This is a genomic window from Ornithinimicrobium kibberense, from assembly GCF_006519705.1.
Lineage (GTDB): Bacteria > Actinomycetota > Actinomycetes > Actinomycetales > Dermatophilaceae > Ornithinicoccus > Ornithinicoccus kibberensis.
Genome location: NZ_VFXM01000009.1, coordinates 113,453 through 169,651, shown reverse-complemented (window position 1 = coordinate 169,651; position 56,199 = coordinate 113,453). Strand labels below are relative to the sequence as shown.

Below are 56,199 nucleotides of genomic sequence, written 5' to 3'. Positions count from 1 at the left end.
TGGTCGTCGTCCAGCTTCAGCTGGCCGATCCACTCGGCGGCCTCGGGGAACTCCTCGGCGAAGCCCTCGCGGCCCAGGAAGTGCAGGGCCTCGGGGTCGCCCAGGGCGCCCTCGGGGTCCTCCAGGTCCTTGACCGGGAACTCGGCGTTGGCCCAGAAGGGACGCCACAGGGTGACGACGATGTCCTCCTCGTTCTCCACCGCGTTCTGCAGCTCGGTGAGCATCGCGGTCGTGGAGGAGGTGACCAGCTCGAACTCCTCGTCCAGCCCGTAGGTGGGGAAGACGCTCTCGTTGGTGACGCGGGTCAGACCGGCCCCCGGCTCGATGCCGATGACCTGACCGTCGAAGCGGTCGGCGTTGTCGGCGAGCTCCTCCAGGGAGTCGATGTCGACGTACTCCGGCACCGCGATGGTCAGCACCGCGCTGTCGTAGTAGCTGCCCAGGTCCTCGATGCTGTCGCCGTACTCCTCCATGTAGTCGGCGTGGGTGACCTCGGACCAGGCCGAGGGGTACATGTCGACGTCGCCGTTGGCCAGGCCCGCGTAGAGCGGCGCCGGCTCGGTGAGGGTCTCCATCTCGACGGTGTAGCCCATCTCCTCCAGCTGGTTCTCCAGCAGGTAGGCGGTGGACAGGCCGTCGGTCCAGGACGGGAGGAAGCCCAGCGTGATCTCGCCGGAGGCCCCGCCCGCGGCGGCGTCCTCGGTCTCCTCGGTCGTGGTGTCGTCGCTGCCGGTGTCCTCGGCGGCGGTGTCCTCGCCGCCGTCGCCGCACGCGGCCAGCACGAGGCCGGCGGTGGCGAGGCTGGCGACGAGCGCGGTCGTGCGGCGCCCGTTGGCGCGCCTCAGGGTGGTGGTCCTCATGATCGGATCGTTCCTTTCGGTAGAGGTCGTACGGACGGGGGTGCCGTCGTCGCGGGGCTCAGGTGCCGGCGCGGACGGAGGTCTCGGTGGTGCTCGGGGAGGACGTCCCGGAGGCGGGCTCCGAGGTCGTGGTCGGCTGGGGGCCTCCGGCGGCGGTGCGGCGCGCCCGCAGCCGGGCCAGCAGGGAGCCGGCGTGCCGGCCCGGGTTGCCCAGGGCCGAGGTGACCCGGTCCAGGAAGATGGCCAGGATCACCACGCCGATGCCGGCCTCCACGCCGAGGGGCGTGTTGAGGCGGGCGATCGACTCGACGACCAGCTTGCCCAGGCCGTCGGCGCCGGTGAAGCCGGCGATGACCGCCATCGACAGGGCCAGCATGATGACCTGGTTGACCCCGGCCATGATGGTCGGCACCGCCAGCGGCATCTGGATGCCGCGCAGGATCTGCCACGGCGAGGCGCCGAAGGCCTGTCCCGCCTCGACGGTCTCGGCGTCCACCTGCCGGATGCCCAGCTCGGTGAGTCGGACCCCCGGCGGCAGGGCGAAGATGATCGTGGCGAAGATCCCGGGCACCAGGCCGATCGAGAAGAAGGTGACCGCCGGGATCAGGTAGACGAACCCGGGCATGGTCTGCATGAAGTCCAGCACCGGCCGCACGACGGCGCTCACCGCGTCGTTGCGGGCGGCGAGCACCCCGAGCGGGACGGCCAGGGCCACGGCGACGATCGTGGCGACGATGACCAGTGCCAGGGTCTGCATCGAGGGCAGCCAGATGTCCATCGAGATGAGCAGCGCGAACCCCAGGGCGGTGCCCAGCGCCAGCCGCCAGGAGGAGACCAGCCAGGCGACCAGCGCGAACAGGGCCACCATCACCAGCGGCGGCGGCCACATCAGCAGGTCGACCAGGCCCTCGACGACGAAGGTCATCACGTCGCGGAAGAGGGTCAGCAGGATGTTGAGGTTGTCGTCGATCCAGTCGAACGCAGTGTCGATCCAGTCGCCGACGGGGACGCGGGGCAGCATGCTCTCCTCGGCCGTGCTCATCGGGACACCTCCTCGGCGGGGTGGTTGGACAGCGCGGTCAGCAGCGTCACCTGGGGGATGAGCCCGGCGAGCCGACCCTGGTCGTCCACGACGAGCAGGGGGCTGGTCCGGCGGGCGGCGTCGGCGAGCAGGTCGGCCAACGGGGTGTCCAGCGTGACGGTGCTCGCGCTGCGTTCGGTCAGGGGAAGGTCGGTGCGTCCGTCGCGGACGGCGGCCGCGATCTCGCCCGGCAGCACGACCCCGACCGGGGTGCGGTCGCGGCGGACCACGGGAAGCGCGTCGAGCTGGTGCTCGCGGATGAGCTTGTGCGCCTGCTGGGGGCCCTGCTCGGCCCCGATGACGTACTCCGGCCGCTCCATCACCGCACCGGCCGTGAGCACCTTGGCCCGGTCGACGTCCTGGACGAACTGCGCGACGTAGTTGCTGCTGGGGTCGTTGAGGATCTGCTCGGCGGTGCCGATCTGCTCGATCCGGCCGTCGCGCATCATCGCGATCCGGTCGCCCAGGCGCATGGCCTCGTTGAGGTCGTGGGTGATGAAGACGATGGTCTTGTCCAGCCGCTGCTGCAGGTCGACGAGCTGGTCCTGCATCTCCCGCCGGATGAGCGGGTCGAGGGCGCTGAACGCCTCGTCCATGAGCAGGATGTCGGTCTCGGCGGCCAGCGCCCGGGCCAGGCCCACCCGCTGCTGCATGCCCCCCGACAGCTCGCCGGGCAGGGACTCGCCCCAGCCCTTGAGCCCGACCATCTCCAGGGCGCGGTCGGCGCGGGCCTCCCGGTCGCTGCGCGACATGCCCTGCACCTTCAGGCCGTAGGCCGCGTTCTCGCCGACGGTGCGGTGCGGCAGCAGGGCGAAGTGCTGGAAGACCATCGAGATCTTCTCGCGGCGTACCCGCCGCAGCGCCTCGCCCTTGAGCGCGGAGAGGTTCTCGCCCTCGATGACGACCTCGCCGGCCGTGGCGGGGTGCAGGCCGTTGATCATCCGGATCAGCGTGGACTTGCCCGAGCCGGACAGGCCCATGACGACGAAGATCTCGCCGGGGGAGACCTCGAAGGAGGCGTCGATGACGGCGGGGGTCAGCCCGTCGGCGCGGAGCTCGGCGCGCGTGGCCCCGTTGCGCAGGGCCTCGACCCCCCGCTGGGGTCGGCGGCCGAAGATCTTGTAGAGATGCTCCGCGGCAAGGAGTGGCACAGGATGATCCCTCGGTCGGTGGTCGTGGGCACAGCTCGTGGGCGCGTCCTGGCGGACCGGGTGTCCCGCCCGCCCGGATCAGCCCCGGGGGCGGTGGTCGTCGCCGGCGGCGCGAGGACGGGCCGCCTTTCGACAGTAGGGGATGGCCGCGGGAATTTGCCAAGTGGAAACCGTTCCGTGATCACACCGTGATCCGTCCGTTGCGGGATCGTGACGAGAGCGGGGGAATGGGACGCCCGGGGGCGGGTCCCGTCCCACCGGGCGTCCCCGGCCTCGGCTGGCTAGACTCGCCGGCACCGGCGGACCACTGCGGGTCCGCCCGTCCAGACGGAAGGTCGACGCGCAATGTTCCTCACCCCGCTGATGAAGCGCCTGGAGAACGAGCAGGCCCTCGACGACGCGGTCGAGTCGGCCCGCTCGACCGTGAACACGGTGCTGCCTCCCGGGCCGGTCAAGGACGTCCTCCACGGACGGCCGCTGGGCCACGCCCTCCACCCGCTGCTGGTCGCCCTGCCGATCGGCATGAACGTCGGGGCGACCCTGCTGGACGTCCTGGGCGACGAGGACGACCGGGCGGCGGCCCGACGGCTGGTCGGGGCGGCGCTGCTCTCCACCGTCCCCACGGTCGCCTCCGGCTGGGCGGACTGGTCCGAGCTGGGGTCGGCGAAGCGGCCGATGCGGGTCGGGCTCGTGCACGCCCTGGCCAACGGCGCCGCCGCGGGGGTGTTCGCCGCCAGCTGGGTCGCCCGGGCCGCCGGCCACCACCGCACGGGCGCGGCCCTGTCCATGGTGGGCCTGGCCGGGCTGGGGGCGGCCGGCTACCTCGGCGGTCACCTCGTCTACGCCCAGGGTGTCGCCGTCAGCCGGACGATGGACCACGAGCCGGCCCCGCGGGAGTGGACCGACGTGGCCGCCGCCCAGGACGTGGGGGAGGGGCTGGTGCGGGTCGACGTCGCCGGCGAGCCGGTGGTGCTCACCCGGTCCGGCGGCGTCCTGCGGGCGCTCGCCGCCACCTGCACCCACCTCGGCGGGCCGCTCGACGAGGGCACCGTCGAGGACGGCTGCGTCGTCTGCCCGTGGCACGGGAGCCGCTTCGACCTGGCCGACGGGTCGGTCGAGCGGGGCCCGGCGTCGGTGCCGCAGCCGGCGTACGACGTGCGGGAGACCGGCGACCGGGTGGAGGTCCGCGCCCGCCCGTGAACCCCGGTCCAGAACGGGCGGTCGGGGGCCGACCCCCGAGGGCTCAGCGCAGCAGCGGACCCAGCCAGCGCTCGGCCTCCTCGAGCGACCATCCCTTGCGCCCGGCGTAGTCCTCGAGCTGGTCCCGACCGATCCGTCCCACGGCGAAGTAGGTCGACTCCGGGTGGCCGAGGATCAGTCCGGACACGGCGCTGTTGGGGCTCATGGCCCCGTGCTCGGTCAGCACCATCCCGGCGGAACGCTCGGCGTCGAGCAGCTGCCACAGGGTGAACTTCTCGGTGTGGTCCGGCTGCGCCGGGTAGCCGGGTGCCGGGCGGATCCCGTCGTACCGCTCCTTGACCAGGTCCTCGACCGGCAGGTCCTCCGCCGGCGCGTAGCCCCACAGCCTGGTGCGGACCTCCCGGTGGGTCCACTCGGCGAACGCCTCCGCGAGCCGGTCGGCCAGCACCTGGACCATGATCGCGCCGTAGTCGTCGTGCTCCTCGCGCAGCCGGGCCGCCAGCTCCTCGGCCCCGTGGACCGAGACGGCGAAGGCGCCCACGTGGTCGCCCTCGGGGGCGACGAAGTCCGCGAGCGCGGCATACCCGCCCTGGGAGCGCTCCCGCTGCTGCCGCAGGGTATGCAGCCGCACCGGTCCGGCGGGACCGTCCCCGGCGCCCGTGCCGGTGTCGACGAGGATGTCGTCGCCGTCGCGGCGGGCCGGCCACAGCCCGACGACGCCACGGGCGCGCAGCAGGCCCTCGTCGAGGATGCGCTCCAGCCACCGTTGCCCGTCGGCCCAGGTGGTGCGGGCCTGCTCCCCGACCTTGGGGTCGTCGAGGATGCGCGGGTAGGAGCCGCGCAGCTCCCAGGCGGTGAAGAACGGGGTCCAGTCGACGACCGCGACGAGCTCGGCCAGCGTCGGCTCCAGCACCTGGGTGCCCAGCAGCGAGGGCGTGGCCGGCACCGGTCCGGTGACGGCACGGGTGCTGGCGCGGGCCGCCTCGAGCGGGACGAGCGAGACCTTCTTGCCGGCGTGCCGCTCGCGCAGCTGGGCGTAGGTGAGAGCGGTGCGCTCGCGCAGCTTCTCCTCGTGGTTGATCGCGTCGGCGACCACGCCCACGGCACGGGACGCGTCGACGACGTGCACGACGGTGCCCTCGTAGGCCGGGTCGATCTTGACGGCCGTGTGGGCGGCCGAGGTCGTGGCCCCGCCGATGAGCAGGGGCGTGGTCAGGCCGCGACGCTGCATCTCGGTGGCGAGGGAGGCCATCTCGTCCAGGCTGGGCGTGATGAGACCGGAGACCCCGACCACGTCGGCCCCGATCTCGTCCGCGGTGGCCAGGATCTTCTCCGCGGGCACCATGACGCCCAGGTCGGTGACCTCGTAGCCGTTGCAGCCCAGCACGACGCCCACGATGTTCTTGCCGATGTCGTGCACGTCGCCCTTGACGGTGGCCATGACGACCCGGCCCTTGGTCCGGCCGCCGGTCTCGGCGGCGGCGGCCTCCAGGTAGGGGGTCAGGTGGGCGACGGCCTTCTTCATCACCCGGGCGGACTTGACGACCTGGGGCAGGAACATCTTCCCCGCGCCGAACAGGTCGCCGACGACGTCCATCCCGGCCATGAGCGGGCCCTCGATGACCTGCAGGCCCGAGCCCAGCTGCTGGTAGGCCTCCTCGGCGTCCTCGACGACGTAGGTGTCGATGCCGTGCACGAGCGCGTGCCGCAGGCGCTCGGTGACGTCCGCGTCCCGCCAGGCCAGCTTGGCCGCGGCGGCGGCCGACGGTCCGCCCCCGCCGGGGCCGGCGTCCTCGGTCTGCGCCTTGATCCGCTCGGCGAGCTCGATGAGCCGCTCGGTCGCGTCCGGGCGGCGGGCCAGGACCACGTCCTCGACGTGCTCGCGCAGCACCGGGTCGATGTCCTCGTAGACGCCGAGCATCCCCGCGTTGACGATGCCCATGTCCAGGCCCGCACGGATGGCGTGGAGGAGGAAGACCGAGTGCATGGCCTCCCGCACGGTGTTGTTGCCCCGGAAGGAGAAGGACACGTTGGAGATGCCGCCGGAGACGAGCGCCCCGGGAAGGTTCTCCTTGATCCATCGGGTGGCCTCGATGAACTCCAGGGCGTAGCGGTCGTGCTCCTCCATGCCGGTCGCCACCGTCAGCACGTTGGGGTCGAAGACGATGTCGTGGGCGGGGAAGGGGTCCGGCAGCGTCGCGCTCGGGGTGGTCAGGAGCCGGTAGGCCCGCTCGCACACCGCGGTCCGGCGGTCCAGGGTGTCGGCCTGCCCCTGCTCGTCGAAGGCCATGACGACCACGGCCGCGCCGTAGCGGCGCACGACGGCCGCCCGCCGCAGGAACTCCTCCTCGCCGTCCTTGAGCGAGAGGGAGTTGACGATGCCCTTGCCCTGGAGGCAGCGCAGCCCGGCCTCGAGCACCTCCCAGCGCGAGGAGTCGATCATGACCGGCACGCGGGCGACGTCCGGCTCGCCCGCCAGCAGGTTGAGGAAGTGGGTCATCGTCGCCGGGCCGTCGAGCATGCCCTCGTCGACGTTGACGTCGATGAGCTGGGCGCCGGCCTCCACCTGCTGCCGGGCCACGGCCACCGCGGCGTCCCAGTCGCCCTCCTGGACGTGCCGGGCGAACTTCGGGCTGCCGGTGATGTTGGTCCGTTCGCCGACGTTGACGAAGTTGACGTCGGGGGTGAGGGTGAACGCCTCCAGGCCGGAGGTGCGCAGGTACGGCGTGCCGCCGGCGGGGGTGCGGGGTGCCGCGTCGGCGACGGCCTGCGCGATCGCGCGGATGTGGTCGGGGGTGGTCCCGCAGCAGCCGCCGACGATGTTGAGCAGCCCCTCCTGGGCCATCGAGCCGAGGACCTCGGCCATCTCCTCCGGGGTGTCGTCGTAGCCGCCGAAGGCGTTCGGCAGGCCCGCGTTGGGATGCACCGAGGTGAGGGCCGTGGTGGCGGCGGCGACGTCCCGCAGGTGCGGGCGCATGGCCTCGGCGCCGAGCGCGCAGTTGAGGCCCAGCGAGAACAGGTCCACGTGCTCGGTGGAGACCGCGAACGCCTCCGGCGTCTGGCCGGAGAGGGTGCGGCCGGAGGCGTCGGTGATCGTGCCCGAGAGCATCACCGGCACCGGGCCGTCGGCGGACCCCGAGGCCAGACGGCCCTCCTGCACGTCGGCGATCGCGTGCAGCGCCGCCTTGGCGTTGAGGGTGTCGAAGACGGTCTCGACCATCAGCAGGTCGACCCCGCCCTCGAGGAGCGCCGCCGCCTGCTCGGCGTACGCCGCGCGCAGCTGGTCGTAGGTGACGGCCCGGACCTCGGGCCGCTCGACGTCGGGGGACAGCGACGCGGTCCGGTTCGTGGGGCCGAGCGAGCCGGCGACGAACCGGGCCCGCCCGTCCTCGGCCGCCACCTCGTCGGCGGCCCGGCGGGCGACGCGGGCCGCGGCGACGTTCATGTCGTGGACCAGGTCCTGGGTGTCGTAGTCCGCCTGGGCGATGGAGGTCGCGCTGAAGGTGTTCGTCGTGAGGATGTCGGCCCCGGCGCGCAGGTAGGCGCGGTGCACCTCGGCGACGACGTCCGGGCGGGTCAGGCCGAGGAGGTCGAAGTTGCCCCTGAGCGTGGTGGCGGCGTGCGTCGACCAGACCGGCCCGGTCCCGTGGAAGTCGCTCTCGTCCAGGTCCACCTGCTGCAGCATCGACCCGTAACCCCCGTCCAGGACGAGGATCCTTCGGCGGGCCGCGGCCCTGAGGGGGTGCTCGTGGCGGGATGCTTCGGTGGGGTCGGCTGCAGGCGGCACCTGCCCACTGTAGGTGCCGCCCCGGCGGGGACCGAATCCCGTGGGCCGCGGCTCAGCGCCGCCGGCCGTCCTCGCCCGGTCCGGTCCCGGCGTCCGGCCCGGGCACCTCGGGCAGCTCGCTGGCCCGCACCAGCCGCAGGGCGGTGACGAAGACCAGGCCGCCCAGCAGGTTCAGGGGCACGACGTACCAGAACCAGGCGAGCCACTCGCCGTAGCCCACCGCCGCCCCCGCGTGGATGGCGCCGAAGATGATGATCGAGTCGAGCACGGAGTGGAACAGGCTCAGCCCGGCCAGGAGGAAGCCGGCCGCGAACGCCGCGACGACCTTGACCCCGTCCGAGTCCGTGCCCTCCTGCATCCGGGTGAGGACGGTGATGACGAATCCGCCCAGCAGGGACAGGGCGACTGCGCGCAGGTCGAGCGGGGCGTCGACGAAGTGCCGGGCGCTGTCGGTGAGCACCTCGGTGAACTCGGGGAAGGCCTGCACCACCAGCCACATGAAGACCCACCCACCGACCAGGTTGGTCAGCAGCGTGACGCCCCACAGCCGCAGCAGCTGCAGGAACGTGCCCCGGCCGGCGAAGATCGCCATGACCGGCAGCAGGAAGCCCTCGGTGAACAGCTCGCTGTGTGCCAGGTAGAGCGCCACGAAACCGATGCCGAAGGCCACCCCCGCCAGCAGGTGGTCGCCGGTCGCGTGCAGCACCGCCAGGTAGGCCAGGATGCCCAGGCCGATCTCCAGGCCGCCGAAGAACCCCGTCGTCAGCAGCGCCCGCCAGCTGCGGTGCAGCCGTTCGGCCCCCTTCGTCGCGGTCCCCTCGAACGAGTCGACGACCTCCGGCTCGGGCCGGTCGGAGGCCAGGTCGACCCGGCCGTCCCGGTCCTGGGCGACCTTGTCGTCGGTCGGACGGGAGCGGGCCGCGCTCATGGTGCCTCCTGGGTGCCGGGGTGGGTGCCCATGCTAGGTCCGCCGGGCCGGCAGGACCCCCCAGCCGGGGGGTGTCCCGGGTGCGCCGGCCGGGCCAGCCTGGAGGGGAGCCGCCGTCACCGGTGGCGGACCGAGGAGGCGACATGGACGAGGTGCTGGTGATCGGCAGCGGCCCCGCCGGGCTGGCGACCGCCGCGGAGCTGCTGCGACGCGGCATACCGACGACCGTGCTGGAGCGCGGGGACCGGGCGGCGGCCGCCTGGGCCGGCCGCTACGACGGCCTGCGGTTCAACACGAGCCGGTGGTGGTCGGCCCTGCCGGGAGCGCCCTTCCCGAGGGCGTACGGCTGGTTCCCGACGCGGGACCAGTACGTGGACTACCTGGACGCGTATGCCGCGCGTCACCACGTCCCGGTGCGGACCGGCGTGACGGTGGGGCGGGTCGACCCCGCCGGCGGGCAGGGCTGGACGCTGAGGACCGACGCGGGCCCGATGGCCGCCCGGCACGTCGTCGTGGCCACCGGCATCGCCAACCGACCCGCCCTGCCCGCCTGGGCCACCGGCACCACCTACCGGGGGAGCGTGGTGCACTCCGCCGACTACCGGAACCCGCTGCCCTACCGGGGTCGGCGGGTGCTCGTCGTCGGAGGCGGCTCCTCCGGCATGGAGATCGCCGCCGAGCTGGCCCGGGACGGTGCCCGCGAGGTGGTGCTGTCGGTGCGCACCCCGCCGAACCTGCTGCTGAGGGCCAGCGGCGGGCTGCCGACCGACCTGCCGGTGCCGGTCTTCTTCCGGCTGCCCGTGCCCGTGGTGGACGCGATGCTCGCCCGGATGCAGCGGTTGACCGTCGGGGACCTGACCGCCCACGGGCTCCCGCCGGCGCCCGAGGGGGCGATCGCCGCCCTCATGGCCCGCGGGGCGGGGACGGCGATCGTCGACCGGGGGACGGTCGAGGCGATCCGGGACGGGTCGATCCGGGTGGTCGCCGCGGTCACCGGGCTCGACGCCACGGGGGCCCGGCTCGCCGACGGCGGGCGGGTCGAGGTCGACGACCTCGTCCTGGCCACCGGCTTCGGCACCGCCCTGCCGGAGCTGGTCGGTCACCTCGGCGTGCTCGACGACCGCGGGATGCCCCGCGTCGCCGACGGCGGGGAGGCGGCCCCGGGCCTGCGGTTCGTGGGCTACGTCTACCGGCCCGGGCTGACCGGCTACGTCGGACGGCTGGCCCGCACGGCCGCCCGCGGCATCGCCCGGGACCCGGAACCGGTCCCCGTGCCCGCCTGAGGCCCCCGGTCACGACCCGGGGGCGGACCGCACCGGCGGCTCGTGGGAGAGCCGGGCGAAGAGCTCGGCCCGGCTGCCCACCCCCAGCTTGGCGAAGACGGCCTTGACGTGGCCGCGGAGGGTCTCGGGGGTGATCCACAGCTCCCGGGCGATGTCGGCCGTGGCCATCCCGGTCAGGAGCAGGCAGGTCACCTCGCGCTCGCGGGTGGTCAGCTCGTGCAGGTGGAGCAGCAGGGGAGCCACGTCGGAACGGCGGGCGGGCTCGACGAGCACCGCCGTGCGCCCGACGTCGCCGGCCAGCCTCGTCGCCCGCACGAGCAGCCACTCGCCGGTGGCGGCCCGGGTGCGGGCGACGGCCGGAGGGCCCCCCGCCCCGCGGTCCGCCAGGGCCCGTGCCTGGGCGGCGACCTCGTGCACGACGACCGACGCGTCGAGACGCCCGTCCTCGACCGGACCCAGCCGGTCCATCGCCTCCGGCGTCGCCGACTCCACCCGGCCGTCGTCGTCGAGGACGAGCAGGGCGGGTCCGTCCGCCCGGTCCTCGGCCCAGCTCTCGTGGAGGAGCAGTGCCGTGCGGATGCCGTGGGCCACGTGCGGGGACAGCCGGGCGAGCAGCTCGACCTCGAGCCGGGAGAACCACGCCCGGTCCGCCCGGCGGGTGAGGCAGGCGTGGCCCCACAGCACCCGCCCGGTGCGGAACACCGCACGCAGCTCGTCGCCGAAGCCCGCCGGGCCGTAGACGCGGGTCCACCGGGCGCAGCGGTCCAGGTGCCCTTCGGTGGTCGCGCTCAGGGCGGCGGCCGGCACCCGGGCCCGGCCCAGGTCGACGAACTTGTTGACGTCCTCGGCCGTCAGCTCCAGCTCGATCAGCGCCAGCTGGGCCTCCCGGGGCACGTCCTCCTCGTAGACGCCGGTGATCAGCAGCGTGTCCGGGTCCACGAGCAGCCAGCCGGCGGAGTCGTAGGGCACGCGCCGGCGCACGGCGGCCGCCACCCGTTCGAGCAGCAGGAGCGGTTCCTGGGCGCGGGCGCAGACCGCGGCGACCTGCTCGACGAGCCGGTCGTCGTCCGCGCGCGGACGCAGCGCCATGGACGCCCATTCTGCCCGCCCGCACGGTGGGGTGTCGAGGGTGGACGGCGACCCGCGTTTGCCAGGCCCCCCGGGCGGTGGGACAGGGTGGAGCGGTCCGAGGCGCGTGCGCACCCACCACCTCCCGTGGTGGCCGTGGGCGTCGAGACCGGCCCCCGGCCGGTCGTCGCACCGACGATGAGGAGACCACCATGCTGACCGTCACCGAGAACGCCCAGGCCGTCGTCAAGGGCCTGACCTCCGAGCAGGGCATGCCCGAGACCGCCGGCCTGCGGCTGTCCCTGGCCGAGGACCAGACCCAGCTGCAGGTGGCGCTCGTGCCGCAGCCGGAGCCCACCGACCAGGCCGTGCCCAGCACCCAGGCCCCGGTCTACGTGGCCGAGGACACCGTCCCGGCGCTGGCCGACCAGACCCTGGACGCCGCCCAGACGGCCGAGGGCGTCGGGTTCACGCTGCAGCCGCAGGAGCCGACCGCCTGAGCGCCCGCCCCGCACGACGACGGCCGCCGGACCCCACGGGTCCGGCGGCCGTCGCGCGGAATGGTCGTCGGCCCGTCCTTGCTGGGACACTGGAGCAGCCATGACGAACCCGAACGCCCCCGACCGCCGCCCGCTGACCGCCACCTACCGGATGCAGCTGCACGCCGGCTTCACCTTCGCCGACGCCGAGGCGGTCCTGCCCTACGTGGAGGCCCTCGGCGTCAGCCACCTCTACCTCTCGCCCGTGCTCACCGCGGTGCCCGGCTCCGAGCACGGCTACGACGTGCTCGACCACACCCGGGTCAGCGCCGAGCTCGGCGGTCGCGAGGGGCTGACCCGCCTGGCGGACGCCGCGCACGCCCGCGGCATGGGGGTGGTCGTCGACATCGTCCCCAACCACATGGCGCTCGTCGAGCCGCTGTGGCGCAACGCGCCCGTCTGGGAGACCCTGCGCGAGGGCCGGCGCGCGGCCCGCGCCCACTGGTTCGACGTCGACTGGGATCACCTCGACGGACGGTTCGGGCTGCCTGTCCTGGGCGCCCCCCTGGAGGAGGTGCTCGCCGCCGGCGAGCTCACCGTCGACCGGGGCCGGGAGGACGAGGGCGAGGGCCGCATCACCGGTCAGCCGGTCGTGCGCTACTTCGACCACGTCTGGCCGGTGGCCCCCGGCACCGAGCACCTGCTGGACGACCTGCCGGCGCTGCTGGAGGCCCAGCACTGGCGGCTGGGCTTCTGGAAGGACGCGGCCCAGGTCCTCAACTACCGGCGGTTCTTCGAGGTCGACCAGCTCATCGGCGTGCGGGTCGAGGAGCGGGACGTCTTCGAGGCCACCCACGCCGAGCTGCTCGACCTGCACCACCACGGCGTCGTCGACGGGTTCCGCATCGACCATCCCGACGGGCTGGCCGACCCCACGGCATACCTGGAGAGCCTTGCCTCCTCGGTGCGTCCGGGCACCCCCGTGTGGGTGGAGAAGATCCTCGAGGGCGACGAGCGGCTGCCGCGCGGCTGGGCGTGCGCCGGCACGACCGGCTACGACGCCAACGCCGCGATCACCGCCGCGCTGGTGGACCCCACGACCGCAGACGCGGTGTCGACGGCGTGGTTCGCCACCGGCGGGGAGCCCGACCTCGACGTGGAGGTCGACCGGTGCAAGCGGCAGGCCGTGGAGGCCCTCCTGCAGCCGGAGATGGGTCGGCTGGTGCGTCGCGCGGTCGAGGCGCTGCCCGGGCACGACGAGCACCGGCTGCGGGCGGCGCTCGCCGAGCTGCTCGTGGACGTGCACGCCTACCGGGCCTACATCCGGCCCGGCCTGGAGGACCCGCCCGAGCTGAGGGCGCCCCTGCTCGAGGCGGTCGACCGGGCGCGGGAGACCCGGCCCGACCTGCTGGCCGAGGTGGACGCCCTCGCCGAGGTGCTGCTCCACCCCGAGGGGAACGGGGCCGACCCCGCCGCGGCGGCCGACCTGTGCGTGCGCTTCCAGCAGACGACCGGGCCGGTCATGGCCAAGGGCATCGAGGACACCGCGTTCTACCGCTGGCACCGGCTGGTGGCGCTCAACGAGGTCGGTGCCGACCCGTCCCGGGGCGAGCACCCGGACGTGGACGTCCTTCACGCCTGGGCCGCCCACCAGGCCCGGCACTGGCCCCGGGGCATGACCACGCTGTCGACCCACGACACCAAGCGCAGCGAGGACGTGCGCGCCCGGATCCTGGCGGTCGCGGGGGACGCCGACGCCTGGCGGGCCCTCTCGGCGGCGGGGGCCGCCGCGGCCCAGCGGCACGGGGTGGACGCGCCCACCGCCCACCTGGTCTGGCAGACCCTCGTCGGCGCCGGCCGGGTGTCCGAGGAGCGGCTGCACGCCTACCTCACCAAGGCCGTCCGCGAGGCCAAGCTGCACAGCAGCTGGGTCGAGCCGGACGAGGCCTACGAGGCCCGGGTGACGGCCCTGGCCAGCGAGATGGTCTCCGAGGGCGAGGTGAGCGAGGCGATCGGCGCGGCGCTGCGGGACAACGAGCCCACCGTGCGCACCCTCACGCTGACCCAGAAGCTCGTCCAGCTCACCGTGCCGGGCGTGCCGGACACCTACCAGGGGGCCGGGCTGGTCGACCTCTCGCTCGTCGACCCCGACAACCGCCGACCGGTCGACTACGACGGGCGGATGGAGCGGTTGCGCCGGGTCGACGGCGGGGGCGACCTGCGCGACCTGTCCGACGAGGTGCTGTGGGTGACCTCCCGCACCCTGCGGCTGCGCAGCTGGCTGCCCCAGGCCTACGGACCGGGCGCGGACCACGCCCCCGTCCAGGCCGGGCCGCACGTGCTCGGCTTCCTCCGCGGCGGCGTCGCCGCCACCCTGACCATCCGGGCCCCCCGCGCGCTCGGCGCCGCCGGCGGCCTGCGGGACACCCGGGTCCCGCTGCCGCCGGACGTGTGGACCGACGCGCTGACCGGCCGCGACCACCACGTCGGCGACGAGGGCGTGCTGGCCCGGGAGGTCTTCGACCGGTTCCCCGTGGCCCTGCTCGTCCGTGCCCGCGACCTCCAGGAAGGACCTCGATGACCTCCTCCGCCCACACCTACCGCGTCTGGGCCCCGGACGCCGAGCGGGTCGACCTGCACGTCGGGGTCCAGGACCCCCGCGTCGAACCCATGACGCAGGTCGACGGCGGCTGGTGGGCGCTGAGCACCGACCCCGGCGACGGTCGCTACGCCTTCGCCCTCGACGGCGGGGACCCACGGCCCGACCCACGGTCCCGCCGGCAGCCCGACGGGGTGCACGCGCCGAGCGCGCTCGTCGACACCGGGACCTTCGCCTGGACCGACGACGGATGGAACGGCGTCGAGCTGCGGGACGCAGTCGTCTACGAGCTGCACGTGGGCACGTTCACCCCCGAGGGCACCTTCGACGCGGTCGTCGACCACCTCGACCACCTCGTCGACCTCGGCGTCACGGTCGTCGAGCTCATGCCGGTGGCCGCCTTCCCCGGCCGGCACGGATGGGGCTACGACGGGGTGGACCTCTACGCCGTGCACGAGACCTACGGCGGCCCCGAGGGGCTGGCCCGGCTCGTCGACGCCGCGCACGCCCGCGGCCTGGCCGTCTGGCTGGACGTCGTGCACAACCACCTCGGTCCCAGCGGCAACTACCTGGCCGAGTTCGGCCCCTACTTCACCGACCGCCACCACACCCCCTGGGGCGACGCGGTCAACCTCGACGGGCCCGGCAGCGACGAGGTGCGCGCCTTCCTGCTCGACAACGTGCGCCTCTGGCTGGAGGACTACCACCTCGACGGCCTGCGGCTGGACGCCGTCCACGCCCTGCACGACGAGCGGGCCGTGCACCTGCTGGAGGAGCAGGCCGCGCTCGCCGACGAGATCGCCCGGGAGACCGGGGTCCCGCGCACGCTCGTGGCCGAGTCGGACCGCAACGACCCCTCCTTCGTGGCGCTCCGCGGGCCGGGGGGCTCCGGCGGCTACGGGCTGCACGGCCAGTGGGCCGACGACGTGCACCACATGCTGCACGTGCTGCTCACCGGGGAGTCGCAGGGCTACTACCACGACTTCACCGACCCGGACGCGGCCGTCAAGGTCCTGGGCCGCAGCCCGTTCCTGCACGACGGGACGTACTCGACCTTCCGGGGGCGGGTCCACGGGCGTCCCGTCGACCCGCGGGTGACGCCGGGCTGGCGGTTCGTGGCCTCGCTCCAGACGCACGACCAGATCGGCAACCGGGCCGCCGGGGACCGGGTGCACCACGGCATCCCCGCAGGGCGGCACGCAGCCGGGGCGGCCCTGCTGCTCACCTCGCCCTACACCCCCATGCTGTTCATGGGCGAGGAGTACGCCGCGTCCACCCCGTGGCAGTACTTCACCGACCACGCCGAGGACTGGCTGGCGCAGGCCATCCGCGAGGGGCGCGAGCGGGAGTTCGCCGAGCACGGGTGGGCCGGTGACGTGCCGGACCCGCAGGACCGCGGCACGGTCGCCGCGTCCACGCTGCGCTGGGAGGAGGTGCACCGCGGGGAGCACGCCACGATGCTCGACTGGTACCGCACCCTGCTGCGCCTGCGCCGGGAGAGGCCCGCCCTGCGGGAGACCCCGCTCGGCGAGGCCGAGGTACGGCGTGAGCCGGCGGGCGGGGGCGAGCTGCTCACCGTGGCACGCGGCGCGGTCCGGGTGCTCGTCCTGCTGCGGGAGGGCACGGCCACGGTCGACCTGCCGGGGGAGGCGGAGGTGCTCGCCCGGTTCGGCGAGGTGTCCGTGGAGCAGGACCGCCTCCTGTTGGGCGCCGACTCCGTGGCCGTGGTCGGAGGCTGGTCGTGAGCGACGGGGAGCGGCGGCCGTTCCACCGGCCGACGCTGCGGCCGCCGGAGGCGCTGGACGCGGCCGCGGACGGCGTCGACCCGCTCGACGTGGCGGACGCGGCCCACCGCACCGCGCAGCTGGTCGTCGGGCGGGGCCGGGACAGCGGCGACCCCCTGATCACCGACCGGCTGGTCAACCTGGTGTCCGAGGTCGGCCTGGCGACGGTGGCCCAGATGTGGGCCGACCGCCCCGCCAGGACCCTCCCGGGGGCGCTGTGGCGCCTCTACCTGCTGCACGAGTGGGTGCTGCGCCAGCCCGAGGAGGTGGGGCGGCTGTTCACCCTGGGCCGCTCGCACACCGAGGTCTGGTCCGCGGTGGCCGGGGTCGCCGAGCCCCCGGACCCGCAGGCGCTGCGCCGGCTCACCGAGGAGATCCTCACCGGGGTCTTCGACGGGGACCTGGGCCTGGCGCTGGAGCGGGCCTCGGCGTTCTGCCACGTGGCGGCGGTCGGCCTCGCCGAGCCCGGACCGGGGGAGATCCCCGGCGAGCAGGTGCGCCGGGCGGCCCGCATGCGCGACACCGCCGACGACCTGCAGGCGTGCGCCCGCCTGTGGCGCCGCGGGTCGCTGCACTAGCGGGCGAGGTCGGCCCGCCGTGGTGAGCACCGAGGAGCTCTTCGCCGGCTCCCCCGAGGGGATGTCGATCCTCCAGGAGGTCGACCGGGCGGTCCGGGCCATCGGGCCGGCCGAGGTGAGGGTGTCCCGCAGCCAGGTCGCCTTCCGCCGCCGCCGGGGCTTCGCCTTCGTGTGGCGGCCCGGGCGCTACGTCCGCAGCGACGTGCCCGCCGTCCTCTCGGTCGTGCTGCCCGCCCGGGACCCCTCCGCCCGGTGGAAGGAGGTGGCCCACCCCTCCCCGAGGACGTGGATGCACCACCTCGAGCTGCGGTCCCCCGACGAGGTCGACGACGAGGTCGACGGATGGCTGGTCCGCGCCTACGAGGCCGCCGACTGAGTCCGGCCGGCGACGACCCGGTGCCGGTGGGAACAAACCCCGGGCCCGCCTCGTTGTCTCCTGTCGCGTGCCGGGCCGCGGCAGCCCCGGGCTCCAACATTCGCCGCTTCGAGCGGCCTCGCGCCGAGAGGCGCTCCCGGTCCGGCACGCACCACCCACCCCTCCGGTGGGCGGCGGCTCAGCCCGGCGGCCGGTGCCGCACGACGGCGACGACCTCGGCCCCGTCGCCGGCCCCCACCATCGTCAGGGCCAGCACCTCGCCCTTGTCGAGACCGACGTCGAGCAGGCGGGCCAGCATCCGGCGGTCGGTGCCGGGAAGGTCCGCCCCGGCGCGTCCCAGCAGGGCGCGCAGCAACGGACCCATGACCGGTCCGTGCGTGCAGACGGCGACCGGCTCCGCCGCGGCCAGGAGCCGGCGGAGGTGCTTGTCGACCTTCTCGGGCCGCTCTTCGAAGCCCTCCTCGGACAGACCCTTCTTGGCCACCAGCTCCACGCCGCGGGCGGTGCAGTAGGGGGCGACGGTGTCCGCGCACCGCACGGACGGGCTGGTGAGCACCCGCACCGGGGCGTAGGCGCCCAGGATGCCGGTCATCCGCGCGGCCCGGCGCACCCCCACCGGGCTCAGCGGACGCAGGGGGTCGGGCCCGGACCACCCGTTGCGCGGATGCGCGTGCGCGTGCCGGACGACGAGCAGCGGCCAGCTGGTCAGGCGTCGCCGACCGGCGAGGTCCACCAGGGCGTCCAGCTGGTCGCGGTCCCGCCCGTAGGTCAGCCGGCGGGCGGCCAGGGTCGGCGACATCCACCGCACCTCGTCGACCTCGTGCTCAAGCCGTCCCTCGCCGCCGACCACCTCCCCGGCCCAGTAGCGCACCACCTTGTCCTGGCCTCCGGCCAGGGCGTAGCGCGACTCCGGCAGCGGCCGGCCGAGCCGCACCCGCAGGCCGGTCTCCTCGAAGGTCTCGCGGGCCGCGGCGGTGGCGAAGTCCTCACCGGGGTCGAGCTTGCCCTTCGGCCAGGACCAGTCGTCGTACCGGGGTCGGTGCACCAGGGCGACCTGCAGCACCCCTTCGTGGACCCGGTGGGGCAGCACCCCCGCGGCCCGCACGAGCGGGACCCCGGCGCTCACGACCGGTCGGGCCCGGCGGCATACATGACGTCCACGGCCGACCGCTCGAAGTCGAGCCGGCCGTAGGTGGCGATCGCGGAGGCGTTGTCGCCGTCCACGTAGAGGGTGGCCACCTCGCACCCCACGTTGCGTAGGTGCTGCAGCCCCAGCAGGGTCACCGCCCGACCCAGCCCCCGGCCCTGGTAGTCGGGGTCGACGCCGACGACGTAGACCTCCCCGGTGGGCTGGCCGCCCGCCTGCGCGGGTTCCACCTTGGTCCAGTGGAAGGCCGCGATCCGGGCGTTGCCGTCGGGGTCGACGTCGGTGGTGTCCTCGACGACGAGGAAGCCCTGCGGGTCGAACCACGGCTCCTGCTCGCGTTCCCGCAGGTCGGTCAGGGTCATTCGGCCCTGCTCGGCGTGGTCGGCGAAGGCCCGGGCGTTGACCACCAGCCACGGCTCCTCGTCCTGGCCCACGACGAAGGGACGCACGGCGAAGCCCTCGGGCAGCTCGACGTGGTCGGGCAGGTCGCTCCACTCGCCCCGCAACGGCCGGCTCATCTGCCACAGCTCGCGGACGACGACCAGCTGGCGCGAGGTGTAGAGACGCCGGGCGTCCTGAAGGTCGCCGTGGCTCCACAGCCGCACGTCCGGCCAGCGTCGCAGCACGTGGTCCAGCAGCATCCCGCCCAGGCCGCGGCGCCGGTGCTCGGGGTCGACCACGAGCTCGGCGGAGGGATGGTCGGGGTCCCCGCAGTCGACGTGGCCGTAGGCCAGGACGCGGGGATTGGGCGTCCCCGGCACCTCCTGCGTGACCACCAGGTGCGTCGAGGTGGGCACCGTCACCTCGTCGGAGAACCGGCGGGCCTCGAGCACGGTCTGCTCGGAGAGCGGTCGGACGCCGTCGTGCTGGGCCGCGCGCACGGCGAGCGCGAGCACGTCGCCGGACAGGCGGGGCGGGAGGGTGGGCAGCTCCTCGACGGTGGGGCTCTGGCCAGACATGGGCTCAGTCTGGCACGGTCACCCGTCCTCGCCACCGCGCGGGCCGCTGAACCGGTAGCCCACGCCGCGGATGGTGCCGATGAGCGACTCGCGCTCGGGCCCGAGCTTGGCCCGCAGCCGGCGGATGTGGACGTCGACGGTGCGGGTGCCGCCGTAGTAGTCCATCCCCCAGACCTCCTGCAGGAGGGTGTCACGCGTGACCACCCGGCCTGGCCTGCCGACGAGGTAGCGCAGCAGCTCGAACTCCTTGTAGGTCAGGTCCAGCACCTGCCCGCCCGCCCGGACCGTCCAGCTGGCCTCGTCCACCACCACGTCCGCGACGCGGATGGCCTGCGGCTCGTCCGCGGACGGCGCCCGCCCGTGGGGTCCCGGCCCTCCGCCGTGCTCCGAGGGCCGGGTGCGCCCGCCGTCACCGGTCGGAGGGAGGGTATGCCGTCGCGCGAGCAGGAGGCGCACGCGGGCGGCGACCTCGGCGGGACCGGCCCCGGTGAGGACGAGGTCGTCCAGGGGCCAGCTGTCGTCGAGCAGGCCCAGGGCGGCGTCGGCGACGACGGCCAGCACGGGGGCCGGCAGCTCCAGGGCGGCCAGGGTGCGCAGGACGCCGTGGGCGGCGACCAGGTCGGTGACCGCGTCCACGACGACCAGTGCCGGCTCGCGGCCGGGGCGGGAGACCAGGGCGCCGACGTCCATCCCCAGGACGGTCACCCGGTGCGGCAGCAGGACCAGTCCGGGCGCCACCTGGGCCACCGCGGCGTCGGCCGGGGTGCGGGGCGTCAGGAGGACCAGGTCGGCCACGGGGCCCAGCCTAGTCGCGCTGGCCACCGTGCCCGGCCCGCACGGACCGCGTGCGGCAGGATGGGGGCATGCCTCCCGTGCCTGCGCGCCGCCCGCGGATCACGCCGTCGGCGCACGTGGCCGGGGCCGTGTCCACGGTGGCCGGGGTGCTGGCCCTGGCCGCGGCCGTGTCCCCGGCGGTGCTGACCTTCGCGCTCGCGGCGGCCGTGGTGGCGCTGGCCTGGGGGTGGGCCGGGGCGCTGGCGCTGCCGACGCCGCGGGGGTCGCTGGGCGTCATCGTCGTCGGCGGGCTGGCCCTCGTCCTGGCCGTGGGCACCCGAGCGGACCCGCCCTGGCTGGTGTGGGTCCCGGCCGCGCTGAGCATCTCGATGATCGCCGCGTTCGCCCACCAGCTGTTCCGCCGCGACGGGCGGCCCCGCCTCGTGGTGTCGGTCAGCTCGGTCGTGCTCGCGCTCACGCTGGTCGCCGTGGGGGTCCTGCTGGTCCCGCCCGCGCACACGGCCGACGGCACCGCCCTCGTGCTCGGTGCCCTGGCGGCGGCCGTGGCCTCCGCCGGCACCGACCTCCTGGGCCGCTGGCCCGGCCTGCGGGGCTGGCTGGTGCCGCTGGCGATGGTCGGCGGCGGGGCGGCCGCCGTGCTCGTCGCGCTCCTGCTCGACGTCCCGTGGACGACGTGGCTGCTCGTGGGCGTGGTCAGCGCCGCCCTCAGCCAGGCCGTGCGGGCGGTGCTGGCGCCGCTGCCGACCCTGGCCCTGCCCCGCCCCCGGCTGGTCACCGCGATCGCCTCCGTGCTCGTGGTCGGGGCCGTGCCCTACCTGGTCGCGCTGGCCCTCGTGCCCGACGCCGTCGCCTGAGCGGTCCGACGGCCCGACCGCCCGGACCCCTACCATGGGTGCGTGCCTATCGAGCTCGACCCCACCATGCACCCCGACCTGGCCCCCCTCGCCTGGATGATCGGCTCCTGGGCCGGTGCGGGGGTCGTCGGCTACCCCTCGATCGAGTCCCGCAACTTCGGCCAGGAGATCGACGTCACCCACGACGGCCGGCCCTTCCTCATGTGGACCTCCCGGGCCTGGCTGCTCGACGAGCACGGCAACAAGGTCAAGGAGGCGGCGGTCGAGACCGGGTTCTGGCGGCCGCAGGCCGACGGCGAGGTGGAGCTCGTGCTGGCGCACCCGACTGGCATCGTGGAGATGTACTACGGCCACACCCAGCCGGCCCGGGTCGAGCTGCGCACCGACGGCGTCATCCGCAGCCCGCACGCCAAGGAGTACACCGCGGCCCACCGGATGTACGGCTACGTCAACGGCAACATGATGTGGGTCATGGACATGGCGGCCACCGGTCACGCCCTGCAGTCGCACGTGTCCGCCGAGCTGCAGCGCGTCTGAGCGGGGGCGCCGCCCGCGGACCTCAGCCGCCGAAACCGGTCCGGGGGGAGACCGGGTCGGAGTAGGACTCCATCGTGTCGGTGCGCAGGTGCTCGCCGAGGGTGGCCATCTGGTCCTCGGCCATGAGCACGATGGACCCGGCGACCGGGTGCATGTCGATGCCCCGCCACGGACCCTGCCAGAAGTGGATGTCCCCGCCCCGCAGGCCGCGCAGCTCGAAGGCCAGGTTGCGCATGTCGCCCACGCGCAGGTCCTGGTCGACGGTGAGGTTGGTCGTGGCCGCGTCGACGAAGCTGGCCAGCCGGGCCGGGTTGGTCAAGGTCTCCCGGGAGAGCGCCTTGAGCATGACCGCCTTGACGAACTGCATCTGGCGCTCGCCGCGGGAGATGTCGCCCTGGCTCAGCGAGTAGCGCTCGCGGACGAACCGCAGGCCCTGCTCGCCGTCCATGTAGTGGGTCCCCACGTCGAAGCCGCCGCCGGCCTCGGTGACCTGGACGTTGACCCCGCCGATGGCGTCGGTCATCGCCTTGAAGCTCTCGAAGTTGACGATGACGACGTGGTCGATCGGCACACCGATGAGCGGCTGCAGCGTCTGGATGAGCAGGGGGGCGCCGCCGTAGGCGTAGGACGCGTTGATCTTGCTGCTGCCGCCCGTCCCGGCGATCGGGACGAACAGGTCGCGGGGGAAGTGCACGAGGTCGACCCGTTCGCGCTCGTCGTCGACGTGCGCGAGCACGATGACGTCGGACCGGCCGCGCTCGACGGACAGGTCGCGGCTGTCGCTGCCGATGATGAGGAAGTTCAGGGCGTCGCCGGCCTCGTCCGGCCGGGCCGGGACGCTGGCCTCGACCTCGACGCCGGTGACGTCGATCTCCTGGCCGTCGTCGCCGACGATGGGGGCGACCTCGTCGTCCACCTCGGCGACCTCCGGGTCGTTCTCGGCGTCGACCCTGCCCTCCCCGTCGGTGTCGCCCGTCTCGGACGGCTGCTCGCTGCCGTCGCCCTCCTCGTCGGCCCCGTCCTGCCCGGGGCGCTGGCCGCCGGAGACGTCGGGGGAGAGGGTGATGGTGGACCGGTCCTCGGCGACCAGGTCGTCGTGCTCGATGTTGCTCGAGACCGTGCGCTGCAGCCAGAACGCGTACCCGCCCAGCACGAGCACCCCCAGCAGCGCCACGAGCCCCACGACCGCGGTCAGCGCCCGCAGGGGACCGCCGCGACGGCGACGACGGGTCGGTGCGGTGTCGCCCCGGTCACGGGCGGAGCGGTCGGTGAACCCCATGGCGGGCAGTGTAGGACGCGGGACTGACAACCGGGGCCCACGGAGCCCGGTGACGTAGCGTGGCGGGGCGGAGCACTCCATACCCCCACCGAAGGAGCCGTGCCATGAGCGTGCTGCTCACCCGTCCCGGCGCCGTCGAGGCGACCGGGCCCGACGCCGGCGTGGCGTCCCACTACGGCAACCCCACCAAGGAGCAGCGCCTGCTGACCGAGGGGCTGGCGGTCGTCGACCTGTCCCACCGGGGCGTGGTCACCGTCACCGGGCCCGACCGGCTGTCCTGGCTGCACTCGCTGACCACCCAGCACCTGCTCGGCCTGGCGCCGCGCGCCTCGGCCGAGACCCTGGTCCTCTCGCCCAAGGGCCACGTGGAGCACGCGCTGCACGTGGTCGACGACGGGGAGACGACCTGGCTGACCACCGAGCCCGGGGCCGCCCCCGCGGTCGCGGCCTGGCTGGACTCGATGCGCTTCATGCTCCGGGTGGAGGTCGCCGACGTCACGGAGGGGTATGCCGTGCTCGGCGAGCCCGTGGGGGCCGGGTCGGCCCCCGGCGAGCCCCTCGCCTGGGTCGACCCGTGGCCCCGGGAGGTGGGCCAGACCTTCGCCTACGGACCGCCCGAGGACCAGCACCCCGCCCGGGGCCGCGCCTGGCGGGAGCTGCTCGTGCCCAGGGACGAGCTCGAGGCGGCCGTCGGCGGACGGCCGCTGGCCGGGACGTGGGCGGCCGAGGCGCTGCGCGTCGCCGCCTGGCGTCCCCGGGCCGGCGTCGACACCGACCACCGCTCCATCCCCCACGAGCTGGACTGGCTGCGCACCGCGGTGCACCTGCAGAAGGGCTGCTACCGCGGTCAGGAGACGGTCGCCCGGGTGAAGAACCTGGGCCGCCCCCCGCGCCGGATCGTCTTCCTGCACCTCGACGGGTCCGGGCACGTCCTGCCCGACCCCGGGACCGAGCTGGTGCCGGTGGAGGGCGGCCGTGCCGTGGGCACGCTGACCAGCGTCGCCCGGCACGCCGAGGAGGGCCCGATCGGGCTCGGCGTGGTCCGCTACGCCAGCGACCCCGAGGCCGTGCTCCTGGCGGGCGACGTCTCGGCCGCGCAGACCGCGATCGTGGTCCCGGAGAAGCCGGCCCGGCGCGAACGACCCTCCGCCCCGCGCCCGCCCGTGGCACGCTGAGGGACCGAGGACCCTACCCACCGAGGAGCGCACGACCATGCATGCGGAGCACTTCGACGAGCGGGCCGCCTCCTGGGACGACGACCCGGACAAGGTCCGGCGGGCCCACGAGGTGGCCGAGGCCGTGGCCGCCGCGGTCCCCCTGACCGGGGACGAGCGGATGCTGGAGTACGGCGCCGGCACGGGTCTGGTCTCCCAGGCGCTGCAGGACCGCGTCGGGCCGATCACCCTCGCCGACACCTCCGCCGGGATGCGGGCGGTGATGGCGGACAAGGTCGCCACGGGAGCCCTGCCGTCGGACGCCCGGGTGGTCGCCCTCGACGTGGAGATGCAGCAGGTGCCGCAGGAACGGTTCGACCTCGTCGTCGGCTCGCTCGTGCTGCACCACGTGCAGCAGCTGGACGCCGCGCTGGCGGCGCTGGCCGACCTGCTCACCCCCGGCGGGCACCTCGCGATCGCCGACCTCGACCAGGAGGACGGCTCCTTCCACCGGCACGACTTCGACGGGCACCACGGGTTCGACCGGGCCGAGCTCGCCGCCGACCTCGAGGCGGTCGGCCTCGTCGACGTGCGGGTGGAGGACTGCACCCGCATCGAGAAGGACGGTCGGGGCTACCAGGTCTTCCTGGCGACGGCCCGGCGGCCCCTGACCGGCTGACCGCCCGCCGCGTGCGCACGGTCGACGACCGGGAACGGCGGGCCAGGCTGGCCGTCCGGCACGCGCTCCACCCCGACCACCGGGTTCCCGACCCGGTGGCCGCGGCCCGGGCCATGACGGTGCTGCACGCGACCGAGGCCGCCACGGTGCACCTGGCGGTCCGGGCCAGGACCGACCCGGAGGCACCCCCGGCGCCCGAGGACGTCGACCGCGTGCTCGGCGAGGACCGGTCGCTGGTCAAGCAGCTGGCGATGCGCCGGACGCTGTTCGTCCTGCCGCGGGACCTGCTGCCCGCGGTGCTGGGCAGCGCGTCCGCGCGGGTCGCCCAGACCCAGCGCAGGGCGCTCGTGCGGGACGTGGAGCGGCACGGCGTCGCCCCGGACGGGGAGGCCTGGGTGGACCGTGCCCGCAGCGGGGTGCTCGACCGGCTGACCGGGGCTGCGCCGACGAATGCCCGCCAGCTGCGCGAGGAGCTGCCCGAGCTGGCCGGCCAGGTGGTCCACGCGCCCGGCAAGAGCTACGGCGGGGCTGCTCCGCTGGCGCCCCGGGTGCTCACCCTGCTGGGCGCCGAGGGGCTGGTCGTCCGTGGGCCGAACGCCGGTCACTGGCGGCTCAACCGGCCCACCTGGGTGCTCGCCGACGAGTGGCTCGGCGGGCAGGTGGAGCCGACCGGGACCGCGGAGGGGTATGCCGAGCTCGTCCGCCGCTGGCTGCGCACCTTCGGGCCGGGCACGCTCGAGGACCTCCAGTGGTGGCTGGGGTCCACCCGGACGGCGGCCCGCGCGGCGCTCGCCGCCGTCGACGCGGTGCCGGTCGCCCTCGACGACGGGTCGACGGCGTGGCTGCTCCCGGACGACCTCGACCCGGTGGGGCCGGTGGAGCCCTGGGCGGCCCTGCTGCCCACGCTCGACCCGACGACGATGGGCTGGAGGGGACGGGACTTCTACCTCGACGCCCGGCTGCGGCCCCTGCTGTTCGACACCAACGGCAACGCGGGCACCACGGCCTGGTGGGACGGCCGGGTCGTCGGGGCGTGGGTCCAGGACGACGAGGGCGTCGTGCAGGTGGTGGCCGCCCCCGGCGTCCGCCTGCCGGCCGAGGCCCGCAGGGCCCTGGACGTCGAGGCCGACCGGCTCACCCGGTGGCTGGACGGGGTCCGGGTCGGCACCGTCTACCCCTCGCCGCTGATGCGGCATGCCCGGCTGCCCTGACGGCGGCACCACCTCCACCCGCATCGATGCCGGCCCGGCCCGGCTGGCAGGATCGGCCCCATGCCTGCCCCGACCCTGATCACGGTGGCGCCCACGGGCGCCGAGACCGCCAAGGCCGACGTCCCCCAGCTCCCGACCACCCTCGAGGAGCTGGTCGAGACCGCGCGCCGGTGCGAGCAGGCCGGTGCCGGGCTCGTCCACGTGCACGTGCGGGACCCCGAGGACGGCCACCGCCCGACCCTGGACCCCGTCCGGCTGCGCGACACCGTCCAGGCGCTGCGCGAGTCGACCGACCTGGTCGTCCAGCTCTCGACCGGGGGCTCGGTCCACGACCCGCTGGAACGCCGCCTGACCGTCCTCGACGCGGAGCCGGACTCGTGCTCGCTGACCTGCGGCACCGTCAACTTCGGCGACGACGTGTTCCTCAACCCCTACCCCTTCATGAGCGAGCTCTACGTGCAGGCGCAGGAGCAGCAGGTGGTGCCGGAGTTCGAGCTGTTCGACCTGGGCCACGTCGCCGCGCTGCGCCGGCTGCTCGACCAGCACGGGCTGCCCTACGGCGGCAAGGTCCACGTCGACTTCGTCACCGGCGTGCCCGGCGGGATGCCCGGCACGGTCGAGGCGCTCGTCGCGGGCGTGCAGGCGCTGCCGGAGGAGGTGACCAGCTGGTCGGCCACCGGCATCGGCCGCGCCCACCTGCCGGTCGCCGCCGCGGCGCTGGCCATGGGCGGGCACCTGCGCGTGGGGATGGAGGACAACCTTCTGTATGCCCGGGGGCAGCAGGTGCAGCACAACGCCGAGCTGGTCGAGCGGGCCGCCGGGCTGGCCACGACGATGCAGCGGCCGCCGATGACCCCGGAGCAGACCCGCGAGCTGCTCGGCGTCAAGGACAGGAGGACCCGGTGAGCGGGCGCACGAGCACGGGGGGACCGAGCACCAGCCCGCTTGCCGACGCCCCGGTCGTGGCGGAGGTCGTGCGCAGCGGCTTCGTCGAGTCGGTCCACCACGGGATCGTCGTGGCCACCGCGGCGGACGGCGCGACCGTGCTGGCCCTCGGCCCGGTCCAGGCCCCCGTGCTGCCGCGCTCCTCGCTCAAGCCGCTCCAGGCGGTGGCGATGCTCCGCGCCGGGGCGGACCTGTCCGGCGAGCTGCTGGCGCTCGCCTGCGCCAGCCACTCCGGGGAGGAGATCCACCAGCAGGGTGCGCTGGCGACCCTGCGCTCGGCGGGGCTGGACGAGGACGCCCTGCAGAACACCCCCGACCTGCCGCTCGACCCCGACGTGCGTGGTCGGTGGCTTGCCGCCGGTCGGGCCCCGACGTCGTTGGCGCAGAACTGCTCCGGCAAGCACGCCGGCATGCTGGCCGCCTGCGTGGCCGCGGGCTGGGACCCGAGCACCTACCGGGACCCGCAGCACCCGCTGCAGCGGCTGACGGTGGAGACCGTCGAGGAGCTGACCGGCGAACGGGTCGCGGCCGTGACCGTCGACGGCTGCGGCGCGCCCGCCCTGGCGGTGAGCCCGGCCGGGCTGGCCAGGGCCTTCGGCCGGATCGCCGCCGCCGACCCGGGCACGCCCGAGGGCCGCGTCGCCGACGCCGTCCGGGCCCACCCGCGCCACCTGGGCGGGACCGGCCGCGACGTCACCCTGCTCGTCGGGGGCGTCCCCGGGTTGATCGCCAAGGACGGCGCCGAGTCGGTCTACGCCGTGGGCCTGGCCGACGGGCACGGGGTGGTCGTCAAGATCACCGACGGGGCCGAGCGGGCCCGCGTGGTCGTGACCACCGCCGTGCTGCGCCGGCTCGGGGTCGGCCGGGACGACGCGCAGGTCGCGGCCCTGCTCGACCAGCTCGACGCCCGCGCGGTCGTCCGCGGGCACGGCGACGTCGTGGGCGGGGTCCGGGCCGTGGGGATCGCGTGAGGGCGGTCCTCCAGCGGGTCACCCGTGCCCAGGTCGTCGTCGAGGGGGAGGTCGTCGGGGCGATCGGGCCTGGCCTGGTCGCGCTCGTGGCCGCCACCCACGACGACGGCCCGGCGGAGGTGGAGCGGATGGGCCGCAAGATCGCCGAGCTGCGGATCCTGCGCGACGAGCGGTCCGTCGTCGACGTCGGGGCGGCCGTCCTCGTCGTCAGCCAGTTCACGCTCTACGGACAGACCCGCAAGGGCCGTCGCCCGTCCTGGGGGGACGCCGCTCCCGGTGAGGTCGCCGAGCCGCTCGTCGAGGCGGTCGTCGCGGACCTGCGCGGCCGGGGCGTGGAGGTGGCCACCGGTGTCTTCGGCGCGACGATGCAGGTGGAGCTGGTCAACGACGGTCCGTTCACGGTCGTCGTCGACACCTGAGGCGGGGCCTGACCGGGCGCGCGGTCCAGCCCACCCCCAGCCGCACCGCATACGCTGGGCCCATGCCTGCCATCTACACGGCCCAGGACCTGCTCATGACCGTCATCGGCGTGGGCGTCCTCGCCATGATGGTCTGGGCCCTCGTGGACGCCGCACGCACCCGTCCCGACGCCTTCGTGGCCGCGGGCAAGCGGACCAAGACGTTCTGGCTGCTCGTCACCGGCGGGGCCACGGCCGTCGGGTTCATCTTCATGTTCAGCCCGTTCAACATCTTCAACCTGGTGGCCATCGTCGCGGCCGGGGTCTACCACGCCGACGTCCGGCCGGCACTGCGGTCGGTCCAGCAGCGCGGCGGCGGCTCGGGGTCCCACATGGGTCCTTACGGCCCCTGGTGACCACCCGCCCCGGCGCGCCCCGGACCACCCTCCTCGACGGCCCGGAGGGACCCCTGGAGGTGCTGAGCACCGGCCGGGGGAGCCCGTCCACGGTGTTCGCGCACGGCGCGGGCGGCTCGATCGCCACCACCCGTCCCTACGCCGGGAAGGTCGCCGGGACGCGCACCTTCGTCCACCAGCGCGGCCACGGCCGCTCGCACCGGCCGTCCGGCACCGGGTGGGGGTATGCCGACCTGGCGGCCGACCTGTGGGCGGTCGCCGGGGCGGTCGGTGCGGACCGGGCGCTGGGGGTCAGCATGGGGGCAGGAGCCCTCCTGGCCGGCCTGGCCGAGGACCCCGACCGGTTCGACCGGGTGGTCCTCGTGCTGCCCGCCGTCCTCGACCGGGTGCGGGACGACGCGGCGACCGCCCGCCTCGGCCACCTCGCCGACCTCGTCGACGCCGGGCACGTGGACGCGGTCGCCGCCCACCTGCTCGCCGACCAGCCGGCGCCGGTGCGGACCGACCCGGCGGTGGTGCGCTGGTCGCGCGACCGGGCCGAGGAGCTCGTCGGCAGCGGCGTGCCCGCGGTGCTCCGGGTCCTCGTCGACCGGGTCCCCGTCCCGGACCCCGCCCTGCTGGGGCGCGTCCCCTGCCCGGTGCTCGTGCTCGGGCAGGAGGGCGACGCGCTCCACCCGGCGTCCGTCGCGCGGCAGGTGGCGGCGCTGCTGCCGCGCTCGGTGCTGCACCTGTCCGGCCCCGGTGGCATCATGTGGGAGCACCGCGGGCGCACCCGTGACCTCGTCGGTGAGTTCCTCTCGGCGACCTGAGAGGGAGCAGGAGGCACGACGGCCGGAGGGGAGCCCGGCGACGTGCGGCGCAGAGAGGCCGGAAGAGGAATGCCAGGGACAGGGACGACAGGGTCAGGCACGGCGGGACCGCCGGAGGGCCACGACGGCGGGTCGGAGCGGGCCGCGGACGTGCAGCGGGACCGGACCCGGGGCATCCTCGTCGAGGAGCGCCCGTGGGGGAGGTTCCAGCAGTTCACGACCGGCGAGCCCGTCACGGTCAAGGTCATCTCGGTCGAGCCCGGCCACCGGCTGTCCCTCCAGCGGCACGCCCACCGCTCGGAGATGTGGCACGTGGTCGACGGTCCGGTCGAGGTGACGGTGGGGGAGCGGAGCTGGTCGGTGGCCCCGGGCGAGCAGGTGTGGGTGCCGGCCGGGGCGACGCACCGCCTCGGCAACCCCGGCGACCGGACGGCCCGCGTGCTCGAGATGGCCTTCGGCCACTTCGACGAGGCCGACATCGAGCGGTTGGAGGACGACTACACCCGGGGCTGAGCCGGCGCGACCGAGGGCCACGCGACCGTGAGCTCGCCCAGCCGCCACCGGGCCGGGCCGCCCACGACCGGCCAGCCGCGGTCGGCCAGCTCCCGCACCGTCGCGACGAACCGCTGCCGGGCCCCGTAGCCCCCCAGCGGGGCGTGCCGGGCCCAGGCCCGGTCCAGGTCCGTCATCAGCGCGTGCACCGGTTCACCGGGCACGTTGCGGTGGATGAGCACCTTCGGGAGACGCTCGGCCACGACCGAGGGCCGCTCGAGCCCGGCCAGCCGCCAGGCCAGCGTGAGCGTGCGCGGCGCCGGCAGACCGTCCTCGCCCCGGCGCACGTCCACCCAGGCGGCCAGCCGCCCCAGCTCGTCGCAGGTGCCCTCGACCAGGGCACCGCCGGGCACGAGGCGGGCCACCATGCGGGTCCAGGCGTCGACGACCTGCGCCTCGTCGTACTGCCGCAGGACGTTGAGGGCCCGCACGAGCACCACCGGGCTCCCGTCGGGCACCGGCACCTCGAACCCGCCGAGCACGAAGTCGACGGCCGGGGGGTCGGCCACGGCCAGACCCCGGTCCACCCGGGCCGGGTCGATCTCCACGCCCAGCACGCGGACGTCGGCCCGGACCCGACGCAGGCGCGCGGCCAGCTCCAGCACGGTCACCGGGGAGGCGCCGTAGCCCAGGTCCACGACGAGCGGCGGTGCGACCGGTCCGCGCACGAGCGGTGCCATCGTGGCGGCGGTCCACCGGTCGACCCGGCGCAGGCGGTTGGGGTTGGTGGTCCCGCGGGTGATGCTGCCGACGGGACGAGCTGCCACGGTGCCAGGGTATGCCTGGACAGGCGTGGGACACTGGGCCGATGACCAGTGCGGACTCCTCCGGACGCCCTGACGGGGGCCTGACCCGGGTGGCGATGCTGACGGTGCACACCTCCCCGCTGGAGCGGCCGGGCACCGGGGACGCCGGGGGGCTGAACGTCTACGTCGTCGAGACCGCGACCCGGCTGGCCGCCCGCGGGGTGGCCGTCGACATCTTCACCCGGGCCACCAGCGGGGCCCAGGGGGAGGCGGTCCAGCTGGCGCCGGGCGTGGTGGTCCACCACGTGGTCGCCGGCCCGCTGGAGGGCCTGGGCAAGGAGGACCTGCCGGGCCAGCTGTGCGCCTTCACCGCGGCGACCTCCCACCACGTGGCCCAGCACCCGGAGGACCACCACGACCTCATCCACGCCCACTACTGGCTCTCGGGGCAGGTGGGCTGGCTGGCCTCGGAGCGCTTCGACGTCCCGCTCGTGCACACGATGCACACCATGGCCAAGGTCAAGAACGAGGCGCTGGCGGAGGGGGACGACCCGGAGCCGCGCGGCCGCGTGATCGGGGAGGAGCAGGTGGTGGCCATCGCCGACGCCCTCGTGGCCAACACCCCCGAGGAGGCCCGGCAGCTGGTCGACCTCTACGACGCCGACCCGGCCACGGTCCACGTCGTCACCCCCGGGGTGGCGCTGGAGACCTTCCGCCCCGGCCCCCAGGACGAGGCCCGTCGGCGGGTCGGCCTGCCCGGCGACGCCGTCGTCCTGCTGTTCGTGGGCCGCATCCAGCCGCTCAAGGCCCCCGACGTGCTCCTGCGGGCCGCCGCCGCGCTGCTGCGGCGACGGCCCGGGCTGCGGGACCGTCTGGTCGTGGCGGTCCTCGGTGGGCTGTCCGGCTCGGGCGTGACCCGCCCGGACCTGGTCCAGCGGGTCGTCGACGAGGAAGGGCTCGAGGACGTGGTGCGCATGGGCCCGCCGGTCTCCCGGGAGGAGCTGGCGGACTGGTACCGCGCGGCCGACGTCGTGGCCGTGCCGTCCTACAACGAGTCGTTCGGCCTCGTCGCGGTCGAGGCCCTGGCGTGCGGCACCCCGGTCGTGGCCGCGGACGTGGGCGGACTGCCCGTCGCGGTCGGGAACGCGGGCGTCCTCGTCGAGGGGCACGACCCGGCCGGGTGGGCCGACGCCCTCGCGACGACGCTCGACACGCTCGCGGTCCCGGCGGAACGGCAGGCCTGGCGGAACCGGGCCGTCGAGCACGCCTCCGGGTTCTCGTGGGAGGTCACCGTCGACCGGCTGGTCGAGGTCTACGCCGGGGCGGTCGCCGCGCGGCGCGGCGCGGGACGGGGGGTCGCATGAGCCGGCCCACCGCCGCGGACCCGGTCGACCACCTGCGGCTGCTGCTCGACCGGGTGGGTGCCGACTGGGAGGAGGGCACCCGCCCGGGCGAGACGGTGGTCACCCTGCCCGGGGAGCACAAGCTGCGCACGGTGGTGTCCCTCCTCGTCGGGGAGCGGGCGATGGAGCTGCGTGCCTTCGTCATCCGCAACCCGGACGAGAACCACGAGGAGTTCTACCGCCACCTGCTGCGGCGGGCGCTGCGCCTGCCCGGGCTCGGGTATGCCGTGGACGCCGTCGGCGACGTCTACGTCACCGGGCGGACGCCGTTGGCCGGGATCGACGAGGCGGCCGTCGACGAGCTGCTCGGCGCGGTCCTGGCGGCCTGCGACGACCCCTTCGACGACCTGCTGCGGCTGGGCTTCTGGACCTCGATCCGGCGGGAGTGGGCGTGGCGCCGGTCCCGCGGTGAGTCCACCGCCAACCTCGCGGCGTTCCGGGCCGAGCTCGAGGCGCTGGAGGACGAGTCGGAGGAGCCGCCCGCCCCCGGTGCCGGGGGGCGGACCCCCCAGTAGGGTGGGGGCATGAGCGACGTCGCGCACACCCTCGTCCTGCTCCGCCACGGCGAGAGCGAGTGGAACGCCAAGAACCTGTTCACCGGCTGGGTGGACGTGGACCTCACCGACAAGGGCCGTCAGGAGGCCCGCCGGGCCGGCGAGCTGATGGCCGCCGAGGAGCTGCTCCCGGACATCCTGCACACCTCGCTCCTGCGCAGGGCGATCACCACGGCCAACACGGCCCTCGACGTCGCCGACCGCCACTGGATCCCGGTGCGGCGGTCCTGGCGGCTCAACGAGCGTCACTACGGGGCCCTGCAGGGGCTGGACAAGGCGGAGACGCGGGAGAAGTACGGCGAGGAGCAGTTCATGCTCTGGCGGCGCAGCTTCGACACCCCCCCGCCGCCGATCGAGGCCGACTCGGAGTTCTCCCAGGCCGGGGACCCCCGCTACGCCGACGCGGACGGGCCGATCCCGGAGACGGAGTGCCTCAAGGACGTCATCGGCCGGATGCTGCCCTACTGGGACTCCTCGATCGTCCCCGACCTGCGGGCGGGCAGGGTCGTGCTCGTCGCCGCGCACGGCAACAGCCTGCGGGCCCTGGTCAAGCACCTCGACGGGATCAGCGACGACGACATCGTCGGGCTGAACATCCCCACCGGCATCCCGCTGCTGTACGAGCTCGACGCCGACCTCGAGCCGGTCACCCGGGGCGGACGCTACCTGGACCCCGACGCGGCCGCGGCCGCGATCGAGCAGGTCGCCAACCAGGGCAGGGCCAAGGCCTGAGCGGCCGTGCCGGGCCGGCGACGGGGCCCCTCGGTCCCGTCGCCCGGGCTCAGGCGGCGGCCTCGAACTTGTAGCCCAGCCCCCGCACCGTGACGATGTGCACCGGGCGGGAGGGGTCCGGCTCGACCTTGGCGCGCAGCCGCTTGATGTGCACGTCCAGCGTCTTGGTGTCCCCGACGTAGTCGCTGCCCCACACCCGATCGATGAGCTGGCCCCGGGTCAGCACCCGGCCGGCGTTGCGCAGCAGCATCTCCAGCAGCTCGAACTCCTTGAGCGGCAGCGAGACCGACCGGCCGTCGACCTGGACCGTGTGCCGCTCGACGTCCATCCGCACCGGTCCGGACTCGACGGTGGCGGGCAGCAGCTCCTCGGGCTCGGCGCCGCGGCGCAGCACCGCCTTGATGCGGGCGAGCAGCTCCCGGCCGGAGTAGGGCTTGGTGACGTAGTCGTCGGCCCCGATCTCCAGCCCCACCACCTTGTCGACCTCGGAGTCCTTGGCGGTCAGCATGATGACCGGCACGCTCGAGCGCTGGCGCAGCGCCCGGCAGACGTCCACCCCGGACAGGCCGGGCAGCATGAGGTCGAGGAGCACCAGGTCGGCGCCGCCCCGGTCGAACTCGGCCAGGGCCTCGTGGCCGGTCTCGGCGACCGCCACGTCGTACCCCTCCTTCTCCAGCAGGTAGGACAGGGGGTCGGAGAAGGACGCCTCGTCCTCCACCACGAGGATCCGCGTCATCGATGGTCACCTTTCCGTGGGGCCGTGGGTGCGGCGGTCGTGGACGGGGCCCAGGGTATGCCGTCGGCGCGGGGCCGGGCGCCGTCCCCGGGGAGCTCACCCGACGGCGGCTCCACCGGGTGCTGCCCGGGCCCGTGCGGGGCCGCGGACCCGACCGGACGGTCGTCCCCGACGACCGCGGGCAGGCGGAGGGTGAAGGTGGACCCCTGCCCCTCCTTGCTCCAGACGGTCACCTCGCCGCCGTGGTTGGCGCAGATGTGCTTGACGATCGACAGGCCCAGGCCGGTGCCCCCGGTGCTGCGGGACCGGGCGGCGTCCACGCGGTAGAAGCGCTCGAAGATGCGCTCCTGGTCGGCGACCGGGATCCCGCGGCCCTGGTCGGTGACCGAGACCTCGACGAGGTCGTCCACCCGCCGGGTGACCACGCTGATCCGGGTGCCGTCGTCGGAGTAGGCGATGGCGTTGGTGATGAGGTTGCGCACCGCCGTGGTGATCAGCTCGGGGTCGCCGTAGACCCGCAGCCGGTCGCGCGCCTGGGTGGTCAGCGCGACCACCTCGCGCTCCCCGGCGAGCAGGCGGGTGTGGTCGGCGGCCTCCTCGGCGCACCCGGCCACGTCGACGACCACCATCCGGTCGAGCACGTCCTTGGTCTGCAGACGGGACAGGTCGACGATCTCGCTCACCAGCCGGGTCAGGCGCGCGGTCTCCTTCTTCATGCGGCCGGCGAACCGGGCCACCGCCACCGGGTCGTCGGCGGCGTCCTCGACCGCCTCGGCCAGCAGCGCCAGCCCGCCGACCGGCGTCTTGAGCTCGTGCGAGACGTTGACGACGAAGTCGCGCCGGACCTCCTCGACCCGACGGGCCTGGGTCCGGTCCTCCACGAGCGCCAGCACGAGCCCGTCCCCGATCGGCGCGACCCGGGCCCCCACGACGGCGCGGCCGGGGCCGACCGGGCCACGGGCGATGTCGTACTCCGCCTCGCGGATCACCCCGTCCTGCTGCACCTGGGTGACCAGCTGGCGGAGCTCGTCGTGGACGACGTCCCGTCCGCGGACCAGGCCGAAGGCGACCGCGGAGGCGCTGGCCGTCCGCACGGTGCCGCTGCGGTCCACGACGATCCCGCCGGAGCGCAGCACCGACAGCACGTCCAGGACCCCCTCGGGCAGGGCCGGCGGGTCGTCGACCGGCACGGGCGGCTGCGCCTGCGGGCGACCCGCGAGCAGGACGACCCACCAGACGACGGCTGCCAGCAGCAGACCGACGGCCATGCCGACGACGGCGGCGATGACGGGGCTCACGGTGTCCAGCCTAGGCCGCGCGACCGGCCGGGTCGGACCTCCGTCGCGCAGGACCGCCGACGGTCGGGTGCTGGCGGCCCAGAGTTCACCTGCGTGTCGTACGGTGTTCACACGCCGCTGCCAGGGTGGTCCGCGCGGTCCCCACCGGGACGGTCCAGAGACCACGGGGTCCTGGCCCCGCGCCCCCACGACGTCCACCACGAAAGGACCGGTCGATCCGATGCGCAGTCTGTTCCACGAGGAGCTCGAGACGCTCTCCGACGAGCTCGTCGAGCTGAGCCGGCTGTCGGCCCGGGCGCTGGAGCGCGCCACGCGGGCGCTGCTCGGCGCCGACCTGGAGCTGGCCGAGCAGGTGATCAGCGAGGACGAGCAGATCGACGCCCTGCGCCGGGACCTGGACAACCGGGCCATCGACGCCATCGCCCGTCAGCAGCCCGTCGCCACCGACCTGCGCCAGCTGGTCACCACCCTGCGGATGAGCGCCGACCTGGAGCGCTGCGGCGACCTGGCCAGGCACGTGGCCAAGCTGGCCCGGTTGCGCTACCCGGTGTGCGCCGTCTCCGGCGAGCTGACCGACGTCTTCGCCCAGATGTCCGAGCACGCCCAGGCCATGTGCCTGCGGTCGGGGGAGATCGTCTCGGCCCAGGACGCCTCCGGCGCCGCCGAGCTGCAGCAGCAGGACGACACCATGGACCGCCTGCACCGCGAGGTCTTCCGCATCCTCCTGGAGCCGGAGTGGGACGGCGGCACCCAGGCGGCCATCGACGCCACCCTGCTCTCGCGCTACTACGAGCGGTTCGCCGACCACGCCGTGTCGGTGGCCATCCGGGTCGTCTACCTGGTCACCGGCGTCTGGATGGACGAGCAGGAGGCCGCCTCCCGCGACCACCTCGGTGGCGGCGGGGTGCCCCGGGCAGGCATCTGACCCGTCGGGCTGAATCGCCGGGCGGATCCGACCCCGGACGTCGGTGCCCGGTGCCGGCCGGACGTCAGTGGTCGGCGTCGCCCTCGTCGGTCTGCGGGGGCTCGACGGTGCCGCCGGCGTCGTCCGCGTAGTCCTCGTAGGGGCCCTGCGGCAGCAGCACCGGGGCGTCGGCGGCCAGCGTCTCCCCGCCTCCCTGGACCCGCACCTCGACGACCCGCCCCGCAGGAACGGCCACGCCGTCGACGGTGAGGCGCTCGCCCTCGGACCCGTCGGCCCGGACCCCGTCCAGCCGGACGGCCTGGCCCGGCTCCACGGTCACCTCGGGCGTCGCCTCCTGGCCGTCGACGGTCACCGTCAACGTCGCGGACTCGGTGCCGGAGTTGACGACCGACCCGGACACCACGCCCGGGGCGCCGTCGCCCTGGCTGACGACGAGCAGGTTGCGCACGTCGATGCTCTCGCCGTCCATCTCGACGCCGTCGGACGGGGCGTAGCGCAGGAGCGTGGTCGTGGGGTTCGTGGTCGAGCAGCCGCTGAGGGCCACCGCGCCCACCGCGGCTGCGGTGAGCAGCACGGCGCTGCGGCGCGGACGGGGCGAGGGTGCAGTGGTCACGCGGGACAGCCTAGTGGGTGCCCGCCCGCGCGGCCGTCCCGACCCGCGCTGACCTGCACCGACGGTGCTCCCCAGGGAGCCGGTGACCGCCGCCCCCGGCGCGTGCACGGCATACCCCCGGGGTGTGGTAGGCCGCTGACCTGCACAGATGCCGTCGACGGATTCCCCCGGGCGAGTTCCCCGTGATATCCTGGGGGTCCGCGAAAGGGGCTATCTGAATGACGTTCAAGGTCGGCGAGACGGTTGTGTACCCGCATCACGGAGCCGCTCTCATCGAAGAGATGAAGACACGCACCATCAAGGGTGAGGAGAAGCTGTACCTCAAGCTCAAGGTGGCCCAGGGGGACCTCACCATCGAGGTCCCGGCGGAGAACTGCGACCTCGTCGGCGTCCGCGACGTCGTCGGCAAGGACGGCCTCGACAAGGTGTTCGCGGTGCTGCGCGCCGAGCACACCGAGGAGCCGACGAACTGGTCGCGCCGCTACAAGGCCAACCTGGAGAAGCTCGCCTCCGGCGACGTCATCAAGGTGGCCGAGGTCGTCCGCGACCTGTGGCGCCGCGACAAGGACCGCGGCCTGTCCACCGGTGAGAAGAGGCTGCTGAGCAAGGCTCGCCAGATCCTCGTCTCCGAGCTCGCGCTGGCGGAGAAGACCAACGAGGACACCGCCGAGGCCACCCTCGACGAGGTCCTCGCCTCCTGAGCAGGATGTCCGGCCGGCCCGACGACACCGTCGGTGCCGGCCTCATCCTTGTCGCCGCCGGGCGGGGCACCCGGCTGGGCGCCGGTCGACCCAAGGCGCTCGTGCCGCTCGGTGCCGGCACGGCTGCCGCCCCGGTGCTCGTGCACGCCCTGCGGGGAGCACTGCGGTGCCGGGCGATCACCGACGTCGTCGTCGTTGCTCCGCCTGACGAGGCGGCCCTCGCCGAGGTGGCCGCGTCCGTGCGCGCCCTCGACGACCGACGCCGCGACCGCGTCCAGGTGGTGGCCGGAGGGGCCGAGCGGTCGGACTCGGTGGCCATCGGGCTGGCGGCGCTCCCGCAGCGCGTGGGGGTCGTCCTGGTGCACGACGCGGCCCGGGCGCTGACCCCTGTCGAGGTCTTCGACCGGGTCGTCCACGCCGTGCACTCCGGCCACCCGGCGGTCACCCCGGCCGTGGCGGTGACCGACACGATCAAGCAGGTCCGGTCCGGGCCGACGGGCGTCGAGACCGTCGTCGCCACCCTCGACCGTTCCCGCCTGAGGGCCGTCCAGACGCCGCAGGGCTTCCTGCGCGAGACGCTGGAACGCGCCCACGCCGCCCTGCGCGGCGGGCCGGGCGGGAGCGAGGGCGGAGACGCCGCGGGCGACGGACTGCCGACGGCCACCGACGACTGCGGACTCGTCGAGGCGCGCGGTGGGCGGGTCACGGTCGTCGAGGGGTCGCCCCGGGCGATGAAGATCACCACGCCCCACGACCTGGAGGTGGCGGCCGCCTGGCTGGCCACGGGCGAGGACGGACGGGAGCGACCATGACCACCACCCCCGAGGGCCACCCGGTGACCCCGCTGCCCCGCACCGGCATCGGCGTGGACGTGCACGCCTGGGCCCCGGAGGGCGACGACCGGCCGCTGTGGCTCGGCTGCCTCCGATGGCCGGGCGAGCGCGGCATCGAGGGGCACAGCGACGGCGACGTCGCCGCCCACGCCGCCTGCAACGCGCTGCTGTCCGCCGCCGGTCTCGGCGACCTCGGGTCGGTCTTCGGCACCGACCGCCCCGAGATGGCCGGCGCCTCGGGCGCGCAGATGCTCGCGCACGTGGCGGACCTGCTGGCGCGAGGCGGTTTCCAGATCGGCAACGTCGCCGTGCAGGTCGTGGCCCGACGTCCCCGCGTCGGCGCCCGGCGCGCCGAGATGGAGGCCGCGATGTCGAGCGCCCTGGGCGGGGCCCCGGTCTCGGTCTCGGCGGCGACGACCGACGGGCTCGGCTTCGTCGGCCGGGTCGAGGGGCTGGCGGGCATCGCCACGGCGCTGGTCGCGCCGCGCTGACCCCCGGGCCCGCCCGCCGGGTCGGCGGTGGCGCTCAGCCGCCGGACCGCTCCCGCAGGGCGAGGATCCGCTCGCGCACGTGGCGGCGCAGCACCTTGCCCAGCTGGCTGCGCGGCAGGTCGTCGAGCACGTGCAGGTCACGCGGCACCGCGTACCGGGAGACCTTGTCCTGCAGCCACTCCCGGACCGAGGGCAGGTCCACCGACGCCCCCGGTTCGAGGACCAGGGCGGCGACGACGTGCTCGCCGAGGGAGGTGTCCGGCAGGCCGACGACGGCGACGTCGACGACACCGGGCATCCCACGCACGGCCTCCTCGACCTGCGAGGGGTAGATGTTGAAGCCGCCGGAGACGATGAGCTCCTTGCGCCGGTCCGCCAGGGCCACGAACCCGTCGGCGGGGTCCCGGCGCACGAGGTCGCCGGTGCGCAGCCACCCCCCGGGAAGCAGCACCTGGGCGGTCTCCTCCGGGGCGTCCAGGTAGCCGCCGAAGACCTGCGGGCCGCGGACCAGGAGCTCCCCGACCTCGCCGTCCGGCACGTCCGGGGCGTCGGGGTCCTCCTCCACCAGGTCGGGGTCGACGACGCGGATCTCGGTGCCCGGGAACGGGATCCCCAGCGTGCCGGGACGCCGCTCCGGCCCGAAGGGGTTGCCCAGCGCGATGGGCGAGCACTCGGTCATGCCGTATCCCTCGATGACCAGGCCTCCCGTCGCCGTCTCCCAGCGGTCGGCGATCTCGGGCTGCAGGGCCATCGCCCCGGAGATGGCGTAGCGCAACGGACGCAGCAGCTGCGGGTCCTCCGCCGTCGCCGAGGCCGCCAGGCGGTCGAGCATCGGCGGGACGCCGGCCAGGAAGGTCCAGGGCCGTCGCCGCATCGCCGCCAGCACCATGTCGACGTCGAAGTTCGGCAGGACCACCTGGGTGGCGCCCATCGACACCGCGAAGGTCAGCGACAGCGTCATCCCGAAGGCGTGGAAGAACGGCAGCACCGCGCCGAAGGTCTCCTCGCCCTCCCGCAGGCCGGGCACCCACTGGCGGCCCTGCGCGACGTTGGCCATGAGGTTGGCCTGCGTCAGCGGCACCAGCTTGGGGGTCCCGGTCGTGCCGCCCGTGGGCAGCAGGACCGCGACGTCGTCCGGGGTCGTCTCGTAGGGCCGGTGCGGTGCGCTGCGCGGGCCCTGGGCGGCGGCGACCCGGTCGTCCCAGGAGCCGACCCCGTCGGGCACCGGGGCCCGCAGTTTCGCGCGCTGGGCACGGGCCGCCCTGACGGGGAGCCGCAGCAGCAGCCGGGTCCGCAGGGGCATCGCCGCGGCGAGGTTGACGGCGAGGACGGTCCGGTCCTGCCCCTCCTCCGGCAGGACGGCCGCGACGGCGTGCTCCCACGCCACCACGACCCTCGCCCCGTGCAGCTGCAGCTGGGCCTGCACCTCCGCGGGGGCCGCGAGCGGGTTGTGCTCGGCGACGGTGGCCCCCAGCGAGGTGATCGCGTAGAAGGCGACGACGTGCTGGGGGCAGTTGGGCAGGACCAGGGCCACGCGGTCCCCGGGGCCGACGCCGAGGTCGCGGAGCACCTGGGCCGCGGCGGCCACCTGGTCGGCGAGCCGGGCGTAGGTCGTCGTCGCACCGAGGAAGTCGACGGCCACCCGGTCGGGCCACCGGCGGGCGGCCTGCTCGAGCAGGGCGGTGGTCGACGGAGCCGGGTCGACGATCAGCGGGATCAGGGGCTGCGCACTCGTCACGGGACAAACCTACGCTCGCGTAGGTTCACCCGGCGAACCGGTCCCGGACCGTGCCGGCCGTCGGCGCATCCACGCCGGGAGGCCCCACCACAGGGAGCCGAAGACCAGCAGCGCCGCCACGCCCGCGGCATACCCGGCGGTGCGACCCAGCACCACCCCGAAGATGAGGACGAGCACGGCCGTCATCGTCAGCCCGAGGGTGACCAGGCCGGCCCGTGCCATCCGGTGGGAGACCTGGACCAGGTCGTCCTTGCGGTGCTGCCGGAACAGGGCACGGTGCAGGCTGACCGGGCCCACGAGCAGCACCGTGGTGAGGAAGGCGAGGACGATCGCCACGAGGAAGACGGCGCGCTGCTCGCCGGTCAGGTCGGGGAAGCGGGCCTGGAAGGGCAGCGTCATGAGGAATCCCGCCAGGATCTGGGTGCCGGTCTGCAGCACGCGCAGCTCCTGCAGGAGCTCGACGAAGTTGCGGTCCATCCGCTCGTCGCGGGACTCGTGCCGGTCGTCGCCCACCGGCCCGTCCCGGCCCGCGGGGTGCTGCAGCGCCATCCGTCCACTGTGGACCCGTGCCGGACCGTCGTCCAGCGGGTCCGTCGGTCGTCCGGGCGGGCGTAGACTCGGGTCACGTGGCCGACCTCCTGGCGGGACGTCCCGTCCTGCTCCTGTTCGCCGTCCTGGCGATCGGCACCGCCGTCGGCGCGGTCCGGCTGCGTCGGGTCTCGCTGGGCCCGGCGGCCGTCCTCTTCACCGCGCTGGCCTTCTCGGCCGCCGACGAGCGGCTGGCCCTCCCCGAGGTGCTCGGCACCTTCGGCCTGGCGGTCTTCGCCTACGCCGTCGGGGTCACCGCCGGCCCCTCCTTCTTCGCCTCGCTGCGCACCGGCCTCCGGCCGGTCAGCATGGTCGTGGCCACCCTCCTCGCGCTCGGCGTGCTCACCTGGGGGATCGGCCGGCTGCTGGGACTCAGCGCCGGGAGCACCGCCGGCCTCTACGCCGGGGCGCTGAACAACACCCCGGCGCTGGCCGCCGCGATCCTGCGGCTGGACGGCTCGCCCGACCCCACGGTGGCCTACTCGATGAGCTACGTGGGGGGAGTGGTGGTCATGCTCGCCGCGGCGACCTGGGCGCTGCGCAGCGGCGACCGGCACCCCACGGCCGACGACCGGGCCCGGCCCACCGAGGTGCGCAACGCCACCATCCTCGTCGAGCGCGACAACGCGCTCACCGTGGCCGAGCTGAGCTGGACACCCCACGGCCGGGTGCTGTTCTCCCGCTACCAGGACGCCGCCGGGGAGGTGCGGATGGCCCAGGGGGACACCCTCCTGCGGCCCGGGGACCAGGTGCTGGCCATCGGTCCCGACCGGGCGCTGCGGCACCTGACCAAGCAGCTGGGTCGGCGGGCGGCCACCCACCTGGAGGCCGAGCGCACCGACGTGGACTACCGGCGGATCGTGCTGTCCGAGCGCCGGTTCTACGGCCGGACGGTGGCCGACCTGGACCTGTTCGCCCGGTTCGGCGCCCGCGCGACCAGGGTGCGCCGGGCCGACCAGGACGTCCTGGCCACCGACGACCTGGTGCTGCAGGCGGGGGACCGGATCCGCGTCGCGGCGCCGCGCGAGCAGATGAGGCTCGTGGCGGCATACCTGGGGGACAGCGAGCACGGGACCGCGGACATCAACCCCCTCGGTCTCGCGCTGGGGCTGACGGCCGGGCTCGCGCTGGGCGCCCTTCCGGTCCCCGTGCCCGGGCTCGGGTCGCTGGAGCTCGGCCAGGCGGCCGGACCGCTCGTCGTGGGGCTGCTGCTGGGCCGCACCGGGCGCACCGGCAGGCTCGTGTGGACCCTGCCCCACCAGGCCGCCGAGACGCTCACGCAGATCGGGCTGCTCGTCTTCCTGGCCTACGCGGGCGGCCGCGCCGGGTCGGCCTTCGTCGACGCGCTCGCCAGCCCGCTCGGGCTGCAGCTGGTGCTGGCCGGCCTGGTCGTCACCACCGTGCACGCGGCCGTCCTCCTCCTGCTGGGCCGGGCCTGGCTGCGGCAGGCCGGGCCCCGGCTGGCCGGCGTCCTGTCCGGCTCGCAGACCCAGCCGGCCATCCTGGCGCACGCGCAGGAGCAGACCCACCACGACCAGCGGGTCGCCCTGGGCTACGCGATGGTCTACCCGGTGGCGATGGTCGTCAAGATCCTCGTCGCCCAGCTGCTGACCATGCTCTAAGACGCAATCGGTGTCCCGGGGCCGCACTTGCGTCCCGCCCCGCCGCCGGGTTGGCTGGGGGCACCGTTCCCCGTGACCAGGAGGTTGTCGTGCCCAGCACCGTCAAGGGTGTCATCGCCCGCAGCAAGGGAGCCGACGTCGAGGTCGTCGACGTCGTCGTGCCCGACCCGGGCCCCGGCGAGGCCGTGGTGAAGATCGAGGCCTGCGGCGTCTGCCACACCGACCTGCACTACCGCGAGGGCGGCATCAACGACGACTTCCCGTTCCTGCTGGGGCACGAGGCCGCCGGCACCGTGGAGGCCGTCGGGGAGGGCGTCACCGACGTCGAGCCCGGGGACTACGTCGTCCTCAACTGGCGCGCCGTCTGCGGGCACTGCCGCGCGTGCGCCAAGGGCAAGCCGTGGTACTGCTTCAACACGCACAACGCGAGCCAGAGGATGACCCTGGCCGAGGACGGCACCGAGCTGACGCCCGCGCTGGGCATCGGCGCCTTCATCGAGAAGACCCTCGTGCACGCCGGCCAGTGCACCAAGGTCGACCGGGAGGCTCCCGCGGTCGCCGCGGGTCTGCTCGGCTGCGGCGTCATGGCGGGCTTCGGCGCGGCGGTCAACACCGGCAACGTCACCCGCGGCGACTCGGTCGCCGTCATCGGCTGCGGCGGGGTGGGCGACGCCGCCATCGCGGGGGCCCGGCTGGCCGGCGCCACCACGATCATCGCGGTCGACATCGACGACCGGAAGCTGGAGGCGGCCCGCGGCTTCGGGGCCACCCACACCGTCAACTCCTCGGGCACCGACCCCGTGACCGCGATCCAGGAGCTCACCGGCGGGGTCGGCGCGGACGTCGTCGTCGACGCGGTGGGCCGTCCGGAGACCTACAAGCAGGCGTTCTACGCCCGCGACCTCGCCGGCACCGTCGTGCTCGTCGGCGTCCCCACGCCCGAGATGGAGATCACCCTGCCGCTGCTCGACGTGTTCGGCCGCGGCGGTGCGCTGAAGTCCAGCTGGTACGGCGACGCCCTGCCCTCGCGCGACTTCCCCATGCTTATCGACCTCTACCGCCAGGGCCGGTTCAACCTCGACGACTTCGTCAGCGAGACGATCGGACTGGGCGACGTCGAGGCCGCGTTCGAGAAGATGCACGCCGGCGACGTGCTGCGCTCCGTCGTCATCGTCGACGAGACGGCCGCCGCGGCCCGCGGACGGCAGACCGGCACGACCACGACGACCACCACCGAGGAGGCCTCCGCATGACCGCCCGCATCGACCACGCCGTGACCACCGGCACCTTCAGCCTCGACGGCGGCACCTGGGAGGTCGACAACAACGTGTGGGTGATCGGCGACGACGAGGAGTGCATCGTCGTCGACGCCCCCCACGACGCGGACGTGGTGGTCGACGCGGTCGGCGGCCGGACGGTCCGGGCCCTGCTGCTGACCCACGGGCACGACGACCACATCGACGCCGCCCCGGAGGTGGCCCGTCGCACGGGAGCCACGACATACCTGCACCCCGAGGACCGGATGCTGTGGGACCGGGTGCACGACATCGCGCCCGGAGGGGAGCTGTCCGACGGCATGACGTTCGAGGTCGCCGGGGTCACCCTGCACGTGCTGCACACGCCTGGTCACAGCCCGGGCGCCTGCTGCTTCCACGTGCCGGAGCTGGGCGTGGTGTTCTCCGGGGACACCCTCTTCGAGGGCGGCCCCGGGGCGACGGGACGCTCGTTCAGCGACTTCCCCACGATCGTGGCATCGATCACCGACAAGCTCCTCGTCCTGCCGGAGGAGACCGTCGTGCACACCGGGCACGGCGGGACCACGACGATCGGCGCGGAGGAGCCGCACCGTCAGGAGTGGCTCGACCGGGGTCACTGAGCCCGGGCGGTGGTCGTCAGCTCGAGCTCGCGGCCCCGCCGGCCATCACGGCCGCCATCATGGCGGTGTTGAGCTCCGCCACCGCCGTGGCCACGGCCTCCGGCGCCCAGCGTCCCTTGCTGATCTCCTTGCCACGCCGCTTGACCTCGCCGTTGGTCATCCCGGGCCGCATCTCCGTGGTCAGCACCTTGGGCAGGGCGTCGACGGCGTGCAGGAGCGAGATCAGCGCGCCGGTGCGGGAGTCCGGCTCGCGGGCGCCCGTGACGACGGTGGCGAGGTCGCCGACCACGGCGTCGCGCGGGCCGCTCATGAGGACCGGCCAGCGGGTCGTCAGCGTGAGCCCGAGGGCCTTGACCGGTTCGGGGCGCACCAGCTCGCGCCGGACGAGGCTGTCCAGCAGGGGCTGCTGGAGCTTCTTGCCCACCCGGTCGAGCGCGTCCTTGGGCTTCTTGCCCTCCCGCTCGGCGAAGCGGACCAGGGCCTCGTCGAGCAGGGGCTCGCCGATCGTGCCACCGTCCAGGACCCGCAGCCGCTTGCGCCCGTCGACGTCCAGACGTTCGCGCAGGGCCAGCTCGGTCAGCAGCGCGCCGCCGAGGACGAGCGTCCGGGAGCTGCCCAGCAGGTTGCGGCCCTCGGGGGAGGTCCCGACGAGGAGCAGTTCTTCGGCGATGAGCATGTCTCGACGGTATGCCGTGCGCACCCGGCGGCGCATCGGTCCGCCGACGGAGGCGTCGGCCCGGCCGGCTCCGACTCTGGGACGAGGCCAAGCGGGTGGCGGACGTACCGCGGGGCGGGGCGGGGCAGTGAGGGACAAGGTTGTGCACCGGATGCGACGCCGAGAACCACGCATCCGGTGCACAACGTTGTCCTGACGTGGTCCGGTCGCCTCAGCCGATCCGGGTCGCCCGGGACTCGGCCCGGGCGATGGCCTCGAGCAACCGACGACGGATCAGCTGAGGCCGGGCGAGGTCGGCCCACCGGATGCGGACCACCTCGTAGCCGAGCGTCCGGAGCCTGTCCTCCCTGTCCTTCTCGGCGAGGAGGGCCTCGTGGCCGGTGTACTTGCCGGTCCCGTCGAACTCGACGAGCACGTCCCAGCGGGCCAGCTTGAGGTCGACGATCGTCACCAACCGGTCGCCGTCGTGGACCACGAACTGCGGGATGCAGGGGCCGAGCCCGAGGAGGTGGACCAGCCACCGGGTGCGGCTCTCACCGGCGGACTCGCTACGGCCGTCGGCCAGGTCGACGACGAGTCGTACGGTCGGGGTGGATCGCCCGAATCCTCCCTCCAGCGCCTCCGCGATCTCCTCCCTGACCCGGGTGACGGCAAGGCCCTCCTGGCCACCGGCAGCCTTCGGGTCCTGCTCCCGTGCCGCGTGCAGGACGCCGTCCACGGCGACCAGGCCTGCCTCGCCGCCGTGCGTCGCCGCCACCTGCAGCGCTGCCACCGTGGGCGTCACCAGCACGAGGCCGTCCCGTTCGTCCGTCCACCGGGCGTCGAGGGGACGGTGCACCCAGATCGTGCCGTCCTTCCGGCCCCTGCGACCGTCCGTGCGGACCAGGTGGACGAACCCGTCCTCGCCGGCGTAGGGCAGTCCGTGCACCATCAATGCGCTCTCGTGGCTCAGGGCGTGGGTCGGCCCAGCCTCCGCCGGGGCGGGCGCGAGACTGCGTCCGACGGCACGGGCCACCAGTTCGCGTTTCTCCCACGGGGTCGAGCCGGCCAGCGCGCTCGCGAGGACGACAGCGTCCCGGCGGACGCGGACCAGCTCCCCACGGCGCACCATGGCCTCGACCGAGCGGCGGGAGAAGCCGGCGCGCAGCAGCTCACGGGTGCTGGCCACGCCGCCCTGCATCTGCACCAGCTGCGTGATCCCCTCGGACATGCCCCGAGTGTGTCGCGTCCGCGGTCGGGGGCTCCGGCGTCGTCCACAGGCGGGCAGCGACCGCCAGATCCTGTCCGACGCCTGGAGCATGGGGACGGACACAGCACGCGGCTGGACAAGGTTGTGCGCCGCAGACGACGTTCTCGACGGTGCACGTGGTGCACAACCTTGTCCTGGCCGGGGAGGCTGGGAGGCGGGGCTCCTGGCCGGGGAGGCTGGGCGCCTGGCGGACCGAGGGCGGTCCGCCGGCCCACCGTCGGCCCGAGGCGGCCGCTGGCGAGGAGGTCGGCAGGCGTGGGAGGCGCCGGTACCCTTGAGCGGGTGAGCCTGCACCTCTTCGACACCGCCACCCGGCAGCTGCGGCCGTTCGAGCCGCTCGAGGCCGGACGGGTGGGCATGTACATCTGCGGGCTCACCACGCAGGGCAGCCCGCACATCGGGCACGTCCGGTTCGCGGTGGCCTTCGACGTCCTGCGGCGGTGGCTGGAGCGGGGGCACGGCTACGACGTCACGCTCATCCGCAACGTCACCGACATCGACGACAAGATCCTCACCAAGGCCGCCGAGGCCGGACGCCCCTGGTGGGCCTGGTCCTACGAGAACGAGCGCGCGACCACCCGGGCCCTCGAGCTGCTGGGCGTGCTCCCGCCGACCTACGAGCCGCGGGCGACCGGGCACATCACCGAGCAGCTGGAGCTGGTGCGCGCGCTCGTCGAGCGGGGCCACGCCTACGCCGCGGAGGACGGCAGCGGCGACGTCTACTTCGACGTGCGCTCCTGGCCGGACTACGGCTCGCTGACCCGGCAGAAGCTGGAGGACATGGAGCCGGCCGAGGACGCCGACCCCCGGGGCAAGCGCGATCCCCGCGACTTCGCCCTGTGGAAGGGGCACAAGGACGGCGAGCCGGAGACGGCCTCGTGGCCGGCGCCGTACGGCCGCGGCCGCCCGGGCTGGCACCTGGAGTGCTCGGCCATGGCGCGCAAGTACCTCGGCGACGCCTTCGACATCCACGGCGGCGGCGTCGACCTGCGCTTCCCGCACCACGAGAACGAGCAGGCCCAGTCCCGCGCCGCCGGTCTCGACTTCGCCCGCTACTGGCTGCACAACGCCTGGGTCACCGTCAAGGGCGCCAAGATGGGCAAGTCGCTGGGCAACGCCCTGGCCGTCACCGAGCTGACGAAGACCGTGCGCCCGCTCGTGCTGCGCCACTACCTCGGCGCCGCGCACTACCGGTCCACGATCGAGTACGGCGACGACAGCCTCACCGAGGCGCTCGCCGCGGTCGAGCGGATCGAGGGGTATGTCGTGCGCGCCCGGGAGGTGCTCGGCGAGGCCGCCGAGGACCTGCTCGAGGCGTCCCGCGCGCTGCCGGCCGACGAGGCCTTCCCGACCGACTTCCGGGCCGCCCTCGACGACGACCTCAACGTGCCGGAGGCCCTCGCGGTCGTCTTCGGCACCGTCCGCGACGGCAACCGCGCCCTCGACGCCGGTGCCGGGACGGGCACGCAGGCGCTGCGGCATACCCTCCTGCAGCTGCTGGCGATGCTCGACGTGCTCGGCACCAACCCGCTCGACCCCTCCTGGGGCGGCGGGTCCCGCGAGGACGACCGTGGCATGGAGGTGCTGGCGGCTCTGGTGCAGGACCGGCTGGACGCGCGGGCCCAGGCCCGGGCCGAGAAGGACTTCGCGACCGCGGACGCCATCCGCGACCACCTGACCACGCTCGGCGTGGTCATCGAGGACACCCCGGCCGGCGCCCGCTGGTCGCTGCGCTGAACGAAGGACGAGACACCATGGCCGGCAACCAGCAGCGCCGCAACGCGCGCACCAGCAACAAGAAGGGGATGGTCGTCGGCTCCGGCGGCCAGCGCCGCAAGCAGCTCCAGGGCCGGGGGCCGACCCCCAAGGCGGAGGAGCGGGTCGGCCACCCGGCGGCGCGCCGCAGGTCCGGCAGCGCCGCGAGCAGGACCGGCGGCGGCCGACCGGCAGGGGGGCGACGCTCCGGGCCGGGTCGCGGAGGGTCGACCGAGATCGTCACCGGCCGCAACAGCGTGCTCGAGGCGCTGCGCACGCACGTGCCGGGCAGCACGCTCTACGTGGGGTCGCGGATGGAGAGCGACGACCGGGTCAAGGAGAGCATCACCCTGGCCACCGAGCGGGGGATCGCCGTGCTGGAGGCGCCGCGCACCGAGCTCGACCGGCTCACCGACGGGGCGGTGCACCAGGGACTGGCCCTGCAGGTGCCTCCCTACGAGTACGCCCACCCCGAGGACCTGCTCCACGTCGAGCTGCCCGGCACCCCGCTCATCGTGGCGCTCGACGGCATCACCGACCCGCGCAACCTGGGCGCCGTCGTGCGCTCGGTCGGGGCGTTCGGCGGGCACGGCGTCGTGGTGCCGGCCCGGAGGTCGGCCGGGATGACCGCGGCCGCCTGGAAGACCTCGGCCGGCGCGGCGGCGCGGGTGCCCGTGGCCCAGGCGACCAACCTCACCCGGGCGCTGGAGGCCTACCGCAAGGCGGGCTTCTTCGTCGTCGGGCTGGACGGCGACGGGGACGTCGAGCTGCCCGGCCTGGAGCTGGCCGACCAGCCGCTGGTCATCGTCGTCGGCTCCGAGGGCAAGGGTCTGTCGCGGCTCGTGCGCGAGACCTGCGACCAGATCGTCTCGATCCCGATCGCGGCGGTCACCGAGTCGCTCAACGCCGGCATCGCCACCGCCGTGGCGCTCTACGAGGTGTCCCGCTCCCGCCGGCTGCGCTGACCGGAGGGTCAGACCTGCTGGTCCGCCTCCCCCTCGGCGAGCGAGCGGACCGGCGCCACGGTGATGTCGTCGAGCTTCCAGTCCATGGCCCGCAGGTCCTCCACGGTCTGGTGGATCCGGGCCATATCCACCGTCCCCCCGACGGGGACGAAACGCACCTCCACGTGGAAGACGTGGCCCATGTCGCGCACCCTGGTGTCGTGGGCCCGCACCCAGGGGCGGCTGTCCAGGTAGTCCTCCACCCGCCCCACGAGAGGGTGCTCCGCGGCGTCGTCGACGGTGCGGGCCGTCCTGTCCATGAGGCCGGTGACGGCGTGCTGGACGTTGCCCCAGCCGTCCCGCAGGATGCTCGCCGCGATGAACAGGGCGGCCGCGGCGTCGGCCCACCACAGGCCGATGCCGATCCCCAGCACACCGAGGATGGCGCCGCCGGACGTCATCCAGTCGGCCTTGTTCATGTCGGCGTCGGCGTGCAGCACCTTGTCGTGGAGCTGCTCGGCCAGAGGCACCTTCATCCGGCCCAGAACCACCGGTCCGATCCCCGTGTAGACCATGACGGCCACCATCGGCCAGCCCGCCCAGAAGGTCCGGCCGAACAGCTGCATGGTGCCGATGGGCGGGTGGTCCGCCGTCAGCAGCCCCGAGCCGGAGTCGTAGAGCAGGAAGACGCCCATCGTCAGCAGGGCGACGGAGGCGACCAGGTGACCCACCGCCACCGACCGGTGCCGGCCGAAGGGGTAGTCCCGGTCCGGGTGTCGCGCGGCCGCACGGGTCGCGACGAGGAAGGCGATCGGGGGGATCAGCGAGAGCATGTCCTCGATCCACGCGGCCTTCATCGCCTGCGAGCTGCCCATGACGAGGGCGACGAGGACGACACCGGTGCCCAGGTAGGCCAGCGAGATCCATTCCAGCCGCCGGGCACGCCGGAGCGCCGCCTGCTGCTCGCCGGGCAGCTCGGTCGAGCCGAAGTAGGCGCCCACCCGGGACGTCACGACGACTCCTCGTCCAGGAAGCGCTCCAGCTCGCTGAGCAGGGCGTTCTCCCCGCGGACGACGGCCATGACGTGCTTGACGGTGCGACCCTCCTCCTGCGTCCGCGTGTAGGGCCGGGTCAGCGCCACCTTCGTCGACCACGGGGACCGGGAGGACAGGCCGCCCACCATGACGTCCAGCTCACCCCTCTCCAGGAGCGTGACGAGCGCCTCCTCGCCGTCGACGACGAACAGGGCCTCGGCGCCCTGCTCCTCCGCGAACCTCCGGACCAGGACCACCTCGTCGCCCCCGGGTTCACCACCCGGAGCCGGTGGCAGGGTGGTGAAGGGTGGGTGCGGCGAGACGCCGACGCGCAGCTCACCGGTGGCGCGCACCTGCGCGAGCGTCCGGTCCGGGTCGGTCGGGATCTGCAGCCCGCACCCCGCGACCACGGTGGAGGCGAGCATCGCCACCACCGCGGAGGGACCCCTGTGTCTGTGCCCGACGGCGCCCATGGGTCCGAGTATCCGCCGATCCGTCGGCGGCGCACCTCGGACGGGGCCGTGCAGTGTCGGCCGGCCGGGCCCGGCCGGACAGCCGCCGACGGCCTCAGTCCTCCAGCTGGGCCTGGATCGGGATCTCCTGGGTGTCCACGCCGACGACCGCCACCTCGTCCGGCCGGGAGGGCAGCACGGTCTCCAGGTAGTCGCGCACGGCGTCCTCGATCGGGGTGTCGTGGCCGGCCTGCTCGGACAGGTACCACCGGTGCTCGAGGATCTCGTGGAAGAACTCCGCCGGCTCCAGCTTGGACCGCAGCTCGCGGGGCACCGAGCGGGTGACCGGCTCGTAGACCCGGCTCAGCCACTCGTGGGCGACCACGTCCTCGTCGTCGCTCTGCCGGTCGGTCGCGGCCCGGTAGGAGTCGAGGTCGTTGAGCAGGCGGCGCGCCTGGTTCTCCTCCACGTCCAGGCCGGTGAGGTGCATCAGGCGGCGGGAGTGGTGGCCGGCGTCGACGACCTTGGGCTGCAGCCGGATGTGGGTGCCGTCGACGTCGGTGCTCATCTCCAGCTCGTCGACGTCGAAGCCGAGGTTGTTCAGCCGCCGGATCCGCTCGTCGACCCGCCAGCGGTCGCCGCGCTCGAAGCGCTCCTCGCTGGTCAGCTCGTTCCACAGCAGGTCGTAGCGGTGCATGATGAGGTTGGCGATCTCGATCGGGTCCTCGCCCTCGTCGAGCTGGCCGCCGGCCTCCAGGTCCATCAGCTCCCCGGCGATGTTGCCGTGGGCGATGAACAGGTCGTGCTCGCGCTGCCCGTCGGACAGCGTCGGGTGCAGCTCGGCGGTCTCGGCGTCGACGAGGTAGGCGGCGTACTCGCCGGCGTCGCGGCGGAACAACGTGTTGGACAGCGACACGTCCCCCCAGAAGCAGCCGGCCAGGTGCAGCCGCACGAGCAGGACGGCCAGCGCGTCCAGCGTGCGCCGGGCGGTGTCCGGGCGCAGCCGCTGGGAGAAGACGGCCCGGTAGGGCAGCGAGAACTTCAGGTGCCGGGTGATCAGGCAGGCGTCCAGGGCGTTGCCGTCGGCGTCGACCCGGCCCGAGACCACCCCGAGGGGCTCGACCACCGGCTGGTCCAGGCGACGCAGGTTGCGGAGCGTCTGGAACTCGCGGCGGGCCAGCGGCTCGCTGATCTCCTTGACCGCCAGCACCCCGCCGGACAGCCGCACGAACCGGACGACGTGGCGGGAGATGCCCCGGGGGAGGGCGGCCAGGTGGTGCTCGGGCCACTCCTCCAGCGGCACCTCCCACGGCAGGTCCAGCAGGGCCGGATCCGGCGCGAGGGCGGTGATGTCGAGGGCCATGGGACGAGGGTATGCCGCCGCGCCCCTCGGCGGGTGCGGACCGGTCCGGGGACGGTCGGGACGGTCCTAGAGGGCCGATCCCTGACGGTGCGCGGGGACGCGGTGCTGGCGGGACAGCCGTCGGATGGTGGCGAAGCGCTCCTCCGCGTGGGGCAGGCTGACCTCGCGCAGGTAGTCGGCGACCTCGGACGGCCCGTGCTCCTCGACGTGGGCGAGCACGCTGCGCACGTCGTCGGGGTGCCGGTTCTGGCTCATCTTCGCCTTGCCCTGGAGCCGGTCCACCCGCACCTCGACCGCCCGGATGGCCCGGGACATCGCGGCGAGCTTGTCCTCGCCGACCGCGTCCACGACGTCGCCGTCCCCCGTCCGGGAGCTCAGCCGCCGGGCCACCTCGAGCGCCCGCGCGGGGGAGCGGTCGACGTGGAGCGGCCCCCAGGCGTGGATCGTCACGTAGTCCCAGGTCGGGACGTTGGGCTGCACGTCGTTGGTGGCGTACCAGCGCGGCGAGACGTAGGTGTCGGTGATGTCGAGCAGGACCATCGCCGGCCCGGTCGTCGGCGTGGCCAGCTGCGGGTTGTTGGCGACCAGGTGGGTGACGAGCCTGGCCGTGCCCTCCTCGTCCCGCTCCAGGTGGAACGGGACGAAGGTGGCCAGGGGCCCGTCGGCGTGGACCGTGACGAGGTTGCCGGCCCGCGGCGCGGCCAGCAGCGCGAGCAGCCGGTCCTCGGGAAGGGCGAAGTGGTCGGGGACGTGCACCCGACCAGCGTAGACGCCCGCGTCCCGTACCCCGCCACAGAGGTTCACAATGAGCAAGATTGCCCAATGGGCAAGATTTCTGTACGGTGACGACGCGGCGACCCGCCGCCACCGCGTCCCCGGAAGGTTCCTCATGTCCCGTGTCCTCGCCCGGCTGGGTTCCTGGGCCTACCGTCGTCCGCTGCTGGTGCTGCTGGTGTGGGCGCTCGTGGTCGGCGGCGTGGTCGCCCTGGTCCGCACCGCGGACCCGGACATCTCCACGAGCATCGAGGTGGAGGGGACCCCGGCGCAGGAGGTCCTCGGCGCCGTGGCCGCGCAGCTGCCCGAGGCGGGAGGCACGCAGGGCACGGTCGTGCTCCGGGCGGACGACGGCGGACGCCTCGACGAGGGGGACCGGGCGCAGGCCGTCGTGACCGGCCTGGAGGACGCGGTCTCCACCGGTCACGTCGTGGACAGGGCGGCGCTCGCCGAGGAGGAGCGGAACGAGCTGCACGCGACCGTGGCGACGCGGGCCGAGCAGGCGATGGCCGACGAGCTGGACGCCGCGCTGGCCGACCTGGAGGAGGGGCTGGCCTCCGTGGAGGGGTCGCTGGCCGGGCAGGCCGACCAGGTCCCCGCCCAGCAGCTTGCCGCACGGCAGGAGGCCCTCGCCGACGTCGGGGCCCGGGTGACGGCACTGCGGGAGGCCGGCCCGGCCGAGCGGGTGGACGGGGTCGACGAGCTCTCGGCGCAGCTCGGCACGCTGATGGAGGCCGACCCCGCGGTCGCCAGCACCCTGGGCGCGAGCCTGGGCGGCTCGGGGGAGCTCCTCGGCGGGGAGGAGTCGGCCCGGGACCGCCTGGACCAGCAGGTGGACGAGCAGGTGGACGAGGTCCTCGCCGACCTGGCCGAGCTGCAGGAGGGGCCGGCGCCCGAGGGGCGGCTGCTGGAGGTCGACGGGACGACGGTGCCCGACGTGCGGGTCGGCGACGACGGGACCGTCGCCGTGGTCACCCTGCAGCTGACCGAGCAGCTGGACGACCTACCCGACGGCGCCGGGGAGGAGGTGACCGAGGCCATCGGCGACGCGGTGGGGCAGGTGGGCGTGTCGGAATACCCCAGCGCCTCCCTGCAGCCGCTCGAGCCCCCGGTCGGTGGCCACGAGGCGGTCGGCCTGGCGGTGGCCGCTGTGGTGCTGGTGCTGACCCTCGGGTCGCTGGTCGCCGCCGGGCTGCCCATCCTCACGGCGCTGGTCGGCGTGGTGGTCGGGGTGGGTGGCGCCTTCGGGCTGTCCGAGCACTACCAGATGACCTCGACCACCCCGGTGCTGGCGCTGATGATCGGTCTGGCCGTGGGGATCGACTACGCCCTGTTCATCGTGCACAGGCAGCGGTCCTTCATCCTGACCGAGGACCCCCGGCCCGACGCGCACGCCGCCGCCGCGCGGGCCGTGGGGACCGCCGGGTCGGCCGTGGTCTTCGCGGGCCTGACCGTGATCGTGGCGCTGCTGGGTCTGCTCGTCGTGGACATCGGCTTCGTCAGCACGATGGCGTTGGTGGCGGCGGTCACCGTCGCGCTCGCCGTGCTCGTCTCGATCACCGCCCTGCCGGCCCTCCTGGGGCTCGTCGGCGAGCGCGTCGTCGGCGCCCGGGCCCGGCGTGCCGGGACTCACCGCCCGGCCCCGGAGCGCACCGGCCCGGCCGCCTGGTGGGTAGGCACCGTCACCGCCCGTCCCTGGGTCACCGTCCTGCTCGTCGTCGGGGTGATGGCCCTGGCGGCCGTGCCCGTGCAGGGCCTGCGGCTGGGGATGCCCTCCGGCGGGGCGGCGGCCGTGGGCTCGCCGGAACGGACCAACGACGACCTGACCAGCCAGGCCCTGGGGGAGGGGGCCAACGGCCCGCTGGTCGTCACGGTCCAGCGCGACGGCCCCCAGGAGGCCGACCTGGACCGGCTGGGCGGCACCGTGGACCAGCTGGCGGACGTGCCCGGCGTCGCCAACGCGTCGGTGAGAGGGCTCAGCGAGGACGGGTCGCTGGAGATCTACGCGGTGACCCCGGTCGAGGGCCCCACGGCCGCGAGCACGGAGGAGCTCGTGCACCGGCTGCGCGACCCCGGGACGCTCGACGTGGGCGGGGACGTCGGGGTGACGGGGCTGGCCGCCATCAACATCGACCTGTCCGAGCGGCTGGCCGACGCCGTCCCCGACTACCTGGCCGTCGTCGTGGGGCTCTCGCTGGTGCTGCTGCTCCTCGTCTTCCGCTCGGTGGCCGTCCCGCTGGTGGCCACGGCCGGCTTCCTGCTGACGATCGCCGCCACCTTCGGCCTGACGACTGCGGTCTTCGGCGACGCCAGCCTGGGCTGGCTCGCCGGCGTCGACCGCCCCGGCGTGGTGCTCAGCTTCCTGCCGATCATGGCCACCGGCATCCTCTACGGCCTGGCGATGGACTACCAGGTCTTCGTGGGGACCTCGATGCGGGAGGACCACGTCCACGGGGCCTCCGCCGAGGAGGCGGTCCGCAGCGGCTTCGTCCACGCCTCCCGGGTGGTGGTGGCCGCGGCCGTCATCATGGTGTCGATCTTCGCCGTGTTCGTGCTCACCGACGACGTGATGGTCCGCCAGTTCGGCTTCACGCTCGCCGCCGGCATCCTGCTCGACGCCTTCCTCGTCCGGCTGACCCTCCTGCCGGCGGTCATGGCGGCCACCGGGGAGCGGGTCTGGTGGATCCCCCGGTGGCTGGACCGGGTGCTGCCCCGGATCGACGTCGAGGGCAGCCGGCTCGGGCACGACGACGTGGCCGCCCCCGTCGACCGGTCCCCCGTCCCCGCGGCAGCGCCGTGACATCCTGGGACCGATGAGCGAGCAGGGGCTGCGGGAGACGAAGCGGGCGGCCACCCGCCGGGCGCTGGCCCGGGCCACCTTCGACCTCGTCCGGGACCGGGGGTTCGACGCGGTCACCGTCGCCGACGTCACCGACCGGGTCGGCGTCTCCCGCCGCACGTTCTCCAACTACTTCGACCGCAAGGAGGAGGCGGTCGCCGCCGTCGTGGTCGAGACGGTCCGGGACGGGCTGGCCAGCTGGGTCCCACCCCCGGAGGCGGACCTGCTCGTCGCGGTGCGCTCCCTCGTGGACCACCAGTTCTCCGGGGAGTTCCCGGCGATCTTCGCCGCCATGGAGCAGCTGTGCCGGGCGCACCCGCAGCTGGTGCCCTACTGGCGCGACGCGCAGTGGCGGATCTGGACGACGACCGGCGCCC

At 74.5% G+C, this 56,199-nt stretch carries 54 protein-coding genes (2 of these 54 only partly in view); 32 read left to right on the top strand and 22 right to left on the bottom strand.

Annotated elements, in window-relative coordinates:
* The 3 genes in view from FJR00_RS09510 to FJR00_RS09500 are tightly spaced (at most 58 nt apart) and all read right to left on the bottom strand, a layout consistent with a single transcriptional unit that may run on beyond the window.
* Positions 1-860, bottom strand: the 5' portion of a protein-coding gene (locus tag FJR00_RS09510; protein ID WP_141338499.1) for a glycine betaine ABC transporter substrate-binding protein. The gene continues 121 nt to the left of window position 1, outside the view; 860 of the gene's 981 nt are visible here — the first part of the coding sequence; its start codon is at positions 858-860; the stop codon falls past the left edge of the window.
* Positions 861-918: 58 nt separating this feature from the next.
* Positions 919-1,902, bottom strand: a complete 984-nt coding sequence (locus tag FJR00_RS09505) for an ABC transporter permease (protein ID WP_141338498.1) — start codon at positions 1,900-1,902, stop codon at positions 919-921.
* Positions 1,899-3,092 (bottom strand): quaternary amine ABC transporter ATP-binding protein, encoded by a 1,194-nt coding sequence (locus FJR00_RS09500; protein ID WP_141338497.1) that lies wholly within the window; start codon positions 3,090-3,092, stop codon positions 1,899-1,901. Before FJR00_RS09500 ends, FJR00_RS09505 begins: the two co-directional genes overlap by 4 nt.
* 345 nt (positions 3,093-3,437) lie before the next feature.
* Here FJR00_RS09500 and FJR00_RS09495 point away from each other — a divergent pair, with 345 nt between their 5' ends.
* The gene (locus FJR00_RS09495) at positions 3,438-4,292 is read left to right on the top strand and encodes a Rieske (2Fe-2S) protein (protein ID WP_141338496.1); all 855 of its coding nucleotides are present in this window, start codon (positions 3,438-3,440) and stop codon (positions 4,290-4,292) included.
* 43 nt (positions 4,293-4,335) lie between these two features.
* On the opposite strand, the gene metH is transcribed toward FJR00_RS09495, so the two are convergent.
* Both metH and FJR00_RS09485 read right to left on the bottom strand, forming a co-directional pair.
* Positions 4,336-8,079, bottom strand: a complete 3,744-nt coding sequence (metH, locus tag FJR00_RS09490; protein ID WP_141338495.1) for a methionine synthase — start codon at positions 8,077-8,079, stop codon at positions 4,336-4,338.
* A 52-nt stretch (positions 8,080-8,131) separates the two neighbouring features.
* Complete coding sequence (locus FJR00_RS09485) at positions 8,132-9,007, bottom strand: formate/nitrite transporter family protein (RefSeq protein WP_141338494.1); 876 nt, start codon at positions 9,005-9,007, stop codon at positions 8,132-8,134.
* 143 nt (positions 9,008-9,150) lie between these two features.
* On the opposite strand from FJR00_RS09485, the gene FJR00_RS09480 reads away from it, so the two are divergent.
* On the top strand, positions 9,151-10,290 hold the full coding sequence (locus FJR00_RS09480) for a flavin-containing monooxygenase (RefSeq protein ID WP_141338493.1): 1,140 nt from the start codon (positions 9,151-9,153) through the stop codon (positions 10,288-10,290).
* 9 nt (positions 10,291-10,299) lie between these two features.
* Here the strand turns inward: FJR00_RS09480 and FJR00_RS09475 are convergent, their stop codons facing one another.
* On the bottom strand, positions 10,300-11,379 hold the full coding sequence (locus tag FJR00_RS09475; protein WP_141338492.1) for a helix-turn-helix transcriptional regulator: 1,080 nt from the start codon (positions 11,377-11,379) through the stop codon (positions 10,300-10,302).
* 191 nt (positions 11,380-11,570) lie between these two features.
* Here FJR00_RS09475 and FJR00_RS09470 point away from each other — a divergent pair, with 191 nt between their 5' ends.
* The 5 genes from FJR00_RS09470 to FJR00_RS09450 all read left to right on the top strand — a co-directional run bounded on the left by FJR00_RS09470 (position 11,571) and on the right by FJR00_RS09450 (position 17,174).
* A complete protein-coding gene (locus FJR00_RS09470; RefSeq protein WP_075957130.1) occupies positions 11,571-11,858 on the top strand; it encodes a hypothetical protein in 288 nt (95 codons plus the stop codon).
* Between the two features lie 100 nt (positions 11,859-11,958).
* Positions 11,959-14,418, top strand: coding sequence for a malto-oligosyltrehalose synthase (gene treY / locus FJR00_RS09465; RefSeq protein WP_141338491.1), 2,460 nt, complete (start codon positions 11,959-11,961; stop codon positions 14,416-14,418).
* Entirely contained in the window at positions 14,415-16,181 is a 1,767-nt protein-coding gene (gene treZ / locus FJR00_RS09460) for a malto-oligosyltrehalose trehalohydrolase (RefSeq protein WP_141338490.1), read from the top strand. The genes treY and treZ overlap by 4 nt, the downstream gene beginning before the upstream one ends.
* The gene (locus FJR00_RS09455) at positions 16,178-16,798 is read left to right on the top strand and encodes a hypothetical protein (RefSeq protein WP_141338489.1); all 621 of its coding nucleotides are present in this window, start codon (positions 16,178-16,180) and stop codon (positions 16,796-16,798) included. The genes treZ and FJR00_RS09455 overlap by 4 nt, the downstream gene beginning before the upstream one ends.
* A 19-nt stretch (positions 16,799-16,817) precedes the next feature.
* Positions 16,818-17,174, top strand: coding sequence for a DUF5655 domain-containing protein (locus FJR00_RS09450; protein ID WP_238330411.1), 357 nt, complete (start codon positions 16,818-16,820; stop codon positions 17,172-17,174).
* A gap of 178 nt (positions 17,175-17,352) precedes the next feature.
* On the opposite strand, the gene FJR00_RS09445 is transcribed toward FJR00_RS09450, so the two are convergent.
* The 3 genes from FJR00_RS09445 to FJR00_RS09435 are packed head-to-tail and all read right to left on the bottom strand — an operon-like array spanning position 17,353 to position 20,075.
* A complete protein-coding gene (locus tag FJR00_RS09445; protein WP_141338488.1) occupies positions 17,353-18,300 on the bottom strand; it encodes an NUDIX hydrolase in 948 nt (315 codons plus the stop codon).
* Positions 18,297-19,280 carry a mycothiol synthase gene (gene mshD / locus FJR00_RS09440; RefSeq protein WP_141338487.1) on the bottom strand — a complete coding sequence of 328 codons (984 nt, stop codon included), beginning with the start codon at positions 19,278-19,280 and terminating at the stop codon, positions 18,297-18,299. Before mshD ends, FJR00_RS09445 begins: the two co-directional genes overlap by 4 nt.
* 18 nt (positions 19,281-19,298) lie before the next feature.
* Entirely contained in the window at positions 19,299-20,075 is a 777-nt protein-coding gene (locus FJR00_RS09435) for a winged helix-turn-helix transcriptional regulator (protein ID WP_141338486.1), read from the bottom strand.
* A gap of 68 nt (positions 20,076-20,143) precedes the next feature.
* On the opposite strand from FJR00_RS09435, the gene FJR00_RS09430 reads away from it, so the two are divergent.
* Positions 20,144-20,929 (top strand): hypothetical protein, encoded by a 786-nt coding sequence (locus FJR00_RS09430; RefSeq protein ID WP_141338485.1) that lies wholly within the window; start codon positions 20,144-20,146, stop codon positions 20,927-20,929.
* 42 nt (positions 20,930-20,971) lie between these two features.
* Positions 20,972-21,466: a heme-binding beta-barrel domain-containing protein gene (locus FJR00_RS09425; RefSeq protein WP_141338484.1), complete on the top strand. Its 495-nt coding sequence runs from the start codon at positions 20,972-20,974 to the stop codon at positions 21,464-21,466.
* Positions 21,467-21,488: 22 nt separating this feature from the next.
* Here FJR00_RS09425 and FJR00_RS09420 read toward each other — a convergent pair whose 3' ends face one another.
* Positions 21,489-22,745 (bottom strand): LCP family protein, encoded by a 1,257-nt coding sequence (locus tag FJR00_RS09420; protein ID WP_181409570.1) that lies wholly within the window; start codon positions 22,743-22,745, stop codon positions 21,489-21,491.
* Between the two features lie 104 nt (positions 22,746-22,849).
* Between FJR00_RS09420 and ygfZ the strand changes: the two genes are divergently transcribed.
* From ygfZ to FJR00_RS09370, 9 genes are all read left to right on the top strand, one after another.
* Entirely contained in the window at positions 22,850-23,920 is a 1,071-nt protein-coding gene (ygfZ, locus tag FJR00_RS09410) for a CAF17-like 4Fe-4S cluster assembly/insertion protein YgfZ (protein ID WP_141338483.1), read from the top strand.
* 37 nt (positions 23,921-23,957) lie between these two features.
* Positions 23,958-24,578 carry a methyltransferase domain-containing protein gene (locus tag FJR00_RS09405; RefSeq protein ID WP_141338482.1) on the top strand — a complete coding sequence of 207 codons (621 nt, stop codon included), beginning with the start codon at positions 23,958-23,960 and terminating at the stop codon, positions 24,576-24,578.
* An 11-nt stretch (positions 24,579-24,589) separates the two neighbouring features.
* Entirely contained in the window at positions 24,590-25,789 is a 1,200-nt protein-coding gene (locus tag FJR00_RS09400; protein WP_141338481.1) for a winged helix DNA-binding domain-containing protein, read from the top strand.
* Positions 25,790-25,849: 60 nt separating this feature from the next.
* Positions 25,850-26,695 carry a beta-keto acid cleavage family enzyme gene (locus FJR00_RS09395; protein ID WP_075957118.1) on the top strand — a complete coding sequence of 282 codons (846 nt, stop codon included), beginning with the start codon at positions 25,850-25,852 and terminating at the stop codon, positions 26,693-26,695.
* Entirely contained in the window at positions 26,692-27,705 is a 1,014-nt protein-coding gene (locus tag FJR00_RS09390; protein WP_141338480.1) for an asparaginase, read from the top strand. Before FJR00_RS09395 ends, FJR00_RS09390 begins: the two co-directional genes overlap by 4 nt.
* Positions 27,702-28,124, top strand: a complete 423-nt coding sequence (gene dtd / locus FJR00_RS09385; protein WP_075957116.1) for a D-aminoacyl-tRNA deacylase — start codon at positions 27,702-27,704, stop codon at positions 28,122-28,124. Before FJR00_RS09390 ends, dtd begins: the two co-directional genes overlap by 4 nt.
* 62 nt (positions 28,125-28,186) lie before the next feature.
* Entirely contained in the window at positions 28,187-28,519 is a 333-nt protein-coding gene (locus FJR00_RS09380) for a DUF2516 family protein (protein WP_075957115.1), read from the top strand.
* Positions 28,516-29,328: an alpha/beta fold hydrolase gene (locus tag FJR00_RS09375; RefSeq protein ID WP_141338479.1), complete on the top strand. Its 813-nt coding sequence runs from the start codon at positions 28,516-28,518 to the stop codon at positions 29,326-29,328. Before FJR00_RS09380 ends, FJR00_RS09375 begins: the two co-directional genes overlap by 4 nt.
* Before the next feature lie 150 nt (positions 29,329-29,478).
* Complete coding sequence (locus FJR00_RS09370) at positions 29,479-29,841, top strand: phosphomannose isomerase type II C-terminal cupin domain (RefSeq protein ID WP_075957114.1); 363 nt, start codon at positions 29,479-29,481, stop codon at positions 29,839-29,841.
* On the opposite strand, the gene FJR00_RS09365 is transcribed toward FJR00_RS09370, so the two are convergent.
* A complete protein-coding gene (locus FJR00_RS09365) occupies positions 29,826-30,647 on the bottom strand; it encodes a class I SAM-dependent methyltransferase (protein WP_141338477.1) in 822 nt (273 codons plus the stop codon). The genes FJR00_RS09370 and FJR00_RS09365 overlap by 16 nt on opposite strands.
* Positions 30,648-30,688: 41 nt before the next feature.
* Here FJR00_RS09365 and mshA point away from each other — a divergent pair, with 41 nt between their 5' ends.
* The 3 genes from mshA to FJR00_RS09350 are packed head-to-tail and all read left to right on the top strand — an operon-like array spanning position 30,689 to position 33,315.
* On the top strand, positions 30,689-31,990 hold the full coding sequence (gene mshA, locus FJR00_RS09360; RefSeq protein ID WP_141338476.1) for a D-inositol-3-phosphate glycosyltransferase: 1,302 nt from the start codon (positions 30,689-30,691) through the stop codon (positions 31,988-31,990).
* Positions 31,987-32,544, top strand: coding sequence for a YbjN domain-containing protein (locus FJR00_RS09355; RefSeq protein ID WP_141338475.1), 558 nt, complete (start codon positions 31,987-31,989; stop codon positions 32,542-32,544). Before mshA ends, FJR00_RS09355 begins: the two co-directional genes overlap by 4 nt.
* 9 nt (positions 32,545-32,553) lie before the next feature.
* Positions 32,554-33,315, top strand: a complete 762-nt coding sequence (locus FJR00_RS09350; protein WP_141338474.1) for a phosphoglyceromutase — start codon at positions 32,554-32,556, stop codon at positions 33,313-33,315.
* 49 nt (positions 33,316-33,364) lie between these two features.
* On the opposite strand, the gene FJR00_RS09345 is transcribed toward FJR00_RS09350, so the two are convergent.
* Positions 33,365-34,051 carry a response regulator transcription factor gene (locus tag FJR00_RS09345; protein ID WP_141338473.1) on the bottom strand — a complete coding sequence of 229 codons (687 nt, stop codon included), beginning with the start codon at positions 34,049-34,051 and terminating at the stop codon, positions 33,365-33,367.
* Entirely contained in the window at positions 34,048-35,349 is a 1,302-nt protein-coding gene (locus tag FJR00_RS09340) for a sensor histidine kinase (protein ID WP_238330410.1), read from the bottom strand. Before FJR00_RS09340 ends, FJR00_RS09345 begins: the two co-directional genes overlap by 4 nt.
* A 220-nt stretch (positions 35,350-35,569) precedes the next feature.
* Between FJR00_RS09340 and phoU the strand changes: the two genes are divergently transcribed.
* Positions 35,570-36,274 (top strand): phosphate signaling complex protein PhoU, encoded by a 705-nt coding sequence (gene phoU, locus FJR00_RS09335; RefSeq protein ID WP_141338472.1) that lies wholly within the window; start codon positions 35,570-35,572, stop codon positions 36,272-36,274.
* A gap of 64 nt (positions 36,275-36,338) precedes the next feature.
* Here phoU and FJR00_RS09330 read toward each other — a convergent pair whose 3' ends face one another.
* The gene (locus FJR00_RS09330) at positions 36,339-36,887 is read right to left on the bottom strand and encodes a hypothetical protein (protein ID WP_141338471.1); all 549 of its coding nucleotides are present in this window, start codon (positions 36,885-36,887) and stop codon (positions 36,339-36,341) included.
* A 218-nt stretch (positions 36,888-37,105) separates the two neighbouring features.
* Here FJR00_RS09330 and FJR00_RS09325 point away from each other — a divergent pair, with 218 nt between their 5' ends.
* The 3 genes from FJR00_RS09325 to ispF are packed head-to-tail and all read left to right on the top strand — an operon-like array spanning position 37,106 to position 38,912.
* Entirely contained in the window at positions 37,106-37,588 is a 483-nt protein-coding gene (locus FJR00_RS09325) for a CarD family transcriptional regulator (protein ID WP_075957107.1), read from the top strand.
* 5 nt (positions 37,589-37,593) lie between these two features.
* Positions 37,594-38,400 (top strand): 2-C-methyl-D-erythritol 4-phosphate cytidylyltransferase, encoded by an 807-nt coding sequence (gene ispD / locus FJR00_RS09320; protein WP_141338470.1) that lies wholly within the window; start codon positions 37,594-37,596, stop codon positions 38,398-38,400.
* Complete coding sequence (gene ispF, locus FJR00_RS09315) at positions 38,397-38,912, top strand: 2-C-methyl-D-erythritol 2,4-cyclodiphosphate synthase (RefSeq protein WP_141338469.1); 516 nt, start codon at positions 38,397-38,399, stop codon at positions 38,910-38,912. The genes ispD and ispF overlap by 4 nt, the downstream gene beginning before the upstream one ends.
* A gap of 34 nt (positions 38,913-38,946) precedes the next feature.
* Here ispF and FJR00_RS09310 read toward each other — a convergent pair whose 3' ends face one another.
* Together FJR00_RS09310 and FJR00_RS09305 are read right to left on the bottom strand one after the other, a co-directional pair.
* On the bottom strand, positions 38,947-40,650 hold the full coding sequence (locus FJR00_RS09310; RefSeq protein WP_141338468.1) for an AMP-binding protein: 1,704 nt from the start codon (positions 40,648-40,650) through the stop codon (positions 38,947-38,949).
* Between the two features lie 9 nt (positions 40,651-40,659).
* Entirely contained in the window at positions 40,660-41,199 is a 540-nt protein-coding gene (locus tag FJR00_RS09305; protein ID WP_075957104.1) for a DUF6328 family protein, read from the bottom strand.
* Between the two features lie 77 nt (positions 41,200-41,276).
* On the opposite strand from FJR00_RS09305, the gene FJR00_RS09300 reads away from it, so the two are divergent.
* The 3 genes from FJR00_RS09300 (at position 41,277) to FJR00_RS09290 (ending at position 44,736) form a co-directional block, all read left to right on the top strand.
* Positions 41,277-42,860 (top strand): aspartate:alanine exchanger family transporter, encoded by a 1,584-nt coding sequence (locus tag FJR00_RS09300; RefSeq protein WP_181409569.1) that lies wholly within the window; start codon positions 41,277-41,279, stop codon positions 42,858-42,860.
* 89 nt (positions 42,861-42,949) lie between these two features.
* Entirely contained in the window at positions 42,950-44,113 is a 1,164-nt protein-coding gene (locus FJR00_RS09295; protein ID WP_141338466.1) for an S-(hydroxymethyl)mycothiol dehydrogenase, read from the top strand.
* The gene (locus FJR00_RS09290) at positions 44,110-44,736 is read left to right on the top strand and encodes an MBL fold metallo-hydrolase (protein ID WP_141338465.1); all 627 of its coding nucleotides are present in this window, start codon (positions 44,110-44,112) and stop codon (positions 44,734-44,736) included. The genes FJR00_RS09295 and FJR00_RS09290 overlap by 4 nt, the downstream gene beginning before the upstream one ends.
* A 16-nt stretch (positions 44,737-44,752) precedes the next feature.
* Here the strand turns inward: FJR00_RS09290 and FJR00_RS09285 are convergent, their stop codons facing one another.
* Together FJR00_RS09285 and FJR00_RS09280 are read right to left on the bottom strand one after the other, a co-directional pair.
* Positions 44,753-45,412: a GOLPH3/VPS74 family protein gene (locus FJR00_RS09285; protein WP_181409568.1), complete on the bottom strand. Its 660-nt coding sequence runs from the start codon at positions 45,410-45,412 to the stop codon at positions 44,753-44,755.
* A 211-nt stretch (positions 45,413-45,623) separates the two neighbouring features.
* Complete coding sequence (locus FJR00_RS09280) at positions 45,624-46,622, bottom strand: type IV toxin-antitoxin system AbiEi family antitoxin domain-containing protein (protein WP_181409567.1); 999 nt, start codon at positions 46,620-46,622, stop codon at positions 45,624-45,626.
* Positions 46,623-46,943: 321 nt separating this feature from the next.
* Here FJR00_RS09280 and cysS point away from each other — a divergent pair, with 321 nt between their 5' ends.
* Positions 46,944-48,398 (top strand): cysteine--tRNA ligase, encoded by a 1,455-nt coding sequence (gene cysS / locus FJR00_RS09275; RefSeq protein ID WP_141338462.1) that lies wholly within the window; start codon positions 46,944-46,946, stop codon positions 48,396-48,398.
* A 17-nt stretch (positions 48,399-48,415) separates the two neighbouring features.
* Positions 48,416-49,381, top strand: a complete 966-nt coding sequence (rlmB, locus tag FJR00_RS09270; RefSeq protein WP_141338461.1) for a 23S rRNA (guanosine(2251)-2'-O)-methyltransferase RlmB — start codon at positions 48,416-48,418, stop codon at positions 49,379-49,381.
* 8 nt (positions 49,382-49,389) lie between these two features.
* On the opposite strand, the gene FJR00_RS09265 is transcribed toward rlmB, so the two are convergent.
* The 4 genes from FJR00_RS09265 to FJR00_RS09250 all read right to left on the bottom strand — a co-directional run bounded on the left by FJR00_RS09265 (position 49,390) and on the right by FJR00_RS09250 (position 52,965).
* Positions 49,390-50,373, bottom strand: a complete 984-nt coding sequence (locus tag FJR00_RS09265; RefSeq protein ID WP_238330409.1) for a cation diffusion facilitator family transporter — start codon at positions 50,371-50,373, stop codon at positions 49,390-49,392.
* Positions 50,370-50,819: a transporter substrate-binding domain-containing protein gene (locus FJR00_RS09260; protein WP_238330408.1), complete on the bottom strand. Its 450-nt coding sequence runs from the start codon at positions 50,817-50,819 to the stop codon at positions 50,370-50,372. Before FJR00_RS09260 ends, FJR00_RS09265 begins: the two co-directional genes overlap by 4 nt.
* A 142-nt stretch (positions 50,820-50,961) precedes the next feature.
* Positions 50,962-52,209, bottom strand: a complete 1,248-nt coding sequence (locus FJR00_RS09255; RefSeq protein WP_075957098.1) for a DUF4032 domain-containing protein — start codon at positions 52,207-52,209, stop codon at positions 50,962-50,964.
* A gap of 66 nt (positions 52,210-52,275) precedes the next feature.
* Positions 52,276-52,965: an FMN-binding negative transcriptional regulator gene (locus tag FJR00_RS09250; RefSeq protein WP_141338459.1), complete on the bottom strand. Its 690-nt coding sequence runs from the start codon at positions 52,963-52,965 to the stop codon at positions 52,276-52,278.
* Positions 52,966-53,098: 133 nt separating this feature from the next.
* On the opposite strand from FJR00_RS09250, the gene FJR00_RS09245 reads away from it, so the two are divergent.
* Both FJR00_RS09245 and FJR00_RS15980 read left to right on the top strand, forming a co-directional pair.
* Positions 53,099-55,783: an MMPL family transporter gene (locus FJR00_RS09245; RefSeq protein ID WP_181409566.1), complete on the top strand. Its 2,685-nt coding sequence runs from the start codon at positions 53,099-53,101 to the stop codon at positions 55,781-55,783.
* 13 nt (positions 55,784-55,796) lie between these two features.
* Positions 55,797-56,199: the 5' portion of a TetR/AcrR family transcriptional regulator gene (locus FJR00_RS15980; RefSeq protein ID WP_202876628.1), read on the top strand. 203 nt of this gene lie beyond the right edge of the window; only the first 403 of its 606 coding nucleotides appear in the window; its start codon is at positions 55,797-55,799; its stop codon lies beyond the right edge, outside the window.

Coding starts and splice junctions, on each gene's coding strand:
- FJR00_RS09405 (WP_141338482.1), top strand. CDS start 23,958: ATGCATGCGGAGCACTTCGACGAGCGGGCCGCCTCCTGGGACGACGAC.
- FJR00_RS09380 (WP_075957115.1), top strand. CDS start 28,187: ATGCCTGCCATCTACACGGCCCAGGACCTGCTCATGACCGTCATCGGC.
- FJR00_RS09285 (WP_181409568.1), bottom strand. CDS start 45,412: ATGCTCATCGCCGAAGAACTGCTCCTCGTCGGGACCTCCCCCGAGGGC.
- FJR00_RS09245 (WP_181409566.1), top strand. CDS start 53,099: ATGTCCCGTGTCCTCGCCCGGCTGGGTTCCTGGGCCTACCGTCGTCCG.
- FJR00_RS09470 (WP_075957130.1), top strand. CDS start 11,571: ATGCTGACCGTCACCGAGAACGCCCAGGCCGTCGTCAAGGGCCTGACC.
- ygfZ (WP_141338483.1), top strand. CDS start 22,850: ATGAGCGTGCTGCTCACCCGTCCCGGCGCCGTCGAGGCGACCGGGCCC.
- FJR00_RS09345 (WP_141338473.1), bottom strand. CDS start 34,051: ATGACGCGGATCCTCGTGGTGGAGGACGAGGCGTCCTTCTCCGACCCC.
- FJR00_RS09485 (WP_141338494.1), bottom strand. CDS start 9,007: ATGAGCGCGGCCCGCTCCCGTCCGACCGACGACAAGGTCGCCCAGGAC.
- FJR00_RS09280 (WP_181409567.1), bottom strand. CDS start 46,622: ATGTCCGAGGGGATCACGCAGCTGGTGCAGATGCAGGGCGGCGTGGCC.
- FJR00_RS09430 (WP_141338485.1), top strand. CDS start 20,144: ATGCCTCCCGTGCCTGCGCGCCGCCCGCGGATCACGCCGTCGGCGCAC.
- ispF (WP_141338469.1), top strand. CDS start 38,397: ATGACCACCACCCCCGAGGGCCACCCGGTGACCCCGCTGCCCCGCACC.
- FJR00_RS09495 (WP_141338496.1), top strand. CDS start 3,438: ATGTTCCTCACCCCGCTGATGAAGCGCCTGGAGAACGAGCAGGCCCTC.
- mshD (WP_141338487.1), bottom strand. CDS start 19,280: ATGTCTGGCCAGAGCCCCACCGTCGAGGAGCTGCCCACCCTCCCGCCC.
- FJR00_RS09290 (WP_141338465.1), top strand. CDS start 44,110: ATGACCGCCCGCATCGACCACGCCGTGACCACCGGCACCTTCAGCCTC.
- treZ (WP_141338490.1), top strand. CDS start 14,415: ATGACCTCCTCCGCCCACACCTACCGCGTCTGGGCCCCGGACGCCGAG.
- mshA (WP_141338476.1), top strand. CDS start 30,689: ATGACCAGTGCGGACTCCTCCGGACGCCCTGACGGGGGCCTGACCCGG.
- phoU (WP_141338472.1), top strand. CDS start 35,570: ATGCGCAGTCTGTTCCACGAGGAGCTCGAGACGCTCTCCGACGAGCTC.
- ispD (WP_141338470.1), top strand. CDS start 37,594: ATGTCCGGCCGGCCCGACGACACCGTCGGTGCCGGCCTCATCCTTGTC.
- FJR00_RS09505 (WP_141338498.1), bottom strand. CDS start 1,902: ATGAGCACGGCCGAGGAGAGCATGCTGCCCCGCGTCCCCGTCGGCGAC.
- FJR00_RS09255 (WP_075957098.1), bottom strand. CDS start 52,209: ATGGCCCTCGACATCACCGCCCTCGCGCCGGATCCGGCCCTGCTGGAC.
- FJR00_RS09260 (WP_238330408.1), bottom strand. CDS start 50,819: ATGCTCGCCTCCACCGTGGTCGCGGGGTGCGGGCTGCAGATCCCGACC.
- FJR00_RS09475 (WP_141338492.1), bottom strand. CDS start 11,379: ATGGCGCTGCGTCCGCGCGCGGACGACGACCGGCTCGTCGAGCAGGTC.
- FJR00_RS09420 (WP_181409570.1), bottom strand. CDS start 22,745: ATGGGGTTCACCGACCGCTCCGCCCGTGACCGGGGCGACACCGCACCG.
- FJR00_RS09350 (WP_141338474.1), top strand. CDS start 32,554: ATGAGCGACGTCGCGCACACCCTCGTCCTGCTCCGCCACGGCGAGAGC.
- FJR00_RS09395 (WP_075957118.1), top strand. CDS start 25,850: ATGCCTGCCCCGACCCTGATCACGGTGGCGCCCACGGGCGCCGAGACC.
- FJR00_RS09325 (WP_075957107.1), top strand. CDS start 37,106: ATGACGTTCAAGGTCGGCGAGACGGTTGTGTACCCGCATCACGGAGCC.
- FJR00_RS09480 (WP_141338493.1), top strand. CDS start 9,151: ATGGACGAGGTGCTGGTGATCGGCAGCGGCCCCGCCGGGCTGGCGACC.
- rlmB (WP_141338461.1), top strand. CDS start 48,416: ATGGCCGGCAACCAGCAGCGCCGCAACGCGCGCACCAGCAACAAGAAG.
- treY (WP_141338491.1), top strand. CDS start 11,959: ATGACGAACCCGAACGCCCCCGACCGCCGCCCGCTGACCGCCACCTAC.
- FJR00_RS09355 (WP_141338475.1), top strand. CDS start 31,987: ATGAGCCGGCCCACCGCCGCGGACCCGGTCGACCACCTGCGGCTGCTG.
- FJR00_RS09305 (WP_075957104.1), bottom strand. CDS start 41,199: ATGGCGCTGCAGCACCCCGCGGGCCGGGACGGGCCGGTGGGCGACGAC.